Below are 57,671 nucleotides of genomic sequence, written 5' to 3'. Positions count from 1 at the left end.
CAGTGGCAGGCTGAAGACGGCACGGACCGAGTTTTGCCAATCCGCCGCCTTCCAGAGAAACCACAGTGCGATCAGCACCGACAGGGCAAGGATCACGGCATTCGCCGGGCGCCGCAACCGCGCCGAAGGCTCCGACAGTTCGAGATAGCGCCAGAGCTGCCGGGACGAAACGCCGAGGCCATAGCCGATCGCAAAGCAAATGCCGGCTAGCGCTCCTTGCGTCAGATAACTGCGGGGCACGAGGGTGGGCGTTAGGGCGGCTGCGAACAGCAGGGTTCCCAGCGCCAATCCCACACCTGACAGCGACGCCAACTGCCCGCGAATCCAACGCCCCAGCACGCTACTCCCCCCGCACGGGACGCTCGGGCTGATCCCCGACTGCGCTCCCGCCGGGCGAAGGTAGCCGCGGCCGATCGCGCCTGGCAATGCGCGCCATGCAGGGGGGACGTACCGCGCGACCATGGCCCCGCGCTTGGCATGGCTGTATCAGGATATTATATAGGTGCTTATGACAAGCATGCCTACAAAGCCGCCGCCGACCGTTGGCTTCCTCCTGCACGATGTCGCGCGCCTGCTGCGCAAACGCTTCGAGCAGAACGCCCGCGACACCGGGTTGACGCGCTCGCAATGGCAGGTGCTCGCTTATCTCGACCGGAATGCTGGCATTCAGCAGGGGATGCTCGCCGAGCTGATCGATGTCGAGCCGATCACCGTCGGCCGGATTGTCGACAAGCTGGAGAGCTGCGGGCTCGTCGAGCGCAGGCCGCATCCGACCGACCGGCGCAGCTGGCAGCTCTACCTGACGGAGAAGGCCGGGCCGACGCTCGATACAATGCGCGGGCTCGGCGAAGTCACGCGGGCTGAGGCGTTCGGTGCGATTCCGGAAGCGGAGCGCGCGCGGCTGCTCGGCCTGCTCGAAACCATGAAAGAGAATCTTGTGGCTGCCTGCCAATCGCCGGCTGCCGAAGGACAGGCCCGCCATGGATGACGTTGCCAGAAGAGCCGATGCCGGCACGACAAGCGCTTCCGACCCGGAGATGCGCGACAACGTGACCGAGATCAAGCGCGCCGGAGAGGCCAAGGCGCCGTCGACCCCCGCCGACAAGGCGCCCGAGGCAGCGCCCATCGCGACTTCCGGGGTTCCGGCAGCGCGTCCTGCCCGCAATCGCAAGCGCCAGCTGCTCTTCGCGCTGCTGCCGATCGCCCTGGCCGCGGGCGGCTACTACTACGTCACCGGTGGTCAGGTGATGTCGACCGACAATGCCTATGTGCAGGCCGATATCGTCGGCATCTCGACGGATGTCGCCGGCATCGTCAGCGAGGTCGATGTCCGCGACAACCAGCCGGTGAAGGCTGGCGAAGTGCTCTTCCGGCTCGACGACAAGCCGTTCCGTTTCGCGCTGGAGCGGGCCGACGCGCAGATCGGCGTGGTCAGCAACGATCTCGAGGCGCTGAAGGCGACCTACAAGGGCATGCAAAGCCAGATCGCCCAGGCCGAGAGCGATATCGCGTTCTTCCAGACCACGTTCAAGCGCCAGCAGGATCTCGCCACCAAATCCGTCGCGTCGCAGGTGACCTATGACCAGGCCAAGCACGATCTCGACGGCGCGCAGCAGAAACTGGTGCAGTTGCAGACCCAGCTCGCCGGCATCGCCGCCGGCCTGAACGGCAACCCGGATGCTCCGGTCGAGGAGCATCCGCGCTATCGCGATGCCGTCGCCGCTCGCGCCGAGGCTGCGCGACAGCTCGACCACACCGTGGTGCGTGCGCCGATGGACGGCATCGTCACCAACGTGCCTTCGCTGCAGAAGGGGCAGTATCTGGCGGAGGCGACCAACGCCTTCAGCCTGGTTTCCACCGATCATGTCTGGATCCAGGCGAACCCCAAGGAGACCGAACTGACCTGGGTCCGGCCCGGGCAGAAGGCCGAGGTCTATGTCGACACCTATCCGGGCGCGAGCTGGAGCGGCTCGGTCGACAGTATCAGCCCGGCCTCGGCGGCAAGCTTCTCGCTGCTGCCGGCGCAGAACACCAGTGGCAACTGGGTCAAGGTCGTCCAGCGCATCGCCATGCGGGTGAAGATCGAGACGCCGCCCGACAGGCCGCAACTGCGCGCCGGCATGAGCGTGACGCTCGATGTCGATACTGGCCATGCGCGCGGGCTGCCGGACTTCGTCGGCTCGGCCATGGGCATGAGCAAGAACCCGGGCATGAGCAAGAACCCGGGCATCAGCAAGAATCCTGGCATGAGCAAGAAGACAGAGAACAACCATGGCTAGCGCCATCGCCGCGGCAGCGACCCCGGTCGCCAACCGCGGCGCCATCACTGCCTGCGTCATCCTCGCGGTGATCATGCAGGCGCTGGACACGACGATCGCCAATGTCGCGCTGCCCTATATCCAGGGCAGCGTCTCGGCGAGCGCCGACCAGATCAACTGGGTCCTGACCTCCTACATCGTCGCGGCGGCAATCATGACGCCGCCCTCGGGCTTCCTGGCCGCGCGCTTCGGGCGCAAGCGGGTGCTGTCGGTGGCGATCATCGGCTTTGTCGTCGCATCGATCCTGTGTGGCGCGGCGCAGTCGCTGCCCCAGATCGTCGGCTTTCGTTTGATGCAGGGTTTCTTCGGCGCGGCGCTGGTGCCGTTGTCGCAGAGCATCCTGCTCGATATCTACACCCCCGAGGAGCGCGGGTCGGCGATGGCGCTGTTCGGCGTCTCGGTGATGGTCGGGCCTGTGCTGGGGCCGGTGATCGGCGGCTGGCTGACCGAGAACATCTCCTGGCGCTGGGTCTTCTACATCAACCTGCCGCTCGGCATCCTGGCTTTGGTCGGCGTCTCGATCTTCGTCAGCGAGACCAGGTCCAGCGCTGCCGCCAAGCTGGACTGGATCGGCTTCGGCGCCCTCAGCATCGCGATCGGCGCGCTGCAGCTCTTCCTCGATCGCGGCGCGCAGCTCGACTGGTTCGACTCCTTCGAGATCATCGTCGAGGCGACCGTCTGCGTCGCGGCGCTCTACATCCTCGTGGTGCACACTTTCACGGCCGAGAATTCCTTCATCAAGCCGCGGCTCTTCCTCGACCGCAATTTCTGCGTCGGGCTGATCTTCATCTTCATCGTGGGCATCTGCTATCTGGCGTCGCTTGCGCTGATGACGCCCTATCTGCAGACGCTGATGGGCTATCCGGTGGTGACTGCCGGCGTCGTCATGGGACCGCGCGGCCTCGGCACCATGGTCTGCATGTTCGTGGTCGGGAAGCTGATCGGCAAGGTTGACACGCGCATCCTGCTGGGCTCGGGCCTCTTGGTCAGCGCCTGGGCGATGTACGACATGGCCGGCTGGACGCCCGACGTGTCGCAACAGACCATCATGCTGACCGGCTTCCTGCAGGGGGCTGGGCTCGGGCTTCTGTTCGTGCCTCTGACGACGATCACCTTCGCGACCTTGCCAGCGGAGTATCGCGGCGACGGCACCGGCCTCTACAACCTCTCGCGCAATATCGGCTCGAGCGTCGGCATCTCGCTGGTCGCCTATCTGCTCACCCGCAACGTGCAGGTGAACCATGCCGAGATCGCGAATTACGTTACGCCGTTCAACCGTATCTTCGATACGCCGGCGATCAAGGAGGCCTGGGATCCGCTGAAGCTCGCGGGGCGCGCCGCGCTCGACGAGGTCGTGACGCGTCAAGCCACGATCATTTCCTATGTCGACGACTTCAAGCTGCTGATGATCCTCTGCCTTGCCGCGCTGCCTTTCCTGGCGCTGCTGCGCACGCCTCGAAAAGAGGCCGCCGCCCCGGCCGACGACCATGCGATGGTGATGGAATAGCATCGCGCGCGAGCCGGCGGCCGGATGGAGCTGACCTTAGGTTAACCTCGTTCGGCCAAACTCGGCGGAATGTTCACCTTGGGCTTTTGCGCAGATCGATTTCAGTCGATTATCATCGCGTCGGATTAACGCAATTTTAACGCTATGAGCCCGTGCCATGCGACCAGAGCGCGTGCATCGAATTCCCACTCCGTTCCGCATCTCTAGCCCGGCTCGCGTGCCGCGGGCGGCAAACGACAATGTTCCCGAAAACCGGGCGAGCTTGACGAGCTTTTTTGCCGGGCGGTCCGTGATCTTCGGGACGCTGGTGTTGGCGCTGGCGATCATGTTCGGCTGCGCCGTCTGGCTCGGGCGGGGCATCTGGCACCTGTTCTCATAAGAGGTGCGAGCCGGCCATCCTTGCCGGCCGCTTTTGCCGGCGCGAAGCCGCGCAATGCGCGGACAATGGCGCGCCGACCCGGCCTGGTCGCAACAAGGCCTGACAATGTTTCATATAATCAATAGGTTATAGGCGGTTTCCGAAAGGTTGATTCAAGTCACCTGGGCCCGCGTCTAACGCGCGTTGGTGAAAGCCTTGCGGCTGAAGACGGTTCTGAGCAGGATCGCGACATCAAGCCAGAACGACCAGTTGTCGATGTACCAGTGATCATAGGCGACGCGCTTGGCCATCTTCTCGTCGGTATCGGTCTCGCCCCGAAAGCCGTTCACCTGAGCCCAGCCGGTGATGCCCGGCATGACGTTGTGACGGCGCGCATAGTTGGCGATCCTGCGCTGGAACTCGACGTCATGGGCGAGCGCATGGGGCCGCGGTCCCACCAGGGACATGTCACCGGCAATCACGTTCAGAAGCTGGGGCAGCTCGTCGAGATTGTAGCGGCGGAGAAGCCGCCCGACTCTGGTGATACGGGGATCGTTGCGCTTGGCCTGGACGACGACCTGCCCGTCATCGGTCGTGGTCATGGTCCGGAACTTGAAGATGCGGAACGCCTGCTGGTTGAAGCCATAGCGACGCTGCCGGAACAGGATCGGGCCGGGCGAGTCGAGCCTGATCAGGGCGGCGATCATGATGAGGAGCGGCAGGGTCAGCACCAAACCCGCGACTCCCGCGACCATGTCGAAAGCGCGCTTGGCTGCGATCTCTGCCCCAGATAGCGGCTGCCGGGTCAGGCGCAGGCTGGAAAACGAGCCGGAGCGAACGAAATGCGGCGTCTCAAAACGCTCCATGATCGGCTCGGGCGCGAGATGGATCGCGACCGGAAGATTGGTGAAGGCGCTGACGCAGGCCTCGATCGTCTGCTGTTCCGACCAGGGCAGGGCGATGAGGACGGCATCGGGCCGCCCGGCCCGGCAGTTTGCCACGGCGGCGGCCAGATTGGCAGCGAGTTCCGACCGATTGCCATTCCGGCCGGGTTTAAGGAACGCAACGTCGGTGATCGCGAAACCGACATGCCAGGGTTTGTGCCGGGCGACGAAGGACATCACGTTGTCTTCCTGCCCGATCAGGAAGACGCGCTCGGCCGTGATCCGGCCTGCCTTGCTGCCGGCTGCAACCCACCGGGCAAGAAGAGAGCGCGAGAGCGCGATCACCGGTATTCCGGCGAAATAGGTCGTGAAAATGACAATTCGCGAGTAGTGCCCGGTGATCTTGGCGACGAAGATCAACGCCAGGAACGCGACCATCGTGATGTTCCAGACCGAGAAAGCCGATGCGATCTGTCCCTGGGGCGAGAGGTAGTTTTTGAGCTGATAGCGCCCTTGCATCAGATTGATGAAGACGAAGATCGTCATCAACATCGCTGCCAGCTCGGGGGCGGCGCGATCCATGCCGATTTCATGCTGGGTTACCAGATAATAGGCGGCCGACGCCCCCGCAACGAGAGAGCCGACGATGAACGCGTCGCTCGCTGCGGTCAGCGGCCCGAGCCAGTGCCGCCAGAGGCGCCGCCGGCTCGCGGACGTCGTCAGCAGCGTGCTGTCCAGATCGTTGACGCTCATGTCACCCCGCCCCAGATCCGAGCTGCAGCGACGCCCTGTCCCAATGCGGGACGCGGGCGCGCAGCGGATCGTCTTGAAGGCTGAGGTGGCAATGCCTGTGCCGCCGGCAGGTGGACCAGATCGGAACACCGGATCGAGCAGGCCCGACGTTCAGAAGGCGTTGCGGAAGCGCCGGAGCATGTATTCGAAGGAACTCGCCATGGCGGAGCCGATAACCGCACCCATGATCTTGACCAGCGCGTCATGAGGCAGCCCGTGACGGGTCATCTCCAGCGTCTGCAGCCATTCCAAACCGGCGGCCAGAGCGACCAGACCAGGCAGCACGAGCCAGCGCTGGCGCGGGTAAGCGAAGGTCAGCAACGCGCCAGCGGCGAGATAGGCAAGGAAGCGTTCGACGTCCGGCCCCAGGTTCAGAAGGTGTGGCCGGGCATCGATCGGCGACAACGTCGACACGATGATCACGAGGAGGGCGGTCCAGCCGATCAGCACGGCGGCGCGGCGCAACTTGTCGAGGGAGGCGTTCAAACCGGGACTCCGAATGCTGGCGGGACGCGCAGCAAGATTTAGGCCAGCACTGTCAGAATCGTTTCGCACCGATGCGCAGCTATGCCTTTATGGCAAGGTAAAAACGGCGAAGCAATGGCATAGGTCAAAACTGTGTCATGTCTTCGCGCCGGCTATGCTGTCGCAAGGGCGCGGGGACAGCGTGTCGGCGATGAATGGGAGAGATTTCATGCTGAAGAGTTCTGCCGCATCGTCGGCGGCGCGGATCGCGCGCGGCGCCAAGGCGATCTATGCATCTCCTCGCTGATCAGCTGGTTCCAGCCTGCGGCCGCGCCGCTGCGGCTGAGCCGGCCGACTTATCCCCGGCGCCGGCAGCCGCTCGATAATCCCCCTCGCGACAGCCCGGCGCTGCATCCCCTTCGCGAGGCCTCATGACCGATACCCCCCGACTTTCCCTGCCCCTGCTCGCAGCCGGGCAGGCGCAGAAGCATGTGACCCACAACGACGCCCTGATACGGCTCGATGCCTTGATCCATCTGGTCGTCGACAGCCGCACGCAGGCCGCGCCGCCGGCTTCGCCGACTGAGCTTTCCGCCTATATCGTGCCGCCGGGCGGCGCGGGTGTCTTCGCCGGCCGGACCGATCAGTTAGCGCTGTTCGAGGATGGCGGCTGGACGTTCCTGACGCCCCGCGTGGGCTGGCAGGCCTGGATCGCGGATGAGGCGGAGCACAATCTCTGGACCGGGACGGAATGGCGGCGCGCCAGCCCTCTGAGCAGCCTCGGGGCCGAGCGCTGGGGGATCAACGCGACGGCCGACGCAACCAATCGTCTCGCCGTGTCCTCCGAGGCCAGCCTGTTCAACCATGCGGGCGGCGATCATCGCCTCAAGATCAACAAGGGCTCCGCCAGCAACACCGCGAGCGTCCTGTTCCAAAGCAACTGGTCGGGGCGGGCCGAATTCGGCCTGTCCGGAGACGACGATTTTCGGGTCAAGGTCAGCGCGGATGGCTCGTCCTGGCACGATGCAATCGCGATCGATCGCGGGACGGGCGGCGTGGCGCTCCCCGGCTCGGCCTGGGCGGCCGGGCAGAACCTGCTGATCAACGGCGATCTGCAAATCAACCAACGGGGCTTTGGGGGCGGCGCGCTCGCGGCGGGAAGCTACGGCTTCGACCGCTGGAAGGCGGCGAGCGGGGGCGCCAATCTTTCACGGAGCGGCTTCGCGATCACGCTGAGCTCCGGCGGAATCGTGCAGGTCGTCGAGCCGGCGCTGTGGGGCCTTGCCTCCTTCGCCGGTCTGTCGCTGACGCTTTCCGTCGAAGGGCTGAGCGGAGGCAATCTCTCGGTCGCCATCGGCAGCCAGTCCGGCACGATCATGGCAGGCGCAGGCCGCCGCTCGGTGACGCTGACGCCGGCTGTGGGGGACACGGGCGCCTTGACGGTACGGTTGTCCCCGAGCGCCGGGACGGTCAACTTCGCCCGCATCAAGCTGGAGCAGGGGAGTATCGCTACCGCTTGGCGCGCGCGCCCGCTCGCGATCGAGCAGATGCTGTGCCGACGCTACCATTGGCGACCGGACGGACAGATCCTGCTCGACGCTTACCAGGCCGCGGCGGCGGGGGCACGCCAGAGCATCGGGATGCCCGTGCCGATGCGCGCGACGCCGGCCGTCAGCTTCTCAGTTTCGCAGGAAATCAACGTGCAGGGCAGCGACCGCGGTGTCGTCGCCCAGTCGCCCGAACGGGCCTATGCCCATGTCACCGCGCAAGCGCTGGGGCGGGTGCGGGCGGCGTTCGACGCCGTCGCCTTCGATGCGGAGCTGTAAGGCAGCGCGTCATGCTCGGGCTTGACCCGAGCATCGCGGGACAATCGGTTCTGGAGCCTCGTTCGGCAGGCGATTCTCAGGCCCGCGCAGGGGGGGCGGCCTGAGACCGGCGCTACCCGCTTGCCTCAATGGATTTCCGGCTCCGCCACCTTGGCGGTGCCTTCGAGATAGTCGAAGTCGCAGCCCTTGTCGGCCTGCCGGATATGGGCCGCGGACATCTTGCCCCAGCCGCGCGGATAGTCGCGGTTGGGCGGCGTCCAGATTGCGAGGCGGGCTGCGATCTCGGCGTCCGTGAGGTTCACAGAGATGCTGCGGGCCTCGACATCGACGCTGATGATGTCGCCGGTCTGCACCGCGGCTAGCGGGCCCTTGATGTAGGCTTCCGGCGCGACATGCAGGATGCAGGCGCCGTAGCTGGTGCCGGACATGCGGGCATCCGAGATGCGCAGCATGTCGCGCACGCCCTGCTTCAGGAGCTTTTTCGGGATCGGCAGCATGCCCCATTCCGGCATGCCGGGGCCGCCGACCGGGCCGCAATTCTTCAGCACCATGATGTGATCGGCGGTGACTTCGAGGTTCTCGTCATTCACGGCCCGCATCATCGCGTCGTAGTCCTCGAAGATGAGGGCCGGGCCGGAGTGCTTGAGCAGGCGCGGCTCGGCGGCCGAGGGCTTGATGACGCAGCCATCGGGAGCGAGATTGCCCTTGAGCACGGCAAGCCCATTCGCGGTCGAGACCGGGCGATCGAGCGGGCGGATGACGTTGTCGTCATAGACGTTGGCGAGCGCGATGGTCTGCGCCAGCGGCTTGCCGGTCACTGTCATCGCGTCGGTGTGGAGCTTGCTCTCGAGCTGCTTCAGTAGGGCCGGCAGGCCGCCGGCATAGAAGAAATCCTCCATCAGGAAATCGCCGGAGGGGCGCAAATTCGCGATGACCGGGACCGTGCGCGAGAAGGCGTCGAAATCATCAGGCGTCAGCGGCACGCCGGCGCGACCGGCCATCGCGACGAGATGGATGATCGCATTGGTCGAGCCGGCGACGGCCATATGCACCGTCAGCGCATTCTCGAAGCTCTTGCGGGTCAGGATCTGGTCCGGAGTCAGGTCTTCCCAGACCATCTCGACGATGCGTTTTCCCGCGGCGGCGGCCATGCGCGGATGGGCGGCGTCGGCGGCGGGGATAGCGGAGGCGCCGGGCAAGGTGAGGCCGAGCACCTCGGCATGGCTCATCATCGTCGCGGCCGTGCCCATCACCATGCAGGTGCCATAGGAGCGGGCGATGCCGCTCTCCATGTCCTTCCACTCACCGTCAGTGATGTTGCCGGCTTCCTTCTCGGCCCAGTATTTCCAGACATCCGCGCCCGAGCCCAGCACCTTGCCGGCCCAGTTGCCGCGCAGCATCGGCCCGGCCGGGACGAAGATGAAGGGAAGCCCCGCGCTGCAGGCGCCCATGATCAGCGCCGGCGTGGACTTGTCGCAGCCGCCGAGCAGCACGGCGCCGTCGAGCGGATGGGAGCGGATCGATTCCTCCGTCTCCATCGCCAGGAAGTTGCGATAGAGCATCGTCGTCGGCTTCTGGTACTGCTCCGAGACCGACATCACCGGGATCTCGATCGGGAAACCGCCGGCCGCCCAGACCGCGCGCTTCACCGCTTCGGCGCGGTCGCGCAGATGGGTGTGGCAAGGGTTGATCTCGGACCAGGTATTGATGATGCCGATCACCGGCTTGCCCATGAACTCCTCATGAGCAAAGCCCATCTGCAAAGCCCGCGAGCGATGCCCGAAGGAGCGCAGGTCGCTCGCCCCGAACCAGCGCCAGCTGCGCAGGGTCTCGGGCGTCTTGCGGGGGCGGGCGGACATGGGCGCTTCCTCGAATTCTTGTCGTTCTAAGCGGTACTGGCGTCATGGTCGGACTTGACCCGACCATCTCGGAAACCAGTGTCATCTTGTCATGAGATTCTCGGGTCTGCGTTCCGCTCCGCCCGAGAATGACGGTTTGTCACTCTGCCGCGGCCTTCGCTGCACCCCAGCTCGACACGATGCCGCGCAGCTCCGCCCGCTCGCCCTCGTTCAATTCCGGCAGGCCGGGCAGGCGGACCGGGCCGACATCGGTGCCGAGCAGGCCGAGCGCCTCCTTCACCACCGTGACATTGGCGCCGTTGCCGTATTTGGTGCGCAGCTTCTCGAAGCCCGCGATGGCGTCGACCTCGCGGCGCGCCGTGGCGTAGTCGCCGGCTTCCAGCGCACGCCAGACGGCAAGCGAGCGTTCCGGCGCGACGTTGATCAGTCCCGAAGTGAAGCCGCGGGCGCCGAGCGCATAGAAGGGCGCTGCCCAGCCTTCGGCGAGGCCGCAGATCCAGTTGGCCGAGGTGCCCAGTGTCTCGCGCACGCAGTCGGCGAGCAGCATCATGTTGCTGGAGGCGAATTTCACGCCGACGACGTTCGGATGGGTCGCGACGCGGATCAGGTCCTTCACGCCGATCGCGTCCGAGCGGATATAGGCGACGAGCGGGATCGGCAGTGCCTCGACGATGGCGAGGATGTAGTCGGCCTGGGATTGCGGCGCGGCGAAAGGGTCGAGCGGGTGATGCACCATCGCGGCGTCGCAGCCGGCCTTCGCCGCCAGCTTTCCGGTCGCGATGGCTTCGCGCAGGGAGCGGCCGATGCCGGCGGTGACCAGCGCCTTGCCGGCGGCCGCCTCCGCCGCGACGGCATGCGAGCGCTCCACCTCGGCTGTTGTCATCGGGTAGAATTCGCCGGTATTGCCGGCCGAGACGATATTGTGGATGCCGGCCTCGGCGATGCGCCGGACGATTTTGCCCGTCAGGGCCCAGTCGGCTTCGCCATCCGCGTTCCAGGCGGTGACGTGGACGCCGGAAATGCCGCGCAGCGCACTGCGCAGCTTGTCATTCGTCATAGTCCAGTCCTTCCTGATCCGCGCCGAAGACCAGCCGCACATGGGCCTTCGCCGAGCGGACGATGTGGCGGCGCATCCTGAGTTCGGCGAGCGCGGGATCGCGCGCCAGGAGCGCCTCGTAGATGCTGCGGTGTTCCTCGAAGCCGCGGCGGCGTTCGGCCAGCTCCGAATGCAGCGAAATGCGCTGGGCATGATCGTACATGCGCTGGCCGTCGAGCCGGCGCTCCAGATAGGTGCAGCCGGAGATGCGATGGATCGCGCGGTGATAGGTTTCGTTGAGCGCGACGAGATCCTCGAGGTCGCCATGCTCGGTCGCCTGCTCCATCTCGGCGATCAGCCGGGCAAGGTCTCTCTCGTGGCTCCCGGTCAGGTGGTTCGCCGCGATATGGGCCATGACGCTTTCGAGCGCGGCCCGGCCGAGCGCCATTTCCAGCGCCTGCCGGGGCGAGAACTCGACGAAGACGCCGCGGCGCGCCTCGGTGCGGACCAAGCCCTCGCTTTCGAGCTTGCGGATCGCGTCCTTCACCGGCGTCGTGCTGACGCCGAGCATCTCGGCGAGATGGCGCTCGTTCAAACGTTCGCCATTGCGGAAGCGGCCGGCGACGATGGCGCGGCGCAAGCGCTCATGCACGTGCTCGCGCAGGGAGCGCAGCAGATCGGGCGCTACGGGTTCGACGGCAGGCTGCAACATGGTTCTTCCGAGGTGCGGTGTCGGGCCGCTGCATCGCGGCTGCGAGTCCTGGCGCCATGACCCACCAAACAGCACAAAGCGTTACGTGCGGCAATCTGAAATTTCAGATTTCAAATCTGTGATCCTGTGTTATCGATCGAGCAAGCGCCCGTCATGAGGCGCAGGCGGAATTGTCCGCTACGGGGAGACGAACCGATGAGCATGACGCGCAGAACCATCATCGCCGCCGCCTGCCTTTCCGGGGCGTGTCTTGCCGCGGCAGGCCCCGCCTTCGCGCAGGGCGACTATCCCGGCGGCAAGGTGGTCACCATCGTCGTGCCCTTCGCGGCGGGCGGCACGACCGATCTGCTCGGCCGTATCCTGGCCGACCGGCTCGGCGCACGTCTCGGCGGCAAGTTCATCGTCGAGAACCGGGCCGGCGCCGGCGGCAACACCGGCGTTGCTGCCGTCGCGCGTGCGCCGGCGGACGGCTACACGCTGACCATGGGCACGGTCTCGACCCATGCGATCAACCCGGCCGTCTACGCCAAGCTGCCCTTCGACCACGTCAAGGATTTCGCGCCGATCTCGCAGGTCGCGAGCGTGCCGAACATCCTGATGGTCAATATCGACCTGCCGGCCAAGACGGTTCCCGAGCTGATCGAACTGCTCAAGAAGAACCCGGGTAAATATTCCTTTGGCTCGTCGGGGGCGGGCACCTCGACCCATATGGCGGCAGAGCTGTTCAAGGTCTCGACCGGCACCGATATGGCGCATGTGCCCTATCGTTCGAGCGGGCAGGTGACGCAGGATCTGCTCTCCGGCCAGATCCAGATCACCTTCGACAACATCACCATCGCCTGGCCGCATGTGCAGGACGGCAAGATACGCGCTCTGGCGACGGCAACGCCGCAGCGGCTGGAGGTCGCCAAGGACATGCCGGCGCTGGCCGAGTTCATTCCCGGCTATGACGCCAGCTCCTGGCATGGCTTCTTCGCGCCGTCCGCCGTGCCGAAGGAGATCGTCGCCAGACTCTCGACCGAGACGCAGGCGATCATGCGCGAGCAGGCGGTGATCGATCAGCTCAGGAAACTCGGCGTCGATCCGGTCGGCTCTTCGCAGGAGCAGTTCACAGCCCATATCGCCTCGGAGACGAAGCGCTGGGCCGAGGTGGCGCAGAAGGCGAATGTGAAGATCGAGTGATCGCATCTGGCGCTTTCCAGCGCGCCGAAGCAGTCTCCGGCGGACGGCCCACGACCTCGTCGATGCGTCGCGCCGAACCGGAGACTGCCGAGCCATGACCACCCCCGTCCTGACCGAAGAGATTGCGCTTCGCTTCGCCCGGATCGCGCTCGGCCATGTCCGCCGGGAATATCCGAACAAGCCGGATCATACGCTCGCCGGGCCGCAGGATGCGCTCACGCCCAGCGATCTGCATCCGGTGTTCTATGGCAGTTATGACTGGCATTCCTGCGTGCATAGCTACTGGATGCTCGCACGCCTGCTCCGGCGCTACCCCGGGATGGAAGCCGCCGCCGATATCGTCGCGCTGTTCGACGCGCAGCTCGTCCCGGAGAAGATTGCGGTCGAGTGTGGCTATCTCGCCAGGCCGACGGCGCGCGGCTTCAAGCGACCCTATGGCTGGGGCTGGCTCCTGAAGCTCGCGGCCGAGCTGAAGGGGCTCGATGACGGGCGCTGGGGCAGGGCGATGGCTCCGCTGGCGGAGGCCTTCGCGCAGCGCTTCCGCGATTTCCTGCCGATCGCGACCTATCCGGTCCGTGTGGGCACGCATTTCAACACCGCCTTTGGCCTTCGGATGGCGGCCGATTATGCGGCTGCGACCGAGGACGGGGCATTCTTGACGCTGCTGCGCGAGACGGCGTTGCGCTGGTACGGCGCCGATGTCGATTGCCCGGCCTGGGGCGAGCCCAGCGGAGACGATTTCCAATCCTCGACACTGATCGAGGCGGAATGCATGCGCCGCCTGCTGCCGGCGGAACGCTTCCTGCCCTGGTTCGAACGCTTCCTGCCGCATGTCGCGCAGAGCGAGCCGGCTATTCTGTTCAAGCCGGCCATTGTGAGCGACCGGACCGACGGCAAGATCGCGCATCTCGACGGGCTGAATCTCAGCCGGGCCTGGTGCTGGAGCGCGCTCGCCGCGGGGTTGCCGGCGGGCGATGCACGGCGGCCGATCATCGCGGATGCGGGGCGGCGGCATCTCGAAGCCGGGCTGCCGCATATCGCCGGCGATTATATGGGCGAGCATTGGCTCGCGACCTTTGCGGTGCTCGCCATCGAAGAGCGCTAGCCGCCGAAGCAATGAAGGTTGCTTCGACCGGGCGCGGCCCGAGAGGCCGGGGTCACGAAGCTGTAACCCCGGGACCGGAGATACCCGGACAAACCTGCACAAGAACGCCCGTCTGACGCCGAGCGCATCGTCATGACCGCAGCTCGGCCCCTCGCCGTTGCCCCCGCGCAATTGCAGCCGTCCCGCACAGCCCGAGCGGAAAGCTCTCCAGGACAAAGCGGAGCGGACGTTTTGGAGACCGCAGTTACGTGGCCTCGTCAGCACGAAGGCCGCGCTTCATAACGGGTTTGACTTCGGCGCAGGAGAAGGCGCGCGATGGCCACGCGGGCCAATTCGGCCCATGTCGGACCGCCGGACCCATGCGTGGCCGGCTCAGGCGTAGATTACGGTGGGGGTTGGAGCGGGTACCGGGAATCGAACCCGGGTATTCAGCTTGGAAGGCGGTAATGCGCCCTGCCCATGTTCAAGTGCCTATCTCAACGCCAATAGATGGCAAGGTCATCATCGCCACTGAAGGCGATATCCTCGTGGCACCGGCCAACGCTCCCCACCGTTTCGAGAACATGGGGCCTGGGCGCTTAGAGATGATTGACATTCACGCCAATCCGACCTTCGTCACGGTATGGCTTTAGGCCGTGTACCCATAAACTTGGTTGCATGACGCGACGATGGCCATGCCTGCTTTGCTCACAAAGCGAATGAGGTCGTGCGGCACTGCAATATGTCGCGAAAGGCCAATAGCGGAAGTGGCGAGTTATTCGATCAGCTCGTCGGTTCAGCCGTAAGCAACTCCCGGATTGCTTTGCCCAACTTCTATAATATAGCCATCAGGATCGCGAATGTAGCAGCGCGTCTCGCCGTACTTGGGCTTTGGCTCCGTGATGAACTCGGCTCCTCGACTTCGCCAAAGGTCATAACACGCTTGAATATCTGCAACGCGGATATTCATAAAGCTGCTGACCAAATCGGGATTGGCGGGGACACTGAGCGTTACCGATGGTTTGTCGGGTGTCGGACCGCCCCCGGGGTTAACGAGGAGCCACGTGTTCGCGATCTGGATGTACCCCGGCGCGCCGCTGCTGTCGCCTCTGCTCAGAATGCGACCTCCGAAGACCGTTTCGTAAAATCGCAGCGATCGCTCGACGTCGGCGACGGTAAGAAAGTGCGCTACGGTAAACCCATCCTGCGGCGGCATCTGATAGGTTTTCTTCTCGACTTGTACCTGGCTCATAGACGACCTCCAATTCGGATTTAATATTTCTCCGTTCGCCAGAGGCAGTGTGCAGGACTTGGTCCCGCGCTCGCTATTGAGATACGCCCGTATAAATGGGCCGCATTTGCCCCGCCGCAAGCCAGGCAAGCCAAGCGTCGATGACCGGCGGGTGATCAGCGGGATCCTTCACATCCTGACGACGGGTGGACGCTGGCGCGACGTGCCGCCCGCGTCAGTATGGCCAGGTCCTACCCTTCTGCGACCTTCGGAACGTCTGCTCAGGGGCGAGATCCCGCCTACCTTTCAGGAGCCGGTCGATGTCGCGCGAGGCGGGCACGCGTCACCGAACTTCTTGGGCGCACTGAGGAGGCGGAAACCCTTCCAAGTCAGATGCTTAAAGAGGCCTCGGTGGTCTTTGCTACCAAATGCCGGTGTGAAGCCCGCCAATAGTTGGGCTCATCCAGGGACACGGCCGAGACTCACTCGAACGCTCGCGGCGTGCCATGTTGCCGCGATTCATAAATAGTTGATCGAATCCTCAAGCTGCCGAACCATCGGATGGGCAGTCTGAAGCCAAGCTGGATCCGGTGGTTGGCACGAAGTCGGGCCGGCTACGGCGCTATTGAGGGCGCGCCGGCCCGCCATCGCACGAGCCACCTTACTGTTCAGACAAGTGATGAGATTGCCAGAGAATGATGGAGCGGGCGGAGGGAATCGAACCCTCATAGCTAGCTTGGAAGGCTAGTGCTTTACCACTAAGCTACGCCCGCGCGTCTCAGACGCCTTATCAAACCCCCGACAGCGCTGCTAGCCCAAATCTGGCCACCTCGTCAGCCTGAACGTTTTTGGAGGTGGCGCATCAAGGCTGCTGCTCTACCATTGAGCTACACCCGCATCGGCCGCCAAATTCCCCATCGCACCGGCAGGTGTCAAGGGCCGCTGCGCCGTTTCGGAGCTGGAACATCCGTCTGTCAGAGTTTCGGCCAGGTATCGGACAGGCGATAGCCGGCGGGCCAGGGGTCGTCGGGATCAAGCATGAGCTGGGAGGTGCCGGTCACCCATGCGCTGCCGGTGATTCGCGGGACGATCGCCGGTGTATCGCCGATGCGCGTCAGGCTCTCGATTGCGCAGTCGAAGCGGGAGCCGATGATCGACAAACCGGCGAAGGGCTCGCCGACGCCCAATTGTCCGCGCGCATGGAGCACGGCCATCCGCGCCGAGCAGCCTGTGCCGGTCGGCGAGCGGTCGATCTTCCCGGGGCGGATCGCCACCGCATTGCGGCCGGTCAGGAGGCCATCGATGCGTTCGACCGGGGCGGCGAACTGGCAGAAGGAAATGTGATCCCACGCCGTATCGCCCGGATGGGTGAAGCCGAGCTGCTCGTTGGCTGCGCGGGTGATCTTCATGCCGGTCTCGGCGATCTCGCGGGCTTCGTCGGGAGCGAGCGCGAAGCCGAGGCGCGCTGCGTCGACGATGACGAAGCTGTCCCCGCCATAGGCGATGTCCACGGTAAGCGTGCCGAGGCCGGCGACCTCGATGGTCGCGTCGAGGCGCGCGGCGAAGGAGGGCACGTTGCGCAGGCTGATCGCCTCGGCCTTGCCATTGCGGCAGGTGGCGCGGATCTCGATCAGCCCGGCCGGCGCCTCCAGCACGATGTCGGTGTGCGGCTCCCGCATCGGCAGGATGCCGGTATCGAGCAGCACGGTCGCGACGCAGATCGCGTTGGAGCCCGACATCGGCGGCGTGTCGGCCGGCTCCATGATGATCCAGCCCATCTGGGCGCGCGCGTCTTTGGGCGGAACGAGTAGGTTCACATGACGGAAGACGCCGCCGCGCGGCTCGTTGAGCATGAAGTTCCGCAAGGTTTCGTCGGACGCGATGAAGCGCGACTGTTCCCAGATCGTGTCGCCCGGCGGAGGCCGCACGCCGCCGACGATGACGTCTCCGACCTCGCCCGCGGCGTGGCAGCCGACGACATGGATGATCTTCTGGCTGCGCATCGATGGACCCGGAAGGGATGGACGTGTCCCGACAGCCTAGTCAGTCCGGTCGCTTTGCAGAAGCCGAAGTTGCAGCCGCCCTCTGATATCGCCCATGGCCGGCCGAACTCAAATCGGCATGATCTGCCTTTGCTTGCACCGATGTTCTGAGGCTTCGACTCAGCTTCGTGCCAGCCCTCGGGGTCGAATTGGCTTCTTGGCTGCCGTGCCGCGCCGCAGGCCCGCCGCCGATGGCTTGGCCGCTCCTTCAAATGGATGAGGCATCCGAAAGGCGGCTGGGCTGGAATGGGCGGAATGCAGCCGGGCGAGCGGCCATGACGAACGCTTCAGCGATCAACCCCTATGATGCGGTGGCCTATCCCGGCCATTCATTCTCGCAGACCCATCCGGCCAGGCTGGCGACCATCGCGCATTTCCACGGCATGAGTCCGGCGTTGCCATCGGAGATGCGCGTGCTGGAACTGGGCTGCGGGCGGGGCGGCAACCTGATCCCGATGGCGGCGCAATATCCGCGGAGCCGATTCCTCGGCATCGACCTCAGCGGGGATTCGATCCGGCAGGCGAACGCCAATGCAGCAGAGCTCGGCCTGTCGAATGTCACGTTCCGGCAGGAGGACATCCTGGAGCTGACAGCCGACCTAGGGCGCTTCGATTACATCATCGTCCATGGCGTCTATTCCTGGGTGCCCGATCCGGTGCGGGAGCGGATCGTCGCGCTGTTCGGCGAACTGCTGGCGCCGCAAGGCGTCGCCTATGTCAGCTACAACGCGCTGCCGGGCTGCCGCCTGCGCGATCTGGCGCGGGATGTCATGCTTTATGCGGTCCGCGATATCGACGAGCCGCGCGAGCGGGTGCGGGTGGCGCGCGCGGCGCTCAAGGACGTCGCCGAAGCCAGCGATCCCGACAGCTATCATGGCGCGGCGCTGCGCCAGCGCCTGAAGCAGATCGACGAGCTGCCTGACAATGTCTTCTATCATGACGACCTGAACGCCGGGGCGCGGGCTTTTGCGCTGCACGAGGTCCTTTCCGCCGCCGGGCGGCATGGGCTGCAATTTCTGGCGGAAGCGTCGTTCCCGAACCTCTATGGAGCCGCCAAGGGGCCTGCCCAGCAGCTCCTGGCGCAAATCCCGATCGAGGAGGCGGCGCTGCGCGAGCAGATGCTCGACCTGCTGATCGGCCGCGCCTTCCGCGAGACGCTGCTCTGCCGCACCGAGCTGCCCTTGCGGCGTGGCATCCGCGCCGATGCGCTGCGGTCTTACTACCTCGCGGCCAATGCGCGGGTGGCCCAGCAGGCGACGGAGGAGGCAAGGCCGGGCGTCGAGCGTTTCGAGTTCGACGAGGGCGTGCGGCTTTCGGTCGATCTGCCGCTTTGCAAGGCGGCGCTCGGCGTCATGAGCGCGATCTGGCCGGCCAGCATCGCCTGGGAGGAGCTGGTCGCGCGCTCCTGCCGCGAGGCGGCCGGCGAACTCGGTCCCGATCTCGATCACGAGGTGGAGCGGCTGGACGAGGCGCTGATCGCCATCTTCAAGGCGGGGCTGCTCGACATCCGGCTGGAACCGCCGGCGCTGACGACGGAGATCAGCGAGAAGCCCGCCGCCAGCGACATCGCGCGCTGGCAGGCGTCGAGCGCCCTGGAGGTCACGGATCTGCGCCACCGCACCGTGCAGCTCGACAGCCTCGTCGTCAGAAAGTTCGTCAGTCTGCTCGACGGCTCGCGTGACCAGCGCATGCTGCTCGACGACATCAACGCCTTCCTGGCCGAGACCAGGGCTGCCGGCATCGCGGTCACCAACCTGCCGGAGCGGGCGACGGCGGCGGAGGTGGCAATGCATTTGAAGGATGTCGCCCGCCTCGCATTGCTGCGCGCTTGAGGATTGTTGCCCCGCGATACCGGGCGTAACCTTGCGTCACGGACGATGAGGCGCGGACCATCGGGATGAGCGAGCGCTTCCGGCAATTCCAGGCGCTGTTTCCGGAGGAGGCCTGCCTCGCCGAGCTGATGCGCCTGCGCCATGGCGGGACGATCATGGCCTGCCCTGCCTGTGGGCGCGGTGCCTCGTTCGAGATGCGACTGAGGCTGCGGGGCTTCGCCTGCAACCACTGCCATTACCTGATTCATCCCGCCGACGGCACGCCGATGGAGAGCCGGCGCACGCCTCTGCAGCTCTGGTTCTTCGCCTTGAAGACCGTGGCCGAGCAGCCCGGCGCCAGTGCGGCTGCGGCGATCGCGCGGGAGGCGGGCGTGCCGCAACTGACGGCGCAGCGGCTCGTCGACCAACTTTCGGCGCTCGGCGAACGCAGCGATGCGGCCTGGTTCGCAAATCTGCGCCGCTCGGTCAGCAATGGCACGGGCTCGCCAATGGATAAGCTGGTTCGCGCCCAGCCAGCAGCACCGCCGGTCATCGCATCGCTTGGGAAGGCGGGCTCTGCCAAGCCCACCGGACCGGCCGCAAAGGCGCAGTCATCGGTTTCGGCGCCTGCTTCGGCTGTTGGTTCGCCAGCGCTTGCAGTGAAGAAGTCTCTTTCGCCTGAAGGAGAACCCGCCCAGGCTCCGGCGCCGAGGAAGGGTCTTTCCCGAGGCGTGGCGATCGCTGCCGTGGGAGGCGGCATCGCCTGTATCGCGGCAGCGGTGCTCGGCCTCGCCTATGTGCGTTTGCAGCAGCCGGAGCGGCCGTTGCAGGCCGCGACGGAGGATGTCGCGGCGACGGATGCTCCCGCCCTTAAGGATGGCCCGGCCCGGCCTTCGCTCATCCTGTCCTCGGTCGAGCAGGATTTGGAGGGCGCCCGGCAGGCGGCTCAGTTCGCGCTCGACAACGATCCGTCGTTGGCCGCGATCAAGCCGCAGGAGGATGAGCCGACCCAGCAGGTACCGGTCAATCAGCTGCAACTGCCGTCGAATATTCTGCTGGTGCCCCCGAAGATGCAGGGCGCGCCGACGGGGCCGGTCACGCCCAGCGGCGCCCCGCAACCGCCACCGCAGATTTCCAGCGGCGATCCCGACCAGATCCTGACCTTCGGGCCGATCAAGATCCGCCGGCATCTGGTCGATACGATCGTGCGCGCGAGCAGGATTGCCGGTGCCGATCCGACATTGCTGATGGCGGTGGCCGACAAGGAATCCTCCTTCTCGACGGCCGTGAAGGCTCAGACCTCCTCGGCGACGGGGCTCTATCAATTCATCGAGCAGACCTGGCTCGGCGTGATCTCCGAATTCGGCGCCAAGCACGGGCTCGTTTCGGAAGCGAAGCTGATCGGGCGCTCCGGCCGGCAGTTCTTCGTCTCCGACGGGGCGCAGCGCCAACGCATCCTCGATATGCGGCGCGAGCCCTATATCTCGGCGCTGCTGGCCGCGGAGATGCTCAAGCGCGACACGTTGCGGCTCGAGCGGGCCATGGGGCGCCATCTCACCGGCGGCGAGATCTACCTCATCCACTTTCTCGGCCCGGACGCGGCGCAGACCTTCATCGAGACGATGGAGGAGACGCCGGGCGTCAAGGCGGCGGAACTGCTGCCCAAACCCGCCCAGGCCAATCGGCCGATCTTCTATGCCGATGCCGGCGGCGAGACCAAGACGCTCTCGGTCTCCGAGGTCCACAAGAAGTTCAATGACATGATCAAGGTCAGGCTCGATCGTTACAGCGCGGTCAGGCCGAGCATGGGGCCGGGGCTGGCGCGCCCGCAGCCGAAGAAATGACGTGTTTCGCCGCGCGCGATCCCGCCTGCGGCCATTCCCTCCCACCTCGGGAGGCCTCGAAAGGAGAAAGCTCATGCCGGCGAACCGTTTCGAGCAGGTCGACGCGCCGCAGGCCGATGCGATCACGCTCAGCCTGAGCGAGCGCGGCGGCGAGGCGTTCGGCCAGGTGCTCTGTCCGGCAGCGCTGGCGGCCGGGCATCTGGTCAATGATTTCGTCAGTGACGAATTGTCGGCGAAAGACGCCTTCCGCACGGCGATCCGCCTCGCCAACGAACTGCGGGCGCCGATCGTCGTCGCGGATGCCGACGGCATCTGGCAGGACGAGTGGGGTGTGCTCTATCGGGAGGAGTGACGGAGAGGTGCGCCGGACATGCTCCGTCACGCTCGGGCTCGACCCGAGCATCTCCTGCAAGCGATTCTGGAGTCTGCGCTTCGATCCGCCCGAGAATGACGCTTCGCCCGGAACCTACTCGATTCGGAAATACTTGATGGCGAGGCCGAGCTTGCCGGTCTGCCGGGCCAAATCGAGCTTGAGATTGGCGAAGAATTCGCTGGCCGGCGCCGGGTTGGGGCCGGAGAGCGCCGGCAGGGGCTCCTGGCTGACGAGCGCGAGCACGGTCTGCGGGCGCGCCGCGCCGCCGGTCGATTCGAGCTTGAGGTTGAAGGTGACCTTGCCGCCTTCGCGCTTCATGAAGCTCTCGAGATTGTAGACCAGCCCGTCGTCGCCGATCAGCACGACATCGAGGTTCTGGCCGCCACCGGCATCGACCGAGCCGTTGAGGACATCGCCGCTCTTCATGTTGAAGGCGCCGATCTGTAGGCGGGGGCTGCGATCGATCCCGATGCCGGGCTGGCGCAGGAAATCGACCATCGGGCATTGAGCGCTGGTGACCGGGCGCAGGTTGATCTGGGCCTCGAAGCCCTGTGCGGCCTTGAAGGCGTTGTCGAAGGCGATGAAGGGTGCCGCGGCGCTGCCGAAGCCTTCCAGCGTCGCCCTGCGGTCGCCGATCTCCTGCGGCCAGAGGAAGAAGCAGGGGCCGCCGTCATAATCGCGAACGTAGCGCTCGACGCGTTCGGCGGGCGTGCGTGGCTCGGGCTCCCGGGCCATAGCTGGCTGGGCTTGCGAAGCCGGCGGATTCGCGGGCGGGATGGAAGGCGGGGGCGGCATGACCGTGGCTTGGGGCTTCTCGGCGGGCTTCGCCTCGGGCAGCGGCGGCTTGACGGCAGGCTCGGCAGCGGGCGGGCGCAAAGGCCGCGCTGCTTCGACGTTGGTTGCGGTCTGCGGCGTTCCAGTATTCTGCGGCGGCGGTGCGGCAGGCGGTGGCGTCGCAGGCGGTGCAAGGGCCGGTGCGGCAGGGGGCTGGGTAATGGTGCTGGCGGCGGTTGCGGATTGCGGCGGCGGCACAGCCGGAGCTTCCGCCAGAGGTGGCACGCTATTGCTGGCGGCGGTGCCGTCGGCGGTCGAAGACGGCTGCTCGGACAGGGAAGGCGGGGCGGCCTGCTGCAGTCGCGCCGTCTGGGCCGCCTGGTCGGCCCGCAGCGTGCTCCTGGCATAGAAGCCGCCGCCCGCCAGCAACGCCAGCACCCCGACGCCCGCGACGAGCGCCAACGGCGAGCGCGCCTTCCCGGTTGTGCCGGATGAGGCTGCGGTCCTCTTTCCTGATGCAGGAGAGTGCCAGGCCGCGACCTCCGCCATGTCGGCCGGGCGGTCCTTCGGATCGGGCGCCAGCATGCGCGCGAGCAGCGGACGCAGGCGTGCATCGACGCCCGAGAGATCGGGCAGGCGGCGGCGCTTGTCGAGGATGTCGACCTGGGAGCCGCCCATATCGACGGCGCGGCCGGTCACGGCCTGCGCCAGCACCAGCGCGAAGGAATACATGTCCGAACGACCGGTGATCTCGCCGCCGTAAAGGCCGAGCTGTTCGGGCGAGACATAGTTGTATTTGCCGGCGAAGCCGGAGCCGATGACCGTGCCTTCGCCGAGGATGCTCGAACGGGCGATGCCGAAATCGATGATCTTGGCACGGGAGGGATCGCCGCCGGGCAGGATGATGTTGTCCGGCGAGATGTCGCGGTGGACGATGCCGAGACGATGGGCGGCATGCAGCCCCGGCGCGACGCGCTGGCGCAGGATGTCGGCTTCCTCCAGCGTCAGCGGCCGCTCCTTGATGCGCTCGGAGAGCGGCTGGCCGTCAACGAATTCCATCGCCAGATAGGGCGTCTCCGATGCGGGGTCGATGGCGAAGACGTAATAGCGGACGATCGCTTCGTTATAGAGGTTGTGCAGGGCCGCGGCCTCGCGCCGGAACAGGGCGATCACGGCCTCGTCGCGCGCCATGTCGGGCCGAATCATCTTGATCGCGACCGCGTCGCCGGTCTGGATGGCGCGGCCGCGATAGACCTCGCCCATGCCGCCGACCGCGATCAGGCTCTCGATCTCGTAGATGCCATTGAGCCGCGTGCCGATGCGGGCATTCGCGCGCGGCGCGAAGACGGTGCGCTCGGAGTCATCGCTCATGGCGTGGTGCTCCCTGGCGTGCCGGCGCCCTGCACGCGCCGGTTTGGCATCCAGAGGGTCCTCTCTGGCGTGCCCTGCCGATAGCGGACGATGACGATCGTGACGTTGTCGTGCGCGCCACGTTCGAGCGTCAGCGCGAGCAGGGCGTCGCAGGCGGCCTGCGCCCCGCCGGCCTTTACGGCCTGCAGGATCTCTCCGTCGGCGACATGCTCGGTCAAGCCATCCGAGCAGAGGACGAAGGCGTCGCCATCGGCGATCTCGCCGTTTTCCAGATCGAGCTCGGGGCGGTCATGGACGCCGATCGCATGGGTGATGACATGGCGGCGCGGCGAGCGCTTGGCTTCGTCGGGTGTCAGCAGGCCACGGTCGACCATGTCCTGCACCTCGGTGTGATCCCGCGAGACCTGCGCGATATGTCCGCCGCGGACGAGGTAGATCCGGCTATCGCCCGACCAGAGGCAGGCGAAGTGGCTGTGGTGGATGAGCAGCGCGACAAGGGTTGTGCCCATTGTCGCTCCGCGCCGATGGATCTCTTCGCGAAGGGTCTGGTTGGCCTTGAGCACGCTGCCTTCCAGCATGGCGAGCAGATCGGGCGCCGAGCTGGCCGTTCCGACCGCTTCCAGCGCCCCGACCACGGTCGCGCTGGCGAGCGCGCCATTTTCGTGGCCGCCCATGCCATCAGCCACGGCCCAGAGGCCGATTTCGGGGCGGAGGATGAAGTTGTCTTCGTTGGCCTTGCGCACCTTGCCGGTGTGGCTGATGCAGCCGGTCTCGAAATCGGGGGCCTCGCGCGGGGTGTCGATCATGGCGCAACCCTCATGAGTCGATGCGCTCGGGTTGGAGATGGGCATCGAAGCGGCCGGTCAGCAAGCCTGAAAACAGATAGGGGTCGGGCAGGGACTGTCCCGTCAGCGCCAGCGGCTCGAAATTCGGCCCGCCTACCGTCCAGAGATAGCAGGCATGGGCATAGGCCCGGGCGTGGTCCTCGACGCGTAGCGCCGCCAGCCGCTCCGGGAAGCCCGACGCTGTCGCGGCGCTGACGATGGTGCCGTCCGAGAGGCGCACCATGTCCTGCGGCGGGGCGGCGAGGAGGTGGTCATGTGGGACGGGCAGGGCGGTCAGCCGCTGCGCCACGGCTTCGTAGCTGGCACCTGGATCGAGCGCCTGCAGCAGGAAATCCTCGACCGCCTCGAACCATTGGTCCTGCGGGTCGAGCTCCGGGGGCGGGATGGCGGCACCGGGGCTGGCGGCGGCGAGGACGGTCAGCGGGAAATAGCGTCCGACGCCGTCGACGGAGGGCATGAAGGCGCCCGCCACCGTCTGCCCGCCATGGGCGCCGCCGAGCCAGAATCGCCAGATCGGTGCGTTGAGATAGGCGTCCTGCCAGCGATTGCCGAGTTCGAGACGGCTCGCCGTCAGGCCGCCTTGCAGCCATTTCTCGTAAGTCGCGAGAAAGCCGGAGGGAGCGTTCAGCGCAATGAAATCGCGCTTGGCCGGGAGCTTGCCGAAGAGGCCGCAGGTCACCCTGTCAGATCCCCGAAGGGCAGCGGATTTCCCGCAGCGCCGGCAGGATCAGCGGGTTCTTGAGCGAGCCGACGCCGAAGGAATAGCCGACCTGCCGGCCGCCGGCAGCGAGCGTGAAGCCGACATTGTCGCCCTGCTTCAGCACCGAGCCGGTATCGAGCAGGCGGAAGAAGGACCAAGTGCCATCCTTCTCGAAGAGCTTGGCCTCGCCTTGCGTGCCGCCTTGCTGGCCGGAGGAGAAGAAGGCGCCACCGAACATGCCGCCGGAATTGTTGCTGCCGCCGCCGAGCGTCAGCGTCACCGACGTCTTGCCGACGCCGCCGCCCGGCCACATCACCGGGGCCGGCGTGTTGACGCCCTGCTGGCTGGTCACGGTGAAGCCGTTGATCTCGAGCTTGGCGCTGGAGGCATCGGCCGAGAGCGCCGTCGGTGTCACCACCATCTGGAAGGAGGGCAGGTTGCCGCCCGTCGGGAAGAAGGCCTCCTTGATTTCGCCGGCACGCTGGAATTCGCGCAGCGTCGTCGGCGAAAGGGCGCGGGCGATGCGGCTGTCGACGCGCCAGCTCCATTGCGGCTTGGAGGTGTCGACGAAGGGCTCCAGCCGCTCCTTGTAGAACTTGTCCATGATCTGGCCGGGCGCGAAGAGCCGGGCGAAATCGGCGAGCGGCACGTCGCGGGTGCTGGCCTTGGTGAAGGGATAGCGGTTGGTGACGATCTCGTTGCAGACGCCGGTGACCTGCTCGGCCAAAGCCTGCCTGAGCAGCGCGACGGTGGCGCCGCTGGCATCGCCCTCGAAATCGTTCACCGCCTGGCTGATCATGCCGTCGAAGGGGGCGGGGTACCGCGAGGAATTGGCGCGCAGGGTCGCGATCAGCGGGACGAGCGCCGCATTGGCCGCCGCCGACTGCGCCGGGTTGGTCGCGGCGATGGCGAGGTTCTGGCTGATCTCCGAGAAGGTCTGGAGGAGCTGGTCCACCGGCCGGCGCCCGAGATCGCCGTCGACCAGGACGTGATAGGGCTTGAACTGGCTCTCGATATCGGCGCCGAGCGAGACGTCATTGCCACCGGCGAGCACGCGATCGACGCTGGCGGACGCCATCGGCAGGTTGGTGCCGAGCCGACCCAGCGCCTGGCTGGCGCGCTCGTCGAGGGACTGCGCCACGTTTTTTGCGGCCGTCTGCGCCACGGCCTTCTTCGCGTTCGGGCGCTCCTTGGTGAGCTGGGTCTCGTCGCGCAGCGATTCGAGGAGCTGCTTGAAGGGCGAGGTCGCGGCCGAGATGGCGCTGAGCGCGACATAGCGCGGCTTGTCGGCGTTGAGCGGTCGCAGCTTCAACCGCCGCAGCGTCTTCTGCCAGGTCGCGACATAGTCGCGGCTGTAGAGCTTCATCAGGTCCTGGAACAGCGTGGCATATTGGGCGGTGATCGCCTGCTGGTCGACATTCTCGCCCAGCACCCAGCGCTCCTTCTCGATGCGGTCGCCGATATCGCCGAGCCGGCCGATGAAGGCGTTCTGGAAGCCGTCATAGGTATAGAAATAGGGCACGCGGATCTGGTCGAGATCCTCGCCGCTGACGCCTTCGAAGACCAAGCGGACGTCGGAGCCGCCGCGCTGCGAGACGACCCAGTCTTTCGCGCTGTCGCTGCGGGCCTGCGTCCTGAGCAGTTCATAGGCGCGCTCGGCGATGCTGAGGCGGCGCAAGGTGCGCTGGCTCTGCTCGATCAGCGACTGGTTGAGCTTGACCATCGACTCGGTGTCGCCCTCGTCGAGATCGAGCATGGCGGTCAGGTGTTCCTCCAGCGCCTCGCGGCCCTTGGCGTTTGCGGGGCCGGGGAAGAGGTTCTCGGCCCAGTCGAGCCGCATCCAGGAGGTGACGAGGTCGCGGTCCAGCTTCGCCTGGCCGCCGATCATCATGTAGACCTTGAGCGCCTCGTAGACGAAGCCGGGATTGTTGGCCTGCTGCTCGAGCTGCTCCTCCAGGCGGAAGATGATGCGCGGTCGCAGCATCCGCTCCAGCGCCTGCTGATAGGTGATCTCGGCCGCGTTCTGCAGGCGCTCGCGCTGGCTGAGCCCGAAGGTGGCGAGCGTCGGCGTCGGCTCGTCCTGCGTCGCATAGCCGGCCGGCATATTCCTGAGCTTGTGCAGCAGCGGCAGGATGCGGCTGAAATTGCGGTCGGAGATCGTGGTTTCCTGCAGCACAGGCGCGGCGGCGCTGCGATAATCCGAGAGGCCGTAATTGGTCGCGGTGATCAAGTCGCTGTTGCGGGAGAAGCTGGCCCACCACAGGCCGAGAGCGGCGAGCGAGAGAAGCGCGACCGTCGCGAAGCCGGCGATGCGCAGCGCGGTCGAGCGGCGGGCGGCGCCGAGATCGGTCGAGACCCAGCCGGATTCGCCGATCACCACCTTCTGGATCAGCTCGGTCAGGAAATAGCTCTTGCCCTTGCCGGAGAAGGCGGCCGCGCCGGCATGATCAGAGCCGAAATTGCGCGAGAGCGCGCCGATCAGCTGGTCGATCGGCGTGCCCTCTTGCGTGCCCGAGGTGAAGTAGAAGCCGCGCAGCGTGGCATTGGCGTGGTAGCGCGTCGGCTCGAAGACGCGGGTGAGGAAGTCGACGATCGAGCGTTTCAGCGTCGCCATCTGGCTCGGGAAGCCGAAGATCTGGGCGCGCGAGGTCGGGTTGTGCTCGTCCTGCAAACGGTCGGGCAGGCGCTCGTTCAATCGCTCGATCAGCGCGTCGTATTCCGGCGGCACATCACCGATCATGTTGCGGGTCTTGTCGGCGGTCTGGAAGGTGTGGCCCCAGACCATGCGCCGCTGTGGCTCGGTCAGAGCGCCGAAGAACTCGTTGAAGCCGGCGATCAGGTCGGCCTTGGTGAAGACGGCATAGACCGGGAAATCGACCTTCAGGCGCTCGTGCAGTTCGAGCAGGCGGGCGCGGATCGCGTCGGCATGGGCGGCGATCTCTTCCGGCGATGAGGTCAGCAGGTCCTCGACGCTGATCGCCACAAGCACGCCGTTGATTGGCTGGCGCGGGCGGTTGGTCTTGAGCAGGTCGAGGAAGGCGAACCAGCTCGTCTTCTCGGCCTTGGTGTCGGTGTCCTGCGTGGTGTAGCGGCCGGCGGTGTCGATCAGCACCGCATCCTCGGCGAACCACCAGTCGCAATAGCGCGTGCCGCCGGACCCGGCGACGGCGGCCGGCGTCGCGCCGCGTGCCAACGGGAATTTGAGCCCCGAATTGACCAGCGCCGTCGTCTTGCCGGCGCCGGGCGGCCCGATGATGACGTACCATGGCAGGTCGTAGAGATAGTCCCCGCCCTTGCCGCGCGCGCTCTTCAGCGTCGCGAGCGCATCCTTCATCGCACTGGAGAGGGCAGCGCCGTCGCCGGTCGTCTCCTCCTTTTCCAGCGCCTCGATCAGCGCCGCGGTGGCCTTGCGGCGGCGGATGACGATGACGGCGATCCAAGCGAGCGCGCCGACGAGCAGCAGCACGGCGATCGGCATCCGGACCCAGGAGGACTCGAAGGGCCTGACCTCGCCGAAGGCGAGGAAGGGGCCGCCGAACCAGATCAGCGCTGCAAGCGCGAGCGCGCCGATCAGGATGGCGAGGATGCGGAGCCAGGTGGCGAGATTCATTGTCCTGCCTCCCTAGTTCTGACGCTGGATCAGGATTTCGACGCGCCGGTTCTGGGCACGGCCGGCGGGGGTGGCATTCGGCGCGATCGGCGTGTCCGCGCCCTTGCCCTCGAAGCCGATGCGGTCGGGCTTGCTGAGCTTGGTTGTCAGCGTGTCGCCGACCGCCTTGGCGCGGGCCTGCGAGAGTTCGACATTCGACGGGAAGCGGGCGGTGCGGATCGGCACGTTGTCGGTGTGGCCGACGACCTTCACCGCGCCGCCCTCCTGCTCCAGCACGGCGGCGATGCGCTCGATCAAGGGCTGGAACTCGGCGCGCACGGCAGCCTGTCCGGGCTCGAACAGGGTGATGCCGGTCAGGCGGACGATGACGACGTTCGGCGTCACCAGGCAGACGATCGGCGGCTGCACCGCGGCGCAAACCTTGGGAGGCTGCGGCGGCGGTGGCGGGGGAGGCGGCGGGGCCGAGAAGACCTTGCGTATGATCCCGACTTCGCCGGTCGGATGGACCGAGAGCAGGGCGGTCGAGGCCGCCTCGGCATTGCCGGAGAGCAGGGCGCGGAAGACGAAATAGACGCCGAGCAGGGCGACGGCCGCGATCGCCGCCACCGACCAGACCGGGATCTTGAAGCCCGCCACGGTCGCTGCGATCGCCTGTCCCCGCCAGCGTGGCGAGAGCTCGGGATCGGGCTGCTTCACCCGGCGCAGTGTCTCGAAGAGGTTGCGCTGGATCATCTGCAGGTTGTTGGCGCCGCCCGAGGACGTCCGATGGATACCCTGGAAACCCAGCGCCAGGCAGGCATGCATCAGTTCCAGCAGGTCGTAATTGACCGACGGATCGGCCTTGGCCTTGTCGAGCATCTCGAAGAAGCGCACGCCGCCGATACGCTCGCCGAAGAAACGCGAGAGCATGCTGTACTGCGTCCAGACGTGGCGGTCGTCGCCGGGGATGTTCTGGACGATGTCGTCGGCGGTTGCAGCCAGCACATATTTCGCGGTCTGCGCCGTCTCGGCCGAAACACCGGCGGCCCGGACCTCATGCTCGAAGGCCTCGATGGAATCGCCGACCTGGCCGAGGAGCTGGGCGAAGGGCGCGTTGGAGAGGTTCGCCCGCATTCGTCCGAGCAGAAGCAGCAGCGGGCCTGCGGCGCGCAGCAGCGGATTGGCGTTGGGCGTCAGCAACTGCTCGCGGCGCGGCAGGGCCTGTTCGCTACCCGAAGGCGCCGGCGCCTGTGGGCGCTGCGGGATCGGCGCCGGCTGCGACATCCACTCGTCGCCGCCGCCGGGCACGCCGGGCGAGGGCAGTTGCGGCGGCTGATAGGGCTGGGGTGCCGGCGGCGGGCCCGGCGCGGGCGCGGCAGGAGCGGGCGGCAGGGGCGCGCGGCGCCCGCCGGGGTTCGGCCGGATGATGGTCCGCTCGGAACGGCCGAACGGGTCGGACGAACCGTCGTTGCTCATCGCCTGCCCTCCAGAACGGCCCAGAGCTCGAGCTCGAGATCGGGCCAGTCACCGGAAAAATGCATGCCGATCGAACTCGCCGTACTGAACTCCGGCCAGAGCGGCGAGGTGCGGTCGAGGTAGAAGTATACATGATCCGTGAGCGCGCGGATCTGTGGCGGCGGCGTCGGCAGATGGACGAGGTTGATGCCCGGCAGATGGGCATGGACGATCTCGTTCATCTTGGTGTTGGGGCCGACCTTGAAGAGCTGCGGGAACTGCGCCTGGATCTCGGTCAGCGGTCGGCGCGCCGCGACTTCCAGCACCAGCGTCGCGTTGCGCACGAGGCTGCGGTCGCGGATCGTCGACATGAAGGCGTTCTGCGCGCGTTCGACGATCTCCAGCCGGATGGCGCGGCGGCCGAGATTGGCCGAGAGGAAGTCCTGGATGTCGCGCACCACCGGAGCAAAGCAGTTCTCCAGGTCGTCGTGATCATAGGCCGGGTAGTCGCGGGCGCGGCGCTCGGCCGTGGTGAAGGTCGCCAGTTCGCCGGCCAGCGCGAGGAAGGTCGTGAACAGCCGCTCGGGATGGACGAAGCGCGAGCGGCGCATATGCCTGAGCACCGGGATATTGCGATTGAGAAGCTGGAGCACGAAGTAGTCGGCGCTCTGCAGGCCGCCGCCGGCGGTCGGGTCGGCGGCGTAGCGGGCGAGTTCCTCCAGCTTGTTGTCGATCCAGCCGATGACACGGTCGAGCCAGCCCTCGATCACCGGATAGGCCGAGCAGATCAGCACCGGCGGGGCGAATTTCTCATCGAAGAGCACGGCGCGGTCGCGCACTTCGAGGATGCGGCCGAGCGCCAGGCCGACATAACCGGCCTTGGACGTCTTGCGCAGCTCCAGCGTCAGGCGCGGATGGGCGACGTCGATCTCCTCCTCGGTCCGCAGCGAGGCGGTGGAATCGATCAGCATCTCGTTCGCCGGGACATAGCGGCTGGCCGAGCCGTTCAAGGCATCCTCGACCTCGCGCGTATTGGCGGCGGCGAGCGGCAGCGAGAGCCAGACGAGCTGGCCGGCGGCGTTCTCCGGCACCTCGATCGCGGCCGGAAGCGGGCTGTTGTCCGGCATGGCGAAGGGCGTGCCGTCCGGCATCACGCCGACCGCGCGGCGCAGGCCGACGCGGCTCTGCTGGGCGAGGTCGCGGTCGATCTCCAGCGCCGAGAAGCCCCATGGATAGGGCGTGATGGTCCTGACGCGGCTTTCCAGCAAATTCTCGAGGTAACGATCGCTCTGCTGGAAGTGATGCGGCCTAAGGAACAGCCCCTCCGACCAGACGACCTTGCTGTACCACGACATTCCGGTCTCGCTCACTCGAAGGCAGGCATGGCGAGTTTATCCGGGCGATAACCCAGCGTCACCAAGGGAATGCTAGCGCGCCCGCGCGCCGGCCGCCGTCATTGACTTGAAGGATGCGGCGTCGGGAAATTCGGCGCAGTGCTGTCGCTGCCGTCCCGTTCCGGCCAGGGAGCGATCACCGAGGGAGCGATCATGCCGAAAGGGCCTGCGGCTCGCACCACCGACCCCGTGATCCACCCCCTGCCGGGCATTCTTCAGCCCGGCCCAGGCAGCCCGAACGTGCTGATCGGCAGTCTGCCGGCCTGGCGCGGCGTCCCGGCCGCTGCGGCCGCGGCAATCCAGTCGGCGAAGGCATCCGCAGACGCGACCGTCCAGGCGGCCGAGGCCGCGACGCTCGCTGCTGCCGGCACGCCCGGCGCACCAGCCGCCCTGGCGGCCGAGATCGCGACGAAGAACGCGGTCTCCGCCAGCATGGGCGCGCTGATCACCGGCGCCTCCGGCGGCGCCGACATTCATAACTGCCTGACACCCGTGCCACCTCCCGTGCCGCACGGTCTCGGCGTCGTCGTCGATGGATCGCAGAGCGTGCTGATCAACAATCTGCCGGCCTGCCGGATGGGCGATACGATCGTCGAGGCGCTGGGGCCGCCGAACAAGATCATCATGGGCCTGCCGACGGTCGTCATCGGCGGATGATCCCGGATCGATTCAGGAAAATGGCGCAAGCCGTTGATCGCGAATCGCTTCCTTTGCTGGTGACGCGATGGGCAAGAACAGGCGGACGGTTCCGGACAGGGACGAGGCGAGGAGCGAGCGCTTCCGCCACAAGATCGTCCAGCGGCTTTCTTCCGACCAGCGCCGGGCGCTGAACCACGGAATGGCCCGCAATGGCCGCGTGGCTGAGGCGCTCTGCTTCATGGCGCTGATCCGGGATCCGGCCCGGCGCAAGCGGTCCATGCTGCCCGTGCCCAATGTGAGCTGCACGGCGGCGATACGCCAGTTCTTCCGGGCCGACGACGGAGCACAGGCGGCGCATCTCCTGCCCGGGCAGCTCTCGATCGACGGAGCCTTTCCCTGGCTGTTTTTGTCGGGGCCGGCGGCGCGGCAGCTCGAAAACCTCTTCGCCTATGTCGAGCCGCTCGGCGCCGACTACAACAAGGCCGATTCAGCCGCCGAGGCGAATGGTCTGACCGACGCCTTCGCCGACGCCTCTCGGCAGATCCTGGCGGCCAGAGGCGATCCGGTCGGCGACATCACGGCGGCCTACAATCAGATCTGGCAGCCGGAGGCGCTCGCCGCCTTCGCGGCGGCTGAGGCGCAGAAGCGCAGCAAGCCGGCGCCGCCGCCGATCGTCTATGGCGAGCCCGGAGGCCTGGAATACGGCATGATCATGAACTTGGACGAGCGCGCCGCGGCTTTTGCCGACGAGTCGATCTGGGCGATCTATGAGCAGCTCAGCATCCTCGGCTACTACAAGGCGGCGATGGACGAGCTTCCGCGGCAGCTCCAACCGCACGCGATCCGCGAGATCCTGGCGCTGCCCTCGGCTTGACCTGCTGGGGCGGGCGGGCGAAGCCCGCGGCTTCATCCACTCCGCCGACAGGATCGCCATCATGACCATCGAACGCATCGGGCTGACCGCACGCTGGTGCGACGCCGCCATCTTCAACGGCATCGTCTTCCTCGCCGGCCATGTGCCGGAACAGACCGAAGGGCGCTCCCTGACCGAGCAGACCGAGGAGGTGCTGGCGCTGCTGGAGGACACGCTGGCGCAGGCGGGCAGCAGCAAGGAGCGCATCCTCAGCGTTCAGATCTTCCTGACCGACATCGCCAAGATCGGCGAGATGAATGCGGTCTGGGACAAATGGGTGGCGTCTGGCCATGCTCCGGCCCGCGCAACCGTCGAGGCGAAACTGGCCTCTCCGGGCTACGGCATCGAGATCACGGCCGTGGCGGCGAAGCGCTGAGCAGCACGTCATTCTCGGGCGGGGCGAAGCTCCGACCCGGGAATCTCCTGCCGAAGACGGTTCTGGTTTCCGAGATGCTCGGGTCAAGCCCGAGCATGACGGCGCCGCTATTTCCCGCCGCGATCGTAGCATTCGGCGAAATAGATCATGAAAGCGTCGACGAGGCCGTTCTCGTAAGGCGCGGTCTTGGCCTCCCAGCGCGCGACATAGGCGTCCCACATCTTGGCCTTGCGCGAGCTGAGCAGGGCGCCGATGCCGCCATCCTGCGCCGTCCCCTCCGCGATGGCCTGCGGATCGAGGTCCTCGACCAGCATCTTCAGCGCGTGCTGCATGGCCGAATAGGTCTTGATCTGATGGGCCTTCAGGTCGCGGAAGCTCTCGTCGAAGGCGCGCTTGGCATCGAGATAGCCGCTGCGCGGCTCGCCGAAGATCAGTTGCAGGGCATCGTCCACCGTCGGCGAGAATTTCAGCGGGTTGTTGTCCTGCGCCTGGATCATCGTCTGGCTGGTGCTGCGGGCGATGCGCTTGCTCTCGGCGCGGGCGGCGAGCAGGGCCTTCAGCTCCTCCGCGATCAGCCGCATCAGCCCGCCGAGCTGCTCGGCGAAGGCGCCGGGGTCCTGCGTCGCCAGGGATTGCGGCGAGACGCCCGCGCCTCTGGCGAAGCGCTGCATGAACTCGCCCATCGAGATCGGCGAGGGGCCATTCGGAATCGAAGGGGCGGGCGGGAAGGCCGGGGCAGGCCCGAAGATCGGCGCCGCGGGCCCGGCTGACGCTTCCGTCGTTGCAGGACTGGGGGTGGGCTCGTCCCAAGGATGCGCCGAAGCAGGGCTTGCCGGCGGGCGACGCGGCGTCGGGATGGGTGCGACCGGTTCGGCCGGCGGCGCGGGCGCCGGCTGGAGGGGCGCCCAGGCGAAATCGTCGCTCTGCGATGCGGGCGATGGCCAACCGGGAGCAGGATGTGGGGCCGGGGTGGCATCGGGAGCGGGAATGTCGGCAGCCCAGTCGATGAAGCTCGCATGCACGGGCCTGGCGTGGCTCGGCGGCATCAGGTCGCGGCGGGCAATGGGCGGGGCCGCTTCCTCGCTTCCCTCCCACAATGCTTCGGGCCGGGCCGCATAAGGCGGCGGCGAAGAGGATTCCGGCTGGGCCTGCCCGGCTTCGTCTTGGATGGTCACTGCGATGATGTAGTGGCCGATCTCCAGCCGGTCGCCGTTCTGGAGCCGGTAGGGCGATTGCACGCGATGCTCGCCGCCGTTGACATAGGTGCCGTTGGTCGAGATGTCGCGCAGCCACCAGGCGCCGTCGCGGAAGCGGATCTCGCAATGCCGGCCGGAAACCGCGCGGCTCGGGTCCGGAAGCGCCCAATCGAGATGCTGGTCACGGCCGATATCGAGGCCGCGCCCGCCGCTGGCAGTCACGCTGAGCGGCCCGCCATCCGGCAGAGACGTCTGGTTCTCGATCGTCAGTGTCAGCGCCATCGCGGACGTCCCGTTGCGACCTGCGGGTCAGCGCTTGCCGGCATCGTCTTCCGCCAAACGAATGCACGCCTCGATGCAGCGATGCAAGGCGCCCTCGCGGTCGCGTGAGGGCAGGCGGTTGAGGGCGTTGAGCACGGCGATGCGCATCATCTTGGCGGTGAGGTCGGGCGGGCAGGGCACGCCGTGGCTCTCGACCATGCTGCCGCCGGAGTAGCCGGCCGCCCAGGCGATCCAGGTGCCGGGCCGGGCGCGGTCCCCGGCCTGGGCGAGCTTGAGCGCCTCGAAGCGCGTGCGATCTCCGGGCTCGCGTACCCAGGCTTCGGCGGCGGCAAGGCAGGAGTCCTGCATGCCGGGCGGCTCCATCGCGCGCACGGCCTGCAGCCCCCACCAGACGGCTTCGCGCCGCGGCAACAGGAAGGCGCAGAAGCCGATCGCCTCCGTCGGCGCGGGACCCTTGGCAAGCCGGGCCAGGAAAGCAAGCGGCGGCTCGACCGTCGGCGGCATTGTGACGGCCTCATGTGCCGAGGGAAAGGTCTCGAACACCTCGCGGGCGGTGCTGAAGCGCAGGCGTGACATGGCGATTCCGGCCGTTTTCAGTTGATCGTCACCATAGGAGCCTTGATCACGACGGTGCCGTCGCTGCCGATCTCCGTGATGCCGACGCTCTTGATCTTGATGCTGGGCGAAGTGATTTCGATGCTGCCCGGCGTCATCTTGATCTTGCTCTCGCCGACCTTGAGGTTGATCTCGGTCAGTGCCTCGACATCGAGCTTGCCGTTCTGGACGTCGAGCTTGTCGTTGCCCTTCTTCAGCGTGGTGGTACGCGAATAGTTCGCGCCCTCGAAATTCTCGCCGATCTCGCGCGTCTCGATGTTGTTGACCACGACCTTATGGTCCTTCTCGGCGTGCATCTCGAAGACCTCCTGGCCCTTGCGGTCCTCGAACTTGATCTCGTTGTAGCAATCGGGAAAGCCGACGCCGTCGGTCGATTCCGATTTGAGGCCGGACTGGGTCTTGTTCGCCGGCAGATCATAGGGCGGCTTGTGCTGGTCGTTGACGACGGCGCCGACGATGATCGGCAGGTCGGGATTGCCCTCGATATACTCGACGATCACTTCCTGGCCGATGCGCGGGATGATCTGGCCGCCCCAGTTCTTGCCGGCCCACATCTGCGCGACGCGCGTGCGGCAGGAGGTCGAGCCGTCCTCGCGGTCCCAATGGAAGCGCAGCCAGACCCTGCCGTACTCGTCGACGTCGATATCGCCTTCCTCGCCCTGGTTGCGCTCGCCCACGACCTTGGCCGTATGCGGTCCGTAGACGGTGGGGCGCGGCGTCACGAGCGGGGCGCGGAAACGGCGGTCGCTTTTCTGCAACTCGTAGGAGCCGTGATAGAGCGCCTCATCCTGCCGGCCGGAGGAGCGATAGCTCTGGATGCCGTAGGCATGGCTGGCGCGGACGACGAGGTATTCGGAGTTCTCGGCACCGGCCGGATGGTCGGAGAGCTTCATCAGTGCACCCGGATAAAGGCTGGCTGCGTCTCCGCCGGCATAGCGCCGGTCGTCCTTGGCCTGTTCGGCCTGCGCCATCACGCGCGCAAAATGCTCGCCGCGGTCGCGCTTGGTGTAGGCGGCGGGATAGTCATAGGCCTCGTAGGATCTCGCCTTCGGGAAGCCTTCCTCGGCCCTGGCCGTCAGGTCGGATTCCGACTTTTCGAAATCATAGTCCTTGAGCTCGAACTTGCCGGTTCGCAGGCGGCGCATCGTCGACCAATGGGTGAGATGCTCGACCTGCGAGCGGGGGAAGCGCTTGCCCTGCGGCACGAAGGCATAGGCCGAAGCCGCGCCCTGGAAGCTGGGCTCGGCCGCCGCCGTGACCTCGTCATGGCCGGAGCGGGAGTCGCAGAGCACCAGCTTGTGGTCGCCGTCGCTGTGCTTGAAGTAGTAGTAGACGCCGTACTGCTCCATCAGCCGCAGCACGAAATCGAGATCGGTCTCGCGATACTGCACGCAGTAGTCGATCGGCTGGAGAGTCTCGCTCGTTCTGTCCTCGAAGCTCGCGGAGCCTTCCTTGCCGAAGATCTCCTTGACGATGTCCAGCGCCGTCTTGTTCTTGAAAATCCGGCAGTCCGCCCGTTGCGAGAGCAGCCAGAGCCAAGGCCTCAGCGTGAAGCGGTAGATGTGAAGATCATCCTGCTGGCCTAGCCACTGCGCGTCGACCAGAGTGCCGTTCAGAACCCGCTCGCTCTTGTTCTTCAGCGTGAACTTGATCGAGCATTTTTCGCTCATGATGCTTTGCAGGTCGGCGTTCTCTGTTTTGCTTGCGGCCTCGACGTTATATGTAAATAATTCGCTCAAAGCTTCGTCGGCTTCGAACTTTATAAGTGTAAACTCATCTTGGCCAGACGGCGTCGTGAATGACGCGGTTCTTTGACCTTGCCCTAGATTGGCAGACATCAACGAAATCCCTCGCCGATTGAACCTAAATTCGCCTTGACGCAACAAACAGCGGGAGTCATCGTCGGCTCCTCAAGTCTTCGTTCGCCGAATGGCGCAACTTATCGGGAGGGTTCCCATGCGCGAGCAGTCCGGCTTCATGGCCTTTGTCGCACTGACCGGCGCTGCGGTTCTCACTGTGGCCGCACCGGCGGTGGCGCAGACCTACAAGGCCGATGATATCGTCAAGCATTTCGGACCGACGGCGGCGCCCAAGCCGGCCGTCACGCGCGGCCTGTGCGTCGGCACCGAGGCCGAGTGTGCCAAGGCCGGCCATGCGGTCGAGGTCGCAAAGCCGCCGAGCGCCTTCGATCTCATGGTGAAATTCAAATACAATTCGGACGTGCTGGAGCCGGAGGCGAAGGTCAATCTCGACGAGTTCGCCAAGGCGCTGAAGACGCCGCAGCTCGCCACGCAGACCTTCATGGTCGAGGGGCATACCGACGCCGCCGGCACGCCCGGCTACAATCTCAACCTGTCGCAGCGGCGGGCGCAGGCGGTGGTCCGCTATCTCGGCCAGCAGGGCGTGAGTCCGGCCAAGCTCGTCGCCAGGGGTTACGGCCAGGAGCGGCTGCTCGTCGCCGATCCGCTCTCCGGCGATAATCGCCGGGTGGAGACACGCCTGCGCACCGAATGAGGCGCCGGATCCGATGACCCGGGCGGTGCGGGCTCCGCCCTCGTCGCCCAGCCTGCGAGCGGGGAGAGCGATGGCGGGTTTGAATTTCGCCGAGTTGACGAAGTCCGTTTCGGCCGAGGAGCCCTGCGGACCGGACCTTGAGGACGACAACGACTTCATGAACGTCACGGCGCGGCTCGAGGTCGCGCTGCCGGCCTCGTACTTCCACCGCGACGACGAGGGCCGCCAGGTCGCCTTCGACCGCACCAGCATCGAGTTTCCGGCCGCGTTCTCCGATCTCGGCAAGTTGCTTGAACGCACGCGCGATCTGCGTCTGCTCGTGCTCGCGGCCAAGCTGGCGATCCTCAACCGGGACGTTGCCGGTTTTGCGGGCAGCCTCTCAACCATGGCCGACCTCCTCGGCAGCCATTGGCAGGAGGTTCACCCGCGGGCGACAGACGGCGACTTCGTCATGCGCGAAGTCGCGCTGCAGGGGCTCGACGAATTGCCGACGGTGGTGCTGCCGCTGCAGCATGCGCCGCTCTTCGTCAGCCGTCGCCTCGGCCCTTTCATCTTCCGCAGCCAGCTCGTCGCCAGCGGTGAGACGCGCCTGGTCGAGGGCGAGCAGCATCCCGATGCGGGGGCGATCAACGCCGCGCTGGCGGAAGTCGACACAGAGGAACTCACCGCCAGTCTCGGCCATATCGGTGCGGCGCGCGACGCGCTTGCCCGCCTGCAGATGATCTGGCTCGAGAAGGTCGGTGTCGATCATCCGCTCGGCTTTCCGCGCCTGGCGGCGCTTCTCGACCAGATCGCAGCCTTTCTCGACGCAGCGGTCGCGCGGCGCGTTCCGGGCCATCAACCGGCCGGGGCGGCGCCAGGGGCGAACGACGCGCCAGTGCCAGCGGCGAGCCCTGCAAGCTTCGGTCCCGGCAGCCTTTCGAACATCCTTCAAGTGAAGGATACGCTGGCCGCATGCCTCGGCTACTTTCGCAAAACCGAGCCTTCCAGCCCGGCCGTCCTGCTGATCGGACAAGCGCAGCAGCTGATCGGAAAGTCACTGATCGAGGTCATCCAGATCATGTTTCCCGAGCATGTCGACAAGGCGGTGATCGAGATCGGCGAGCTGCGCCGATTCCGGCTGCCGCTCGAGCGGCTGCCGGCGCCGGATGGCTACGGGGCAGAGAGCGAGGCTGAGGCTGGCTATGCCGAGGCTTCCGAGGAGCCCGATGAGAGCGGTCGTGCGGAGGAAGATGCGGTCGCCGACGAGCCGCTCGGGGAGGATGCTGGCGATATCGCCGAGGCGACGGCAGCCACGGCTGCTGTGCCTGCAAATCACGCGTCGCCAGCGATCCGGATCGGCAGCCGCGCCGATGCGGTCAGCGCGATGAGAGCGATTTCCGCCTTCTATCGCCAGGTCGAGCCATCGCATCCGACGCCGCTGCTGATGGACAAGGCCTGCGGGCTGGCACAGCAGGACTTCATGTCGCTTCTCGGCAATATCCTGCCGGATGTCGCACAGATTCCGGAGAGCGACAGCTAGGTCAGTCTTTTGTCTTTTCTTTGAACCTTCCGTCTCGATGGCGCGACTATATCGATGACGGGTGAAACCGGATAGGATGTCACGTTACGTCGGCGTGGCACGGATGCAGAGGGCGCGTAACATGGCCGGAGATTCAGGACAGAAGTTCATCCGCCGTAACAGGCCACCTCGGGTCCATATCACCTATGAGGACCCGTATAACGCTGAGCAGAAGATCGAGTTGCCCTTTGTCATGGGCGTTCTCGCCGACCTTTCCGGCAATGCGTCGGCGATTGAGAAGCCCGAGATCTCGCAGCGCAAGTTCCTCGACTTCGACATGGACAATTTCGATCAGCGCATGGCCGCGATCGAGCCCGCCGTATCGTTCAACGTGGCCAACAAGCTGAGCGAGAACAGCGACGAGAAGCTCTCGGTCACGCTGACGTTCAAAAAGTTCGAGGACTTCAATCCGGCGGCGATCGCCCGCCAGATTCCGGCGACGGCGAAGCTTCTGGAAGCGCGCGAGCAACTCGCCAACCTGCTGCGCTACATGGACGGCAAGATGGCAGCGAGCGACCAGATCAAGGCGCTGCTCGCCGATCCGCATTTGATGGCGGCGCTCAAGGACAGGCTCGGCAAGAGCGAGCCTTCAGCAGACAAGACAGCGAACTGAAGACAGGGGCACGGACCCGCCGTGTGAGCATTGCGCGAAAACGCGGGAAGCGGTTTTCGCAGAAGCGATGCTCTCGGGTGATCGAGGGTCCGTCAGGCGGTTAAGCGAGCGAGGCGGCAATGGCAGCGGAAGCACAAACCCAGCAGCCCGGTGGCGCGGCTGTAGAGACCCGCGAGATCGATGATTTCTCGGCGATCCTCAAGCAGAGTTTCAAACCCAAGACCGAACGGGCGGCGACCGAGGTCGAGAACGCGGTCGCGACCCTGGTCAACCAGGCTCTGGCGGACTCGACCCTGATCAAGGGCGATGTCATCGACACGGTCGAGGAGATGATCGCCAGGCTCGACGCCAAGCTGACCGAGCAGATGAACGAGGTGCTGCACGCACCCGAATACCAGAAGATCGAGAGCGCCTGGCGCGGACTCAACTACCTCGTCTTCAACTCCGAGACCGATGCTCAGTTGAAGATCAAGGTGATGAACGTCTCGAAAAACGAGCTCGCCCGCAATCTCAAGACCTATCCCGGTGCGCGCTGGGACCAGAGCCCGCTGTTCAAGCAGGTCTATGAGCAGGAGTTCGGCCAGCTCGGCGGCCAGCCCTTCGGCTGCCTGGTCGGCGATTATCACTTCAGCCATGTCCCGACCGATGTGCAGCTCCTGCGCGATCTGTCGAAGGTCGCGGCGGCGGCGCATGCGCCCTTCTTCGCGGGCGCGGAACCGACCCTGATGGGCATGGATAGCTGGACGGAGCTGTCGAACCCGCGCGATCTCGGCAAGGTCTTCGATACGCCGGACTACGCCGCCTGGAAGGGGCTGCGGGACGCGGCCGACTCGCGCTATGTCGGCCTGTGCCTGCCGCGGGTGCTTTCCCGCGTGCCCTACGGCGCCAAGTCCGAGCCGGTCGAGGAGTTCGCCTTCGAGGAGGACACCGACGGCCATCGTGGCGAGAAATACGCCTGGATGAACGCGGCCTATGCGATGGCGGTGAACGTCAACCGCGCCTTCAAGGAATATGGCTGGTGCACCCGCATCCGCGGCGTCCAGTCGGGCGGGGAGGTGCTGAACCTGCCGACGCATACCTTCCCGACGGATGATGGCGGCATCGACCTGAAATGCCCGACCGAGATCGCGATCAGCGACCGGCGTGAGGCGGAGCTGGCCAAGTCCGGCCTGATCCCGCTGATCCATCGCAAGAACACCGACAAGGCCGCTTTCATCGGCGCCCAGTCGCTCTACAAGCCCAAGGCCTTCTCGGGGCCGGACGGCGTGGCAGCGACCGCCTCCGACAACCTGTCCGCGCGGCTGCCCTACATGTTCGCGGTCTCGCGCTTCGCGCACTACCTGAAATGCATGGTTCGCGACAAGGTCGGCTCCTACAAGGAGAAAGAGCCTCTGCGCCGTTGGCTGCAGGAGTGGATCACCGAATATGTCGACGGCGATCCGGTCAATTCCAGCGAAGAGACGAAGGCGCGGCGCCCGCTCTCCGACGCGCGCATCGACGTCTTCGAGGACGAGGAGAACCCTGGCTACTACTCGGCCAAGTTCTATCTGCGGCCGCACTTCCAGCTCGAAGGCATGGATATCGGCCTGAGCCTGGTCTCGCGACTGCCAGCTCCCAAGCAGTGACCGCCACCTGATCGTCAGGTGACGGCGGCAACGAGAATCTTCGGCGCGTCGGCCCGCCCGGGCGGCGCGACAGGAGAGGTGCGTCCACCGGTCCGCTCACGGAAGTGAGCATCCCACCATTCACACTCTGGAGGTAAACATGGCTACCGACTTCCTGCTCGAGATCGACGGCATCAAGGGCGAAAGCAAGGACAAGACCCACAAGGACACGATCGAGGTGGATTCCTTCTCCTGGGGCGTCTCGAACGCCGGTTCGCATGCCGCGAATGCCGGCGGCGGCGCCGGCAAGGCGAGCTTCCAGGACGTCCATTTCACCTCGCAGGTCGGCAAGGCCTCGACCAATCTTGCGCAGGCCTGCGCCAGCGGCAAGCATATCAAGAAGGCGGTGCTCTATGTCCGCAAGCAGGGCGAGCAGCAGAAGGACTATTATGTCGTGACGCTGGAGGACCTGCTGGTGTCGAGCTATCAGTCCGGCGATGCAGTCGGCGGCAACAGCATCCCGACCGACCAGTTCTCGCTGAACTACGCCAAGATCAAATTCGAGTACAAGCCGCAGAAGGCCGATGGCGATCTCGATGCGGCGATGACGATGACCTGGGACATCAAGGCCAACGCGAAGTAGTGCAGGCGCCGGTTCCACCTGCATCGGACCGAAAAGTGGAACGCGCCTTTCGGACCCATCCGATGCCTCGGCAAAGGGCTGGATCGCCATTCCGCGTCCGTGAGGACGCCGGGCGATCCGGCCGGAACCGGGACCTTGCCAGCCGGGCGGAGCAACATGACCGATCCGATCGCGAAGAAGCGGCTGCGGCCGCCTCTGATGTTCGCCTTTCGGGAAGCGCATCTGGAAAAGGATGCGAAGACTGGGCTCGACCTGAGGGACGAGGGCGGCGAGCGCGTGATTGCGAACCGGCGTGCGGCGCCGCGCGCCGCCATCACCGAACAGAAGCTCAGGCGCGAGATCGCGTTCGACCTCGATGCTTTGGTGAACACTATCAACCTCGCCTCCGCGCTCGATCTCGGGGGGCTGGAGCATGTGCGCCGCTCCATCCTCAACCACGGCTTTCCGGATCTGACGCGGCTGTCGATCGACGAGCATCGCGTCGATGCGATCCGAGAGGATCTGGCTGGTGTCCTGATGGGCTACGAGCCGCGGCTGATCCGCAAGTCGATTGCCGTCGAGCGAGACCACGCGCTGGATCCGGCCGAACTCAAGGTGCGTTTCCTCGTGCGCGCCGATCTCAACTGCGAGCCGCTCAACGTGCCCGTGGAGTTCGTCGCGGATCTCGAACTCGATACCGGCAAGATCGCGATCAAGGGGCGCTGACGCGATGAACCAGGAGTTTCTAGACCTCTACAATCAGGAACTCCGGCTCTTCATGGAGCACAGCAAAGAGTTCGCGGAGGAATACCCCGGCATCGCCGAGCGGCTGGGAGGGCTTGTCGGCGAGCGCATGGACCCGATGGTCGGTGGGCTGCTGGAGGGCGCCGCCTTCCTCGCCGCGCGCGTGCAGCTGAAGCTCAGGCATGAGTTCCCAGAATTCACCAACAACCTCCTCGAACAGCTCCTGCCGAACTACCTCGCGCCGACACCCTCGGCGCTGCTCGCCGGCATCACCCCGCCTTATTCAGATCCAGGCCTGCGCGAGGGCGTCCGGATTCCGCGTGGTTCTTACGTCGACGCGACCTATCTCGAACGCGAGCGGCGCGTTGCCTGCCGTTACCGGGTTGGCTCGGACGTGATGCTCTGGCCCTTCGAGATCACGGCGGCCGAATATATCCCCGCGCCAGGGCCGCTGCAGGCGCTCGGCCTCAAGGCCGGGCCGCGCGCGCTGGCGGGGCTGCGCCTGACGCTGACGCATCGCGTCATGGCCGATCCCGCGCAGGAGCCTTCGGCGGCCGAGGCGCTCAAAAACCCGGCGAACTGGTTTGCCGGCTGCCGCGCCCGCGAGCTGAATTTCCATCTGCTTGGCGGGGAGGGCGATGCGGTCGCCCTCTACGAGCAGCTCTTCGCGAACTGCGTCGGCATCCACTTCCGCCATCTCGACGCGTTCGGCGATCCGATGGTGACGCCGGGCGAGGGCTGCCGGCTGGAGCAGATCGGCTTCGACGAGGACGAGGCGTTGCTGCCGGCCGATACCCGCGTCTTCCGTGGCTTCGAATTGCTGCGCGAATTGTTCTGGTTCCCGCGCAAGTTTCTCGGCTTTCGGCTGGACGGGCTGGAGACGATCATGCCGAAGCTCACCGCCAAGACGGTCGAGATCATCTTCGTCTTCGACGAGGTCAATACGCGGCTGCCGGGCGCCGTGCGCAAGGAGATGTTCGCGCTCTACGCGGCGCCTGCGGTCAACCTCTTCGAGAAGACGGCCGACCGCATCCCGGTGAAGAGCAATCAGCACGAATTCCATGTCGTGCCGGACCGGAGCCGCGCGCTCGACTACGAGCCGCACAGCATCCTGTCAGTCCACGCGCATTATGCCGGCGGGCGCGAGAAGCAGCCGGTGCACCCGCTCTATTCCTCTCCCGAGGGCGCGTCACCGCTGCAGGGGCTGCACTACACGCAAAGGCGCCTGCCGCGGCGACGCTCCTCGGCCGAGCGGCGGCAGGGGCGCGCCTCCGACTATACGGGCACGGAGATGTTCATCTCGCTGGTCGAGCCGGCGAAGATCGCCGACAGCACTTCGGTGGCCGAGCTCAGCGTGCGGGCACTCTGCTCCAACCGGCACCTGACCGAGCATCTGCCGACTGGCGTCGGCGGCGCCGATTTCCGGCTGATCGACAATGTCTCGCTCGATGTCGCGTGCCTCGCCGGACCGACACCGCCGCGCGAGCCCATCGTCTCGCAGCTGCGCTTGCGGGCGGAGACCGCGAGCACCGGCGTCGTGACCTGGCGATTGATCAACCTGCTCAGCCTCAACCAGCTCGGCCTCGTCCAGCGCGGCGCCGGCCAGAACGGCGAGGCGCTGCGCGAACTGCTCTCGCTGTTCGCTGACCTTGCCGACAGTGCGACGGAGCGGCGCATCCGCGGCATCAAGGATGTCGACAGCCACCCCGTCGTGCGCCGCTTCCCGCAGCGGGCCGGAACGGGGGCAGGGCGCGGTCTCGAGATCACCGTTCTGCTCGATGAGAAGGCCTTCGAGGGCTCGGGCGTCTTTCTGCTCGGGGCGGTGCTCGACCGCTTCTTCGCCGAATACGCGGCTATGAACCATTTCACCCAGACGGTGATCCGCACGGTCGAGCGCGGTGAGGTGGTGCGCTTTCAACCTCGCGCCGGTTCGAGGCGAATCCTGTGACGGAAGAGGCCGCTACCCCGCTGGAAAGGGCGCCGGATTTTCAGGCGCAGCTCGAAGCCGAGCCCTGGCGTTTCGACTTCTATGCGGTGATGCGCCGGCTGGAGCGCAGCTTCCCGGAGAAGCCGCGCATCGGCGATGTCGCCTCGCGGCGCGAGGAATACGTCGCGCTGGGAGAGCAAGCTTTCCTTGACTTTCCGGCCTCGACCATCGCGGAGGCGGATCGCGACGCGCAGGGCAGGCTCCGGCTCTTCGTCAAGTTCCTCGGCTTGCTCGGTCCGCAAGGCGCGCTGCCGCTGGCGACGACCGAGGAGAGCTATCACTGGCAGATCGCGCGGGACGACGCCTTTCCGCGCTTCCTCGACATCCTCAACCATCGCTTCCTGCAGCTGTTCTACCGGGCCTGGGCGGATTCGCGGCCGATCGCGCAGCATGACCGGCCCGATCTCGACCGCTTCGCCGCCTATATCGGCAGCATGATCGGCGTGGGCTCGAAGCCCTATCGGGATCGCGACAGCGTGCCCGATGCCGAGAAGCTCGCCCATGCCGGCTTGATCGGCGCGCAGGCGAAATCCGCCTCGCGGCTCCAGAGCTTCCTCGCCGGGCTGTTCAAGGCGGATGTCGAGATCGAGCAGTTCGTCGGCATGCGCCTCGTCTTCGATCCCGGCGATCGGACGCGGCTTGGGCAGGCGCATTGCGCGCTGGGCGGCGACGCGCTGCTCGGCGCCAGCGTCTACAGCGTCGAGGACAAGTTCCGCGTGAAGATCGTGGCTGGTGATCTCGGCGAGTTCGAGCGCTTCCTGCCGAATGGCGACCGCTGCGCGCCGCTGGCGGATGCCGTCTTCCTGCATCTTGGCGAGCAGTTCGAGTGGGATGTCGAGCTGGCACTGCCGGTGGGCGAGGCGAAACCCGTCAGGCTCGGCCAGTCCGGCCATCTCGGCTGGACGAGCTGGATGGCGCCGAACTGGGCCGTCGAGGAAGGCGCGCTGCGCCGCGACGCCCGTTTCCATCCTGCCGAGCGAATGCGCCTGAAACGCAGCGGCGCCGCCTAACCGATACTCCAAGGGGACGACCATGGCCGATATCAGCCTCGAAGCCGTCACGGGCAAACTCAACCGTATCGGCTACGATACCTTCCTTCAGGCGCTGCGGCAGGCGAAGGGCGCCGGCAACCGCAATGTCGAGCTGGCGCATTGGCTCCTGCAGATCCTGCAGGGCAGCGCCAACGACCTGACCCTCACCGCGGATCATTACAAGCTCGACCGGGCCAAGCTGCTGATGGACCTCGGCGGTGTCGTCGAGGGCTTCCGCCGCAACGAGACGGAGATGCCCGGCATCGCCAACCACATCGTCGATATCCTCGACCGTGGCTGGCACTATGCCACGCTGTTCTTCGGCGAGACGCAGATCAGGACCGGCCATCTGCTGGTCGCGGCGCTGAAGTCGAACGATCTGCGCCGGGCGCTGTCCGGACTGTCCAAGGAGTTCGCCAAGGTTCCCGTTGACGAGTTGGCGGCGGGCTACGGCAAGATCTGGGCAGGCTCGCAGGAAGAGAACCTGCGGCCGATGGACGGCTCCGGCCTGCGCGCTGCCGGGACGCCGGGCGCCGAGGCCGCCGAAGGACCGAAGGGCACGACCGCGCTCGACCGCTTCTCGCAGGATCTGACCGCCAAGGCGCGTTCCGGCGGCATGGACCCGATCCTCGGGCGCGACGACGAGATCAGGCAGGTCATCGACGTGCTGATGCGCCGGCGCCAGAACAACCCGATCCTCACCGGCGAGGCCGGCGTCGGCAAGACTGCGATCGCGGAAGGCTTCGCCCAGCGTGTGGCCTCGGGCGATGTGCCGCCACCACTCAGGGGCGTGAAGGTCTGCGCGCTCGATATCGGCTTGATGCAAGCCGGCGCCTCGATGAAGGGCGAGTTCGAGCAGCGCCTGCGCTCGGTGATCGACGAGGTGCAGTCTTCGCCGACGCCGGTGATCCTGTTCATCGACGAGGCGCATACGCTGATCGGCGCGGGCGGGCAGGCCGGCACGGGCGATGCCGCCAACCTGCTGAAGCCCGCTTTGGCGCGCGGCACGCTGCGCACCATCGCGGCGACGACATGGTCCGAGTACCGACAGTATTTCGAGAAGGACCCGGCGCTGACCCGGCGTTTCCAGCCGGTGCAGGTCGACGAGCCCGACGTGCTGCGCTGCTGCACCATGCTGCGCGGATTGATCGGGCCGATGGAGAAGCACCACAAGGTCCGCATTTCCGATGCCGCCATCGTCGCGGCGGTGACGCTCTCCTCGCGCCACATTCCGGCCCGCCAGCTTCCCGACAAGGCGGTGAGCCTGCTCGACACAGCCTGCGCCCGCGTCGCGATCAGCCAGAGCGCGACCCCGGCGGCGGTCGAGGATGCGCGCGTCGCGATCTCCTCGCTGGAGCAGGAGAAGGCGGCGCTGACGTCGGACGCCGATCTCGGCACCGACAGCGCCAAGCGGCTCGGCGAGATCGAGGCGGAGGTTGCGGCAAAGCAGGAGAAGCTTCGCGAGCTCGAAGCCGCCTGGGCGAGCGAGCTTGCCATCGTCGAGGAGATCAAGGCGCTGCGGGCCAAGCTTGGCGAGAAGGCGCCCGGTGCTGGTCCGAAGGCGGCCGTTGCGCAGCGGGAGGCCGGTGCCGATGCCGGCACACCGGCTCCGGAGGCGGATGTTCCCGCTGTCGAGCCTGCTGCTGCCGATCCGGAGGAGGCCCGTGCGGCGCTCAACGCGAAATTCGCGACGCTGGGCGAGATCGATCCGGCCAACCGTATGATCTACGCCCATGTCGACGAGCAATCCGTCGCCTCGGTCGTCTCGGACTGGACCGGCATCCCGGTCGGCCGGATGGTCAAGGACGAGATCGAGACTGTGCTCAACCTCGCGGAGACGCTGAACAAGCGCGTCGTCGGGCAGGGGCATGGCATCGGCATGATCGCCAAGCGGATCGAGACCAATCGCGCCAAGCTCGACAATCCCAACAAGCCGATTGGCGTCTTCATGCTCTGCGGCCCCTCCGGCGTCGGCAAGACCGAGACGGCGCTGGCGCTTGCCGAGGCGCTCTATGGCGGCGAACAGAACGTCATCACCATCAATATGAGCGAGTTCCAGGAGGCCCATACCGTCTCGACGCTGAAGGGCGCGCCTCCCGGCTATGTCGGCTATGGCGAGGGCGGGCGGTTGACGGAGGCCGTGCGTCGCAAGCCCTATTCGGTGGTGCTGCTCGACGAGGTCGAGAAGGCGCATCCCGACGTACACGAGCTGTTCTTCCAGGTCTTCGACAAGGGCCAGATGGAGGACGGCACCGGACGGCGCATCGACTTCAAGAACACGCTGATCATCCTGACCTCGAATGTGGGCACCGACGAGATCATGAGCATGTCCGCCAATGGCGCGGCCAAGCCCGATCCCGAGGCGATGGCGGTGAGCCTCCGGCCGGCGCTGCTCAAGGTCTTCCCGCCGGCGCTGATCGGGCGGCTCGTGACCATCCCTTACTACCCCCTCTCGTCGGATATGCTCGCCGGCATCGTCCGGTTGCAGCTCGGGCGCATCGGCAAGCGGCTCAGCGAGAACCACAAGGCGACGTTCACCTATGACGATGCGGTGGTCGAGCACATCGTTGGCCAGTGCAACGACCCGGATTCGGGCGGGCGCATGATCGACAACATCATCACCAACTCGATGCTGCCGGCGCTCTCCCGCGCCATCCTCAACCTGCAGCTCGAGAAGAAGCCGCTGACCGAGGCGAAGGTCTCGGTCGAAGATGGCGCCTTCGCCTATCAGGTGGCATGAACCGCCGCCCTCCGCTCCGCGACTAATGGCGGCTGGGGGGCCGCGCGGTCGTTTTGCACGCGGCTTGGCGCTCCGGCTTGTCGATGGGGCATCGGTGATCTCGGATAAGCGGTTCGCGCTTCCCGGCCCGGTGCTCCGGATCTCAAGGAGGCGAGCGTGGCACTGTCCGAATATGCCGACTGGTGGGACAAGCAGAAGCGGGAAACCGAAAAAATATTGGGTGAATGGGTCGAGGACAACCCGCAATGGTGGGCGGTCGCGGTCGCCACCACCGTGCAGACCTCAATGGACCTCGGAGCCGGCACTGTCGATGTGCTGCGCTTCGGTCAGGGCATGGCACAGGGCGGCCTGGCGGGGTTCGGTAAGGACGGCCTGCGCCTGCTCGGCTTGCTCGGCCCGATGGGGAAGGCGGGCGGGATGTTCTCGCGGCTGGTCCATATGCAGCGGATCCGGTTTGCGGTGCAGGTCCAGGGCGTGACCGGACCCTGCACCTTCCAGGCGGTCAACAACGCCATGTCGATTGCGCGGGGGAAGAGTTACTTCGTCACCCTGAAGGAGATGGCGAAGGCCGTCGGCAGGCCGCTGAAGTCGATCACGAAGGACCGGTTCGGCGATCATGAACTCGGCGCGCATGTGAAGCAGGCGCTGGATTTCATGATCTCTCAGGGCGTCAGGGTCAGGCAGCTTCAGGCGAGGTCGATCCAGGGCGTCACCCAGCTCGCCAAGTCGCAGGATGGCGTCACGGTCTTCGCAATCCGCTGCGTGACCACGCGAGGGGAGCCGATTCAACACTCCGTCATCGCGGTGCGCGATGCGCTGGGGCGGGTCCGTTTCGCCGATTATGGCGGCCGGTATCATGCCACGCTCGAGAGCCTCGTCGAAAGCCTGAATGCCGGGGCGGTCAACAAGGCGGGCATCAATCTCATGGAGGGGCAGGCGATCGGCGCGGTCAAAACCCTGGGTGTCACCGGGTTTATGGAGCAAGGGATCACGCTGTTGAAAGGCGTCGTCTTCGTCATCGAAGGCATGACTGCGATCGAGACGCTTGAGGGGGTCGACTTCGCCGCGCCGGTGGTCGTGGCGGCCACCTCCGCGCCCGCGAAATCCGACCCGGCGTCGCCGGAGGTCGTCAAAGCGAGCTTCGATGCCTTCAAGCAACGCAAGCAGGGCAAGGCCGTCATCCGGCTGCCCGAGATGGTGATCAGGGCGGGCGAAAAGGCTGCGCCGAAGGTCACATTGCTGACCGGGGTCCAGTTCCGACTGAATGCGCTGGGCTTCGGAGCAGGACCCATCGACGGCATCAAGGGGCCGAAGACGGCGAAAGCCGTGAAGGCCTTCCAGCAGACCTACCCGCCTCTCAAGGTCGACGGCATTCCCGGGCAGAAGACGCAAGACAGGCTCGTGGAGGTCTGCGGCTTCTGACGCGGTGCCGGAATTCAAGGGAACGCGCGGATCCCGGGCGACCGGAGGGAGACCCGGGATCCACGCCGGAGCGCGTCCAATCGAAGCTCAGGCCTGGATCCCGGCTCTACGCTTCGCTTCGGCCGGGATGATACGCCCTTCCTCGAACATGTCGCGCGCTCTCCAATCGCAATCTGCCAAACTGATTCCGAAATGGCGCGCAACTAATTGTTCCATCACAGAAAATGGCTCATGCCGCCGCTGCGATTTCCTGCTGCATGAAGGCGTCGAGCGCATCGCTCTCCTGCTGCGTGAGCCGCAGGCCGAGCTTGCTGCGCCGCCAAAGCACATCCTGCGCCCGGCGCGCCCATTCCGCCTGCATGAGATAGCGAACCTCGCGCTCGTAGAGATCGGCGCCGAAATGGCGGCCGAGATCGGCGGGAGTCTTTGCGCCGGCCAGGATGTCGCGGGCGCGGGTGCCATAGCAACGCGCGAGCCGCGTCACGGTCTTGCGCTCAAGCCAAGGGTACGTGCCGGCGATCTCGCTGACGAGCTTGTCGAAGCCGCCGACCGGGAAGTCGCCGCCGGGCAGGGCGCCGGTCATTGTCCAGTTGGCACGCGCTGCCCAGGGCGCATGCGGCGCCAGCTTGGCGATCGCGGCTTCCGCGAGGCGGCGATAGGTCGTGATCTTGCCACCGAAAACGGAGAGCAGCGGGGCCTCGGCCTGCGGAGCGTCGAGCGTCAGGACGTAGTCGCGGGTCGCTTCCTGCGCTTTCGAGGCCCCGTCGTCATAGAGCGGGCGCACGCCCGAATAGGTCCAGACCACGGATTCGGGTGTGACCGGCTGGCGGAAATACTCGCTCGCTGCGGCGCAGAGATAGGCAATCTCCTCCGGCGTCGCGGCGACATCGGCCGGGTCGCCCTTGAAGTCGCGGTCGGTGGTGCCGATCAGGGTGAAGTCCTGCTCGTAGGGGATGGCGAAGACGATGCGGCCGTCCGCATTCTGGAAGATGTAGCAGCGGTCGTGGTCGTAGAGCTTGGGCACGACGATATGGCTGCCCTGGACCATGCGGACGCCGGCCTTGGCGTTGGTGTGGATCACGCCGTTCAGCACTTCGCCGACCCAGGGGCCGGCGGCGTTGACGAGCGCTTTCGCCCAGACCGTTCGCTTGCCTTCAGGGCCCTCGGTCTCGAGCTGCCAGAGGCCGTTCTGACGATGCGCCGATAAGACCCGCGTGCGGGTATGGATCGCGGTGCCGCGCACAGCGGCGTCCATCGCGTTCAGCACGACGAGCCGCGCATCCTCGACCCAGCAGTCGGAGTATTCGAAGGCCTTCGCGTGATTGTCCTTGAGCGGCTTGCCGGCGACATCACGCGCGAGATCGAGCGTGCGCGTGGCGGGCAGGAGCTTGCGGCCGCCGATATGGTCGTAGAGGAACAGGCCCAGGCGCAGCAGCCACGCCGGGCGAAGCCCCTTGTGATGCGGCAGCACGAAACGCAGCGGGCGGATGATATGTGGCGCGATGGCCCAGAGCCGTTCGCGCTCCATCAGCGCTTCGCGCACCAGCCGGAATTCGTAATATTCGAGATAGCGCAAGCCGCCATGGATCAGCTTGGTCGAGCGCGAGGAGGTGGCGCTGGCGAGGTCGTCCTTCTCGAACAGCACGACCGAGGCGCCGCGTCCGGCCGCATCGCGGGCGATGCCGCAGCCATTGATGCCGCCGCCGATGACCGCGAGATCGTAGGGGGCGCCGGGGTCCGTGCCGAAGCCGGCGGGGGGCGAGGTAATTTCGGAAGCCATAGCTCGTCTTCTGGCAGACCTGGATGCCGATCGGCAATGGCGCCATCCGGGCCCGGCCGCATCGATGCGATGAACCCGCTCCTGTCGCCAAATCATGGGCGATGTCAATTCGGATCGCTTGACGCGGGGCGCCAGAGGCCGGAACTGGGCCGCGGTGCAGGGCATAGCGCAGGATGATCGAAGCAGAGCGATACCGCGACAGGAGAGTGGCGGCACGAGCGGAAGCGGCCTTGCGCCATCTGCTGGAACTGGCCGGCGCGGCCATCCTCGCCCTGCTGTTCGCGGTGGTCATGGTGGCCGTGCTGCGGCGCTATCTGTTCGGCGGCGGCTTCGTCTGGTCGGACGAGCTCGCGATCTGGCTGCATCTGGCGCTGATCGCTGTCGGCGCGCCGCTCGCGGTGACCGGGACGCTGGCGATGCGGCTCGATGTGCTGGTCCGGCTGCTGCCGGAAGGGCTCCGCAAGGTCGCGGCGGTTATCGCGGATGCGATTGCGTTCCATGGAGCGCTCGTGCTGGCGGGTGGCGGCGTCAACGTCGCCTTGCTGGTTGGCGGCCAGTCCACCGTGCTCGGCCTGCCGGAGGCGCTGCGCTTCGCCGTATTCGCCTGCGGCGGCGGCTTGACGGTTCTCGCGCTCCTCCTTCGTGGCCGGCTGGAACGAGGCTGGGCGGCCGCGGTTGCTTCGCTGCTGCTGGGCTTGGGGCTCCTTGGGCTCGCGCAGCTCTCCCTCGACCTTTTCCCGACGCCGAGCCTTGTGGCCGCGCTCGTCGCCGGGGCCGGGCTGCTGCTCGGCGCGCCACTGCCTTTCGCATTGCTGGCCGGCGTCTCGCTGACGGGGCCTTTCGGTGGATTGCTGCCGGAGCCGGCGATCGTGCAGACCATGGTCGGCGGCGTCGGCAAGTTCCTGCTGCTGGCGATCCCTTTCTTCCTGCTGGCCGGCGAACTCCTGACCGCGGGCGGGCTCGCCGAGCGCCTGATCCGCTTTGCCGCGACGCTCGTCGGGCATTGGCGCGCGGGACTGGCGCAGACGGCGCTGGTCGCCAGCGTGCTGTTCTCGGGCGCGTCCGGCTCCTCGGTGGCAAATGCCGCCTTCGGCGCGAAGGTGATGGCGCCGACGCTGGTGGCGCGGGGCTATCCGCCTGCGAATGCCGCGGCGATCGTCGCCGGCGTCTCGATGCTGGACAACATCATCCCGCCCTCGATCGCCTTCCTCATCCTGGCGAGTGCGACGAATCTCTCGGTCGGCTCGCTCCTGTTCGGTGGCTTCGTCGCCGGCGGGGTGCTGGCGCTGTCGCTTGCCATCGGCATCCATCTCAGCGTGCGCGGCGTGGTCGATGCCGCACCGAAGGCGAGCGCGGCCGAGCGGGGCAGGGCCTTGATCGGGGCCGTTCCCGCGATAGGGCTCGGCGTCGTCGTCGTGGTCGGCATCCGCTTCGGCGTGGTGACGGTGACGGAGGCCTCGGCGCTCGCCGTCGCCTATGCGGCAATCGCTTGTCTCGTGCTGCGCAGCCTGAATTGGCGCGGCGTGCTGGCGGCGCTGCGCAAGTCCGCGGCTGAGGCGGCAGCGATCGGCCTTTTGATCGGAGCCTCGGCGCCTTTCGCTTTTCTGCTCGCCGTCGATCGCATCTCCGAACAGATGGCAGGCCTCGTCACGATGTTCGGGGCGGGCCCATATGCGGTGATGCTGCTCGCCAATCTCGTATTGCTGGTGGCCGGGCTCTTTCTCGACATTGGCGCGGCGATCCTGCTGCTGGCGCCGCTCCTCCTGCCGGTCGCGGTAGCGGCGGGACTCGATCCGATCCAGTTCGGCGTCGTGCTCGTCGTCAACCTGATGATCCACGGGCTGACGCCGCCGCTCGGCATCCTCGTCTATGTCGTCAGCGGCATCATGCGCGTGCCGGCGGCGGCGGTGTTCCGAGCCGTACTGCCGCTGCTCGGCGTGCTCCTGGCGGCACTCATGGCTCTGTCGCTGGGCATGGCTGCGTGGCCCGCGCTTGCGCCGACGCTTAAGGCGCTGTTTTGATGCGCGCTTCTTCGCCCGGCGTCCGCGCCGTATCGTCGCCTTCGCCGTGAGCCTGCCCCGGACCTGATGCCGTCATGATCTTCACCGACATCGCGACGCGGACCTATAACCATGGCTGGCGGCTTGACCCGATCATTCGCAGCCTGCTCGACACCGATTTCTACAAGCTCCTGATGCTGCAGATGATCCGGGCCTTCCACCCGGACGTGCAGGTCACCTTCTCGCTGATCAACCGCTCGAAGCACATCCGCCTCGCCGATATCGTCGACGAGGGCGAGCTCCGAGCCCAGCTCGACCACGCCCGTTCGCTGCGCTTCACCAAGAACGAGCTGATCTGGCTGGCAGGCAACAGCTTCTACGGCAAGACGCAGATGTTCTCGCCGGACTTCATGGGCTGGCTCGCCGATTTCCAGCTTCCCGAATACGACCTGCGTCGAGTCGACGGGCAGTACGAGCTGCATTTCGAGGGACCCTGGACCCACACGACGATGTGGGAGGTGCCGGCGCTTGCCATCATCAATGAGTTGCGCGCCCGGCGCGTGATGCTCGGCCAGAAGCGCTTCTCGCTCGATGTGCTCTATGCCCGCGCCAAGGCCAAGATGTGGGACAAGGTCGAGCGGCTGCAGAAGCTGCCGAACCTCAAGCTCTCCGATTTCGGTACGCGCCGGCGCCACGGCCACCTCTGGCAGCGCTGGTGCGTCGAGGCGCTGAAGGAGGGGTTGGGGCCGGCCTTCACCGGCACGTCCAACGTGCTGCTCGCCATGGATGCCGACCTCGAGGCCATCGGCACCAACGCGCATGAGCTGCCGATGGTGCTGGCCGCGCTCGCCGATTCGGACAAGGAGCTGCTGCGTGCGCCCTATCGCGTGCTCGACGAATGGCGCCAGGTCTATGGCGGCAACCTGCTGATCGCATTGCCGGACGCGTTCGGGACCCAGAGTTTCCTGCGCCATGCCCCGGGTTGGGTGGCTGACTGGACGGGGTTCCGCCCGGACAGCGCTCCGCCGATTCCAGCGGGTGAAGCGATCATGACCTGGTGGCGCGAGCACGGGCGGGATCCGCGCGAGAAGATGCTGGTCTTCTCCGACGGCCTCGACGTCGACGCGATCGAGCGCGTCTACCACCATTTCGACGGCAAGGTCCGCATGGCCTTCGGCTGGGGGACGGATCTCACCAATGATCTCGTGGGCTGTTCGCCGGACGGTTCGCGCGCGCTCGATCCGATGTCGCTGGTCTGCAAGGTGACGAAGGCAAACGGGCGGCCGGCAGTGAAGCTCTCCGATAACCCGGAGAAGGTTTCCGGCGATTCCAAGGCGATCGAGCGCTACCGGCGGGTGTTTGGAGTTTAATGACGTAGGGTAAGCAAAATATGTTGCCATTATGTTCTCGGCGCGCGATATTGCTCGCGGGTTGGGGAACTCGGCATGATGCGCTTACTGGTTGTGTTGTTCGCGGCTGTCGCCGTGGTTGCCGCTACGGCGGCTTCATTTGCCGAAACGATAGGACGTGAACGGCTGAACGAGGCTCGGCCTCTCAGCGAGGCCGAGATGGCGGGGCTGCTCACGACCATGATCAAGGGTCGCGCGGGCGTCAGCGCTGTGCGCGTCGAAGCCGGCGATGTGGTTTTCAGGGCAGCCGGTCACGATGTCCGGATGGGGTTGGCTCCGCTCAGCGCGCAATTCAATGCTTTACCAGACGCGAAGAGTCGGCAGGGCGCTTTCGACAAGCTGACGCAACGTGTCACCGAGGCGGTCGCGGGCCAGTCGGCCCCCAAGACCGAAGCGGAGCGTGCACGGTTCATCGCGGCTCTGATCCCTGTCATGAAGAACCGATCCTATGTCGAGCAGTTCGCCGCTATGGCTCGCAAGAAGGGTGATCCCAACGCGCGATTGCTACATGTTCCGCTGGAGGGCGACATCATCGTCGCAGCGGCACTCGATCTTCCGAAGATCACGCGCTTCGTCTCCGTTGGGGAGGGCGGCCAGTACGGGATGAGCGACAAGGACGTGCTGCGCGCGGTTCTGGACAACTGGGTCCGGCGCGTCGACCGGTTCGAGATCCATGATTTCGGAAAGCTGCGGAGATTCCATTTCGGCGAGGGCGACTACAACGCCTCGATCCTGCTGCTGGAGAATCCCTGGAAGGACGTTCCGAATCTGCCACGCAATGTCGCCATCGCCGTGCCCTCACGCAACATCCTCGCCTTCGGAGACGCCGACGACACCGAGGCAGTCGCCGCGCTGTGGTCGCTGACGAAAGCCCCCGATGGCGGCTTTCCTGTCAGCAAGCAGCTCTACAGGTTGGGTCCGGAGGGTTTCCGCGTCATGCCCTAGCCGCACGGGGTGCTTTTGGAAGCCTGTGGCGGCCGGCAGCAAGGTGCCGCGGTACGCAGGAAAGCTTATCGGCGGGTCTTCGGGATGGCCCCAACGGCCTGCCGGAGGGATGATTAGGATGCAGACCTTAGTCGTAATGGCTTGGCCGAAAGCAGCGCGCTAGTCCCGACTCCGAAGATGCCGGGGGCGCTCCAATATGATTCGTTTGTGTCTTGCGGTCGCGGTTGCTGCCGCCCTGGCTGGCTGCGTGGTGCCGGAGCGACGTCTGTCGATTGCCGATGTCCGGGAGCTGAAGATCGCCGACGTGCTGGTCGAGTTTCCGATGCAGCCCCCGGGCCAGCCGGATAAGATTATCTGGCCGAAGGCGGCTCTCGCTTACGCTCAGCTCAAGATGCCGGCGGCCACGAGGCCGGGGCAAAGCGGTCGCGATCCGACAGGGACCTCCTTGCCGAGCAGCCCAGAGCAGGCGGAGTGGGATGCCAAGTTCACCGCTTTGATGCAGAGCCCGGCAGCAGCGGCACAGACGCGCGGCACACTGGCGGAGCTTGTACGCAACAGCTTCAAGAAGCGGTTCGTCGACCAGCCGGCCGGACGCCGGGCGGTGAAGCTCAAAGTCATCGTGAAAGGGCTTCAGGCTCCCGGAGGGCAGGCCAATTTCTCTGCCGATGTCATCGTCCTCGACGGCGTTACCGGTCGGCCTCTGAGCGAATATCCGGATCTGGTCGGAATTCGCGCAGCGTCACAGGCAGTCGTGCCAGCCACTCCGATCGGCATCATCGTAGGCCTCGCGGCCTTGGCCGTCATAGACCAGATCCGTGCTGATCCGGCGCATGACGCGATCGACGACGCATCCTCGCGCTTCTCCGGATGGCTTCTTCGCGAGTGATCAGGCGGACAGTGCCGGCCTGTGACGCGGTCGGCAGCGCGGCGCCCTGCCTCGCTGCAACCGGCGTGTGGCGCAGGCCTGACGGCCTCGGCCTGGCCTGCGGAGCAGGGAACCTTGCATCCCGCTTCAAAACCCCCTAATGCGACCGCGTTTCAAGGCCCCGGAGGGCCGCCTTCGAGGACAAGGGTGTCATGGCCAAAGAGAAATTCGCTCGTACGAAGCCGCACTGCAACATTGGCACGATTGGTCACGTTGACCATGGCAAGACGTCGTTGACGGCTGCGATCACGAAGGTTCTGGCCGAGACCGGCGGCGCGTCGTTCACGGCGTATGACCAGAT

47 protein-coding genes and 1 tRNA gene (1 of these 48 running past the window's edge) are annotated in these 57,671 nt (G+C 66.2%); 29 read left to right on the top strand and 19 right to left on the bottom strand.

The genetic code is table 11. The features are described from left to right. Positions 1–339, bottom strand: the 5' portion of a protein-coding gene (locus AC1DDA_RS10475) for an alpha/beta hydrolase (RefSeq protein WP_476795709.1). The gene continues 1,368 nt to the left of window position 1, outside the view; 339 of the gene's 1,707 nt are visible here — the first part of the coding sequence; the start codon lies at positions 337–339; its stop codon lies beyond the left edge, outside the window. A gap of 178 nt (positions 340–517) precedes the next feature. Here AC1DDA_RS10475 and AC1DDA_RS10470 point away from each other — a divergent pair, with 178 nt between their 5' ends. From AC1DDA_RS10470 to AC1DDA_RS10460, 3 genes are read left to right on the top strand one after another with little or no spacing between them, the layout of a single operon-like run. Continuing rightward, positions 518–988 carry a MarR family winged helix-turn-helix transcriptional regulator gene (locus tag AC1DDA_RS10470; protein ID WP_476795708.1) on the top strand — a complete coding sequence of 157 codons (471 nt, stop codon included), beginning with the start codon at positions 518–520 and terminating at the stop codon, positions 986–988. After that, positions 981–2,279, top strand: coding sequence for an HlyD family secretion protein (locus AC1DDA_RS10465; protein ID WP_476795707.1), 1,299 nt, complete (start codon positions 981–983; stop codon positions 2,277–2,279). Before AC1DDA_RS10470 ends, AC1DDA_RS10465 begins: the two co-directional genes overlap by 8 nt. Further along, complete coding sequence (locus AC1DDA_RS10460; protein WP_476795706.1) at positions 2,272–3,825, top strand: DHA2 family efflux MFS transporter permease subunit; 1,554 nt, start codon at positions 2,272–2,274, stop codon at positions 3,823–3,825. Before AC1DDA_RS10465 ends, AC1DDA_RS10460 begins: the two co-directional genes overlap by 8 nt. A 552-nt stretch (positions 3,826–4,377) precedes the next feature. On the opposite strand, the gene AC1DDA_RS10455 is transcribed toward AC1DDA_RS10460, so the two are convergent. Continuing rightward, the gene (locus tag AC1DDA_RS10455) at positions 4,378–5,820 is read right to left on the bottom strand and encodes an undecaprenyl-phosphate glucose phosphotransferase (protein WP_476795705.1); all 1,443 of its coding nucleotides are present in this window, start codon (positions 5,818–5,820) and stop codon (positions 4,378–4,380) included. A 150-nt stretch (positions 5,821–5,970) separates the two neighbouring features. Beyond that, the gene (locus tag AC1DDA_RS10450; protein ID WP_441512888.1) at positions 5,971–6,345 is read right to left on the bottom strand and encodes a VanZ family protein; all 375 of its coding nucleotides are present in this window, start codon (positions 6,343–6,345) and stop codon (positions 5,971–5,973) included. A gap of 410 nt (positions 6,346–6,755) precedes the next feature. Between AC1DDA_RS10450 and AC1DDA_RS10445 the strand changes: the two genes are divergently transcribed. Then, positions 6,756–8,150, top strand: coding sequence for a DUF2793 domain-containing protein (locus AC1DDA_RS10445; RefSeq protein WP_476795704.1), 1,395 nt, complete (start codon positions 6,756–6,758; stop codon positions 8,148–8,150). Positions 8,151–8,275: 125 nt separating this feature from the next. Here AC1DDA_RS10445 and araD read toward each other — a convergent pair whose 3' ends face one another. The 3 genes from araD to AC1DDA_RS10430 all read right to left on the bottom strand — a co-directional run bounded on the left by araD (position 8,276) and on the right by AC1DDA_RS10430 (position 11,757). Continuing rightward, entirely contained in the window at positions 8,276–10,009 is a 1,734-nt protein-coding gene (gene araD, locus AC1DDA_RS10440) for an L-arabinonate dehydratase (protein ID WP_476795703.1), read from the bottom strand. 139 nt (positions 10,010–10,148) lie between these two features. Then, positions 10,149–11,066 (bottom strand): dihydrodipicolinate synthase family protein, encoded by a 918-nt coding sequence (locus tag AC1DDA_RS10435; protein ID WP_476795702.1) that lies wholly within the window; start codon positions 11,064–11,066, stop codon positions 10,149–10,151. Further along, positions 11,056–11,757, bottom strand: coding sequence for a GntR family transcriptional regulator (locus tag AC1DDA_RS10430; protein WP_476795701.1), 702 nt, complete (start codon positions 11,755–11,757; stop codon positions 11,056–11,058). Before AC1DDA_RS10430 ends, AC1DDA_RS10435 begins: the two co-directional genes overlap by 11 nt. A gap of 195 nt (positions 11,758–11,952) precedes the next feature. Here AC1DDA_RS10430 and AC1DDA_RS10425 point away from each other — a divergent pair, with 195 nt between their 5' ends. The 3 genes from AC1DDA_RS10425 (at position 11,953) to AC1DDA_RS10415 (ending at position 14,676) form a co-directional block, all read left to right on the top strand. Beyond that, positions 11,953–12,939 carry a Bug family tripartite tricarboxylate transporter substrate binding protein gene (locus tag AC1DDA_RS10425; protein ID WP_476795700.1) on the top strand — a complete coding sequence of 329 codons (987 nt, stop codon included), beginning with the start codon at positions 11,953–11,955 and terminating at the stop codon, positions 12,937–12,939. Between the two features lie 94 nt (positions 12,940–13,033). Then, the gene (locus tag AC1DDA_RS10420) at positions 13,034–14,044 is read left to right on the top strand and encodes a DUF2891 domain-containing protein (RefSeq protein ID WP_476795699.1); all 1,011 of its coding nucleotides are present in this window, start codon (positions 13,034–13,036) and stop codon (positions 14,042–14,044) included. A 359-nt stretch (positions 14,045–14,403) separates the two neighbouring features. Continuing rightward, a complete protein-coding gene (locus AC1DDA_RS10415) occupies positions 14,404–14,676 on the top strand; it encodes a cupin domain-containing protein (protein ID WP_476795698.1) in 273 nt (90 codons plus the stop codon). A gap of 143 nt (positions 14,677–14,819) precedes the next feature. On the opposite strand, the gene AC1DDA_RS10410 is transcribed toward AC1DDA_RS10415, so the two are convergent. Next, positions 14,820–15,275, bottom strand: a complete 456-nt coding sequence (locus tag AC1DDA_RS10410) for a VOC family protein (RefSeq protein WP_476795697.1) — start codon at positions 15,273–15,275, stop codon at positions 14,820–14,822. A 58-nt stretch (positions 15,276–15,333) separates the two neighbouring features. On the opposite strand from AC1DDA_RS10410, the gene AC1DDA_RS10405 reads away from it, so the two are divergent. Continuing rightward, positions 15,334–15,783: a transposase gene (locus AC1DDA_RS10405; RefSeq protein WP_476796183.1), complete on the top strand. Its 450-nt coding sequence runs from the start codon at positions 15,334–15,336 to the stop codon at positions 15,781–15,783. 170 nt (positions 15,784–15,953) lie between these two features. On the opposite strand, the gene AC1DDA_RS10400 is transcribed toward AC1DDA_RS10405, so the two are convergent. Together AC1DDA_RS10400 and AC1DDA_RS10395 are read right to left on the bottom strand one after the other, a co-directional pair. Then, positions 15,954–16,027, bottom strand: a tRNA-Gly gene (locus AC1DDA_RS10400). Between the two features lie 201 nt (positions 16,028–16,228). Next, the gene (locus AC1DDA_RS10395) at positions 16,229–17,257 is read right to left on the bottom strand and encodes a trans-3-hydroxy-L-proline dehydratase (protein WP_476795696.1); all 1,029 of its coding nucleotides are present in this window, start codon (positions 17,255–17,257) and stop codon (positions 16,229–16,231) included. Positions 17,258–17,571: 314 nt separating this feature from the next. Here AC1DDA_RS10395 and AC1DDA_RS10390 point away from each other — a divergent pair, with 314 nt between their 5' ends. The 3 genes from AC1DDA_RS10390 to AC1DDA_RS10380 all read left to right on the top strand — a co-directional run bounded on the left by AC1DDA_RS10390 (position 17,572) and on the right by AC1DDA_RS10380 (position 21,303). After that, on the top strand, positions 17,572–19,128 hold the full coding sequence (locus AC1DDA_RS10390; protein ID WP_476795695.1) for a methyltransferase regulatory domain-containing protein: 1,557 nt from the start codon (positions 17,572–17,574) through the stop codon (positions 19,126–19,128). Positions 19,129–19,193: 65 nt separating this feature from the next. After that, entirely contained in the window at positions 19,194–20,951 is a 1,758-nt protein-coding gene (locus AC1DDA_RS10385) for a transposase (RefSeq protein WP_476795694.1), read from the top strand. 73 nt (positions 20,952–21,024) lie between these two features. Beyond that, positions 21,025–21,303: a hypothetical protein gene (locus AC1DDA_RS10380; protein ID WP_476795693.1), complete on the top strand. Its 279-nt coding sequence runs from the start codon at positions 21,025–21,027 to the stop codon at positions 21,301–21,303. 114 nt (positions 21,304–21,417) lie between these two features. On the opposite strand, the gene AC1DDA_RS10375 is transcribed toward AC1DDA_RS10380, so the two are convergent. From AC1DDA_RS10375 to tssK, 6 genes are read right to left on the bottom strand one after another with little or no spacing between them, the layout of a single operon-like run. Continuing rightward, positions 21,418–23,469 carry a serine/threonine-protein kinase gene (locus AC1DDA_RS10375; protein ID WP_476795692.1) on the bottom strand — a complete coding sequence of 684 codons (2,052 nt, stop codon included), beginning with the start codon at positions 23,467–23,469 and terminating at the stop codon, positions 21,418–21,420. Beyond that, positions 23,466–24,275: a PP2C family protein-serine/threonine phosphatase gene (locus tag AC1DDA_RS10370; protein WP_476795691.1), complete on the bottom strand. Its 810-nt coding sequence runs from the start codon at positions 24,273–24,275 to the stop codon at positions 23,466–23,468. The genes AC1DDA_RS10375 and AC1DDA_RS10370 overlap by 4 nt, the downstream gene beginning before the upstream one ends. Before the next feature lie 10 nt (positions 24,276–24,285). Continuing rightward, entirely contained in the window at positions 24,286–24,993 is a 708-nt protein-coding gene (gene tagF, locus AC1DDA_RS10365) for a type VI secretion system-associated protein TagF (protein ID WP_476795690.1), read from the bottom strand. A gap of 4 nt (positions 24,994–24,997) precedes the next feature. After that, positions 24,998–28,624, bottom strand: a complete 3,627-nt coding sequence (gene tssM, locus AC1DDA_RS10360; RefSeq protein WP_476795689.1) for a type VI secretion system membrane subunit TssM — start codon at positions 28,622–28,624, stop codon at positions 24,998–25,000. A gap of 12 nt (positions 28,625–28,636) precedes the next feature. After that, positions 28,637–30,079 (bottom strand): type VI secretion system protein TssL, long form, encoded by a 1,443-nt coding sequence (tssL, locus tag AC1DDA_RS10355; RefSeq protein ID WP_476795688.1) that lies wholly within the window; start codon positions 30,077–30,079, stop codon positions 28,637–28,639. Beyond that, positions 30,076–31,413 (bottom strand): type VI secretion system baseplate subunit TssK, encoded by a 1,338-nt coding sequence (gene tssK, locus AC1DDA_RS10350; protein ID WP_476795687.1) that lies wholly within the window; start codon positions 31,411–31,413, stop codon positions 30,076–30,078. Before tssK ends, tssL begins: the two co-directional genes overlap by 4 nt. Positions 31,414–31,605: 192 nt before the next feature. On the opposite strand from tssK, the gene AC1DDA_RS10345 reads away from it, so the two are divergent. From AC1DDA_RS10345 to AC1DDA_RS10335, 3 genes are all read left to right on the top strand, one after another. After that, on the top strand, positions 31,606–32,109 hold the full coding sequence (locus tag AC1DDA_RS10345; RefSeq protein ID WP_476795686.1) for a PAAR domain-containing protein: 504 nt from the start codon (positions 31,606–31,608) through the stop codon (positions 32,107–32,109). A 67-nt stretch (positions 32,110–32,176) separates the two neighbouring features. Next, on the top strand, positions 32,177–32,965 hold the full coding sequence (locus AC1DDA_RS10340) for a hypothetical protein (protein ID WP_476795685.1): 789 nt from the start codon (positions 32,177–32,179) through the stop codon (positions 32,963–32,965). A gap of 61 nt (positions 32,966–33,026) precedes the next feature. Further along, positions 33,027–33,380 carry a RidA family protein gene (locus AC1DDA_RS10335; protein WP_476795684.1) on the top strand — a complete coding sequence of 118 codons (354 nt, stop codon included), beginning with the start codon at positions 33,027–33,029 and terminating at the stop codon, positions 33,378–33,380. 107 nt (positions 33,381–33,487) lie between these two features. Here the strand turns inward: AC1DDA_RS10335 and tagH are convergent, their stop codons facing one another. The 3 genes from tagH to AC1DDA_RS10320 are packed head-to-tail and all read right to left on the bottom strand — an operon-like array spanning position 33,488 to position 37,311. Continuing rightward, positions 33,488–34,858, bottom strand: coding sequence for a type VI secretion system-associated FHA domain protein TagH (gene tagH / locus AC1DDA_RS10330; RefSeq protein ID WP_476795683.1), 1,371 nt, complete (start codon positions 34,856–34,858; stop codon positions 33,488–33,490). 27 nt (positions 34,859–34,885) lie between these two features. Beyond that, complete coding sequence (locus AC1DDA_RS10325; RefSeq protein WP_476795682.1) at positions 34,886–35,434, bottom strand: DUF6931 family protein; 549 nt, start codon at positions 35,432–35,434, stop codon at positions 34,886–34,888. 17 nt (positions 35,435–35,451) lie between these two features. Next, positions 35,452–37,311: a type VI secretion system Vgr family protein gene (locus tag AC1DDA_RS10320; protein ID WP_476795681.1), complete on the bottom strand. Its 1,860-nt coding sequence runs from the start codon at positions 37,309–37,311 to the stop codon at positions 35,452–35,454. A 118-nt stretch (positions 37,312–37,429) separates the two neighbouring features. Here AC1DDA_RS10320 and AC1DDA_RS10315 point away from each other — a divergent pair, with 118 nt between their 5' ends. The 10 genes from AC1DDA_RS10315 to AC1DDA_RS10270 all read left to right on the top strand — a co-directional run bounded on the left by AC1DDA_RS10315 (position 37,430) and on the right by AC1DDA_RS10270 (position 50,311). Beyond that, positions 37,430–37,987: an OmpA family protein gene (locus tag AC1DDA_RS10315; protein WP_476795680.1), complete on the top strand. Its 558-nt coding sequence runs from the start codon at positions 37,430–37,432 to the stop codon at positions 37,985–37,987. Between the two features lie 70 nt (positions 37,988–38,057). Continuing rightward, positions 38,058–39,509, top strand: a complete 1,452-nt coding sequence (locus tag AC1DDA_RS10310) for a type VI secretion system protein TssA (RefSeq protein ID WP_476795679.1) — start codon at positions 38,058–38,060, stop codon at positions 39,507–39,509. A 121-nt stretch (positions 39,510–39,630) separates the two neighbouring features. Continuing rightward, positions 39,631–40,161, top strand: coding sequence for a type VI secretion system contractile sheath small subunit (gene tssB / locus AC1DDA_RS10305; RefSeq protein ID WP_476795678.1), 531 nt, complete (start codon positions 39,631–39,633; stop codon positions 40,159–40,161). A 119-nt stretch (positions 40,162–40,280) separates the two neighbouring features. Continuing rightward, positions 40,281–41,786: a type VI secretion system contractile sheath large subunit gene (tssC, locus tag AC1DDA_RS10300; protein ID WP_441512860.1), complete on the top strand. Its 1,506-nt coding sequence runs from the start codon at positions 40,281–40,283 to the stop codon at positions 41,784–41,786. A gap of 139 nt (positions 41,787–41,925) precedes the next feature. Beyond that, positions 41,926–42,408, top strand: a complete 483-nt coding sequence (locus AC1DDA_RS10295) for an Hcp family type VI secretion system effector (RefSeq protein WP_441512859.1) — start codon at positions 41,926–41,928, stop codon at positions 42,406–42,408. Between the two features lie 156 nt (positions 42,409–42,564). Continuing rightward, entirely contained in the window at positions 42,565–43,113 is a 549-nt protein-coding gene (locus AC1DDA_RS10290) for a GPW/gp25 family protein (RefSeq protein WP_476795677.1), read from the top strand. 4 nt (positions 43,114–43,117) lie between these two features. Continuing rightward, on the top strand, positions 43,118–45,079 hold the full coding sequence (gene tssF, locus AC1DDA_RS10285) for a type VI secretion system baseplate subunit TssF (protein WP_476795676.1): 1,962 nt from the start codon (positions 43,118–43,120) through the stop codon (positions 45,077–45,079). Continuing rightward, positions 45,076–46,128 carry a type VI secretion system baseplate subunit TssG gene (gene tssG / locus AC1DDA_RS10280; RefSeq protein WP_476795675.1) on the top strand — a complete coding sequence of 351 codons (1,053 nt, stop codon included), beginning with the start codon at positions 45,076–45,078 and terminating at the stop codon, positions 46,126–46,128. Before tssF ends, tssG begins: the two co-directional genes overlap by 4 nt. Positions 46,129–46,150: 22 nt before the next feature. Continuing rightward, positions 46,151–48,889 (top strand): type VI secretion system ATPase TssH, encoded by a 2,739-nt coding sequence (gene tssH, locus AC1DDA_RS10275; protein WP_476795674.1) that lies wholly within the window; start codon positions 46,151–46,153, stop codon positions 48,887–48,889. Positions 48,890–49,045: 156 nt separating this feature from the next. Continuing rightward, on the top strand, positions 49,046–50,311 hold the full coding sequence (locus AC1DDA_RS10270; RefSeq protein ID WP_476795673.1) for a peptidoglycan-binding domain-containing protein: 1,266 nt from the start codon (positions 49,046–49,048) through the stop codon (positions 50,309–50,311). A gap of 229 nt (positions 50,312–50,540) precedes the next feature. On the opposite strand, the gene glpD is transcribed toward AC1DDA_RS10270, so the two are convergent. After that, positions 50,541–52,091 carry a glycerol-3-phosphate dehydrogenase gene (gene glpD, locus AC1DDA_RS10265; protein WP_476795672.1) on the bottom strand — a complete coding sequence of 517 codons (1,551 nt, stop codon included), beginning with the start codon at positions 52,089–52,091 and terminating at the stop codon, positions 50,541–50,543. A gap of 230 nt (positions 52,092–52,321) precedes the next feature. Between glpD and AC1DDA_RS10260 the strand changes: the two genes are divergently transcribed. The 5 genes from AC1DDA_RS10260 to AC1DDA_RS10240 all read left to right on the top strand — a co-directional run. After that, positions 52,322–54,112: a TRAP transporter large permease gene (locus tag AC1DDA_RS10260; protein WP_476795671.1), complete on the top strand. Its 1,791-nt coding sequence runs from the start codon at positions 52,322–52,324 to the stop codon at positions 54,110–54,112. A 74-nt stretch (positions 54,113–54,186) separates the two neighbouring features. Continuing rightward, positions 54,187–55,461 carry a nicotinate phosphoribosyltransferase gene (pncB, locus tag AC1DDA_RS10255; RefSeq protein WP_441512851.1) on the top strand — a complete coding sequence of 425 codons (1,275 nt, stop codon included), beginning with the start codon at positions 54,187–54,189 and terminating at the stop codon, positions 55,459–55,461. Positions 55,462–55,536: 75 nt separating this feature from the next. Further along, complete coding sequence (locus AC1DDA_RS10250; RefSeq protein WP_476795670.1) at positions 55,537–56,445, top strand: hypothetical protein; 909 nt, start codon at positions 55,537–55,539, stop codon at positions 56,443–56,445. A 196-nt stretch (positions 56,446–56,641) separates the two neighbouring features. Further along, a complete protein-coding gene (locus AC1DDA_RS10245; RefSeq protein ID WP_476795669.1) occupies positions 56,642–57,331 on the top strand; it encodes a hypothetical protein in 690 nt (229 codons plus the stop codon). A gap of 191 nt (positions 57,332–57,522) precedes the next feature. Further along, positions 57,523–57,671 (top strand): GTP-binding protein (locus AC1DDA_RS10240; protein WP_476796182.1); only part of this gene is annotated, 149 nt, incomplete at its 3' end.

Source organism: Allobosea sp. 10N428, assembly GCF_056394545.1.
Note: the sequence above shows the minus strand (reverse complement) of the source record. Positions and strands in the feature narration are given on the sequence as shown.

Coding starts and splice junctions, on each gene's coding strand:
- AC1DDA_RS10470 (WP_476795708.1), top strand. CDS start 518: ATGCCTACAAAGCCGCCGCCGACCGTTGGCTTCCTCCTGCACGATGTC.
- AC1DDA_RS10465 (WP_476795707.1), top strand. CDS start 981: ATGGATGACGTTGCCAGAAGAGCCGATGCCGGCACGACAAGCGCTTCC.
- AC1DDA_RS10460 (WP_476795706.1), top strand. CDS start 2,272: ATGGCTAGCGCCATCGCCGCGGCAGCGACCCCGGTCGCCAACCGCGGC.
- AC1DDA_RS10455 (WP_476795705.1), bottom strand. CDS start 5,820: ATGAGCGTCAACGATCTGGACAGCACGCTGCTGACGACGTCCGCGAGC.
- AC1DDA_RS10445 (WP_476795704.1), top strand. CDS start 6,756: ATGACCGATACCCCCCGACTTTCCCTGCCCCTGCTCGCAGCCGGGCAG.
- araD (WP_476795703.1), bottom strand. CDS start 10,009: ATGTCCGCCCGCCCCCGCAAGACGCCCGAGACCCTGCGCAGCTGGCGC.
- AC1DDA_RS10435 (WP_476795702.1), bottom strand. CDS start 11,066: ATGACGAATGACAAGCTGCGCAGTGCGCTGCGCGGCATTTCCGGCGTC.
- AC1DDA_RS10430 (WP_476795701.1), bottom strand. CDS start 11,757: ATGTTGCAGCCTGCCGTCGAACCCGTAGCGCCCGATCTGCTGCGCTCC.
- AC1DDA_RS10425 (WP_476795700.1), top strand. CDS start 11,953: ATGAGCATGACGCGCAGAACCATCATCGCCGCCGCCTGCCTTTCCGGG.
- AC1DDA_RS10420 (WP_476795699.1), top strand. CDS start 13,034: ATGACCACCCCCGTCCTGACCGAAGAGATTGCGCTTCGCTTCGCCCGG.
- AC1DDA_RS10415 (WP_476795698.1), top strand. CDS start 14,404: ATGCGTGGCCGGCTCAGGCGTAGATTACGGTGGGGGTTGGAGCGGGTA.
- AC1DDA_RS10410 (WP_476795697.1), bottom strand. CDS start 15,275: ATGAGCCAGGTACAAGTCGAGAAGAAAACCTATCAGATGCCGCCGCAG.
- AC1DDA_RS10395 (WP_476795696.1), bottom strand. CDS start 17,257: ATGCGCAGCCAGAAGATCATCCATGTCGTCGGCTGCCACGCCGCGGGC.
- AC1DDA_RS10390 (WP_476795695.1), top strand. CDS start 17,572: ATGACGAACGCTTCAGCGATCAACCCCTATGATGCGGTGGCCTATCCC.
- AC1DDA_RS10385 (WP_476795694.1), top strand. CDS start 19,194: ATGAGCGAGCGCTTCCGGCAATTCCAGGCGCTGTTTCCGGAGGAGGCC.
- AC1DDA_RS10380 (WP_476795693.1), top strand. CDS start 21,025: ATGCCGGCGAACCGTTTCGAGCAGGTCGACGCGCCGCAGGCCGATGCG.
- AC1DDA_RS10375 (WP_476795692.1), bottom strand. CDS start 23,469: ATGAGCGATGACTCCGAGCGCACCGTCTTCGCGCCGCGCGCGAATGCC.
- AC1DDA_RS10370 (WP_476795691.1), bottom strand. CDS start 24,275: ATGATCGACACCCCGCGCGAGGCCCCCGATTTCGAGACCGGCTGCATC.
- tssM (WP_476795689.1), bottom strand. CDS start 28,624: ATGAATCTCGCCACCTGGCTCCGCATCCTCGCCATCCTGATCGGCGCG.
- tssL (WP_476795688.1), bottom strand. CDS start 30,079: ATGAGCAACGACGGTTCGTCCGACCCGTTCGGCCGTTCCGAGCGGACC.
- tssK (WP_476795687.1), bottom strand. CDS start 31,413: ATGTCGTGGTACAGCAAGGTCGTCTGGTCGGAGGGGCTGTTCCTTAGG.
- AC1DDA_RS10345 (WP_476795686.1), top strand. CDS start 31,606: ATGCCGAAAGGGCCTGCGGCTCGCACCACCGACCCCGTGATCCACCCC.
- AC1DDA_RS10340 (WP_476795685.1), top strand. CDS start 32,177: ATGGGCAAGAACAGGCGGACGGTTCCGGACAGGGACGAGGCGAGGAGC.
- AC1DDA_RS10335 (WP_476795684.1), top strand. CDS start 33,027: ATGACCATCGAACGCATCGGGCTGACCGCACGCTGGTGCGACGCCGCC.
- tagH (WP_476795683.1), bottom strand. CDS start 34,858: ATGGCGCTGACACTGACGATCGAGAACCAGACGTCTCTGCCGGATGGC.
- AC1DDA_RS10325 (WP_476795682.1), bottom strand. CDS start 35,434: ATGTCACGCCTGCGCTTCAGCACCGCCCGCGAGGTGTTCGAGACCTTT.
- AC1DDA_RS10320 (WP_476795681.1), bottom strand. CDS start 37,311: ATGTCTGCCAATCTAGGGCAAGGTCAAAGAACCGCGTCATTCACGACG.
- AC1DDA_RS10315 (WP_476795680.1), top strand. CDS start 37,430: ATGCGCGAGCAGTCCGGCTTCATGGCCTTTGTCGCACTGACCGGCGCT.
- AC1DDA_RS10310 (WP_476795679.1), top strand. CDS start 38,058: ATGGCGGGTTTGAATTTCGCCGAGTTGACGAAGTCCGTTTCGGCCGAG.
- tssB (WP_476795678.1), top strand. CDS start 39,631: ATGGCCGGAGATTCAGGACAGAAGTTCATCCGCCGTAACAGGCCACCT.
- tssC (WP_441512860.1), top strand. CDS start 40,281: ATGGCAGCGGAAGCACAAACCCAGCAGCCCGGTGGCGCGGCTGTAGAG.
- AC1DDA_RS10295 (WP_441512859.1), top strand. CDS start 41,926: ATGGCTACCGACTTCCTGCTCGAGATCGACGGCATCAAGGGCGAAAGC.
- AC1DDA_RS10290 (WP_476795677.1), top strand. CDS start 42,565: ATGACCGATCCGATCGCGAAGAAGCGGCTGCGGCCGCCTCTGATGTTC.
- tssF (WP_476795676.1), top strand. CDS start 43,118: ATGAACCAGGAGTTTCTAGACCTCTACAATCAGGAACTCCGGCTCTTC.
- tssH (WP_476795674.1), top strand. CDS start 46,151: ATGGCCGATATCAGCCTCGAAGCCGTCACGGGCAAACTCAACCGTATC.
- glpD (WP_476795672.1), bottom strand. CDS start 52,091: ATGGCTTCCGAAATTACCTCGCCCCCCGCCGGCTTCGGCACGGACCCC.
- pncB (WP_441512851.1), top strand. CDS start 54,187: ATGATCTTCACCGACATCGCGACGCGGACCTATAACCATGGCTGGCGG.
- AC1DDA_RS10250 (WP_476795670.1), top strand. CDS start 55,537: ATGATGCGCTTACTGGTTGTGTTGTTCGCGGCTGTCGCCGTGGTTGCC.
- AC1DDA_RS10245 (WP_476795669.1), top strand. CDS start 56,642: ATGATTCGTTTGTGTCTTGCGGTCGCGGTTGCTGCCGCCCTGGCTGGC.